Genomic DNA, 53,918 nt, shown 5'->3' on the forward strand with positions numbered 1-53,918 from the left:
AGGCGGAGACGGAGGCGAACACCGCCTCGCCATACTCCGGCTTCCCCGCAGCCTCCGCGACGATATGCGCGAGCAACTCCGCGCTCCAGTCGGGTCGCAGCGTGTAGTGCCGCGTCAGCGGCTCCACCAGCGCGATGAAGCCGGCCTGGTCGATCTCGCTGACCTTGGCGCCGCCCTTGCCGCTCCAGTTCTCGGCGACGCTGGACCAGCGCAGCTCGTTCCCGTCCATGCGCCCGCGCAGATAGCGATCGATGCCGCGCGCGAGCGGATCGAGCCAGCGAATGGCGCCGGCCCGCCGCGAGGCCAGGTCGAGCAGGAAGGAAGAGGGCCGGATGACCCGATGCCAGTCCAGGCTGTATTGCGGCAGGGCGACCCCGCGCAGCTTCGTCCACATCTGGGTCGAGAGGGCGCTCGCGGTTTCGCTGAAGGAGATGTCCTGCCGCCCGGCCAGGAAGGTCCTGAGCAGCCTTGCGCCCGCCATCGGATCGTTCGCCCGCGGCTCGACCATGAGCGAGCCGCAAATGGCTGCCCGCAGCTTGCGGATGCCATAGCTCATCAGCAGCACGTTCACGCCGACGAAGCCGGAAATATCGCCATCTCCTGCGATATGGACGAGCGAGGTGATCTCGGGGTCGCAGACCGGAGCTTCGAGATAGCGCTGGCTCAGATAGGCCGCGAGCGTCTGGGGCGCCGGCTTGTCGCCGTCCCGAAAGGTTTTCTGGAAGAGCTCGGAGACCGCCGGGATATCCGCGGCCTGCAGCGGACGGATCTCGCTCATGCCCGGCTCGGCGAATCAGAGGGCAGCGAGGGCACCGGGGGCACCGCGGCGCCGTTTCCCGATTTGCGCAGCAGCGCGACGCGCGGCATCCCGTCGTCGTCCTTGGCGAAGGTCACCGGCTCGTAAGCCCTGGCCCGGGCGCTCAGGGCCGCGACCTGCCGGTCCTGCCCCTGCCCGAACTCGAAGAGCAGCCAGCCGCCGGGCTTGAGGAGATCGACCGCGTCCCGGACGAGGCGCTGGTGGATCGAGATGCCGTAGGGTCCGCCGTCGAAGGCCTCGCGCGGCTCGGCCGCGAGCAGATGCGCGCTCTCGCCGTCGAGGCGCGCGGTGGAGATATAGGGCGGATTGCAGACGATCATGTCCGCAGCGCCGGAGAGCCCATCGCCCTCAAGCGCAGCGAACAGGTCGCCCTGCCGGATGGTGACCCGGTCCTGAAGCGCCAGGCGTTCGGCATTGCTGCGGGCAAGAGCGACCGTGCTGTCGGTCAGGTCCGCCGCCCAGACACGGACTGAGGGGATCTCCGCGGCGATCGCCAGGGCAAGATTGCCGGAGCCGCAGCACATGTCGATCACCACGGAGCCCGGCGGGTTATCGCGAAGGATCGCGACCGCGCTGCGTCCGAGCAGTTCGGTTTCCCGGCGCGGCACGAGAACCTCGGGCCCAAGCTCCAGCGTCACGCTCATGAAGCGATTCAGGCGGGGCGCAGGGCCGCCCTCCTGGGCTGCTGCTCTGGGCGGCATGGCGGCTCCTTCCGTCACTCGACGGTCATGCATCCACCACGGACTATCGCGCCCAGGTAAACGGCCGCTGAAAAAGCGTTGCTGGTTGAGCGTGGAGTGCGGGGGCCTGGAGCGCTGACCAGGGTTATGCGTCTCTGCGCCTTACCGAGTGGTCGGTGTCGTTCGGCGTGCGGATCCGATTGTGGCGCCTGGCCGGATCAAACAGCTCACCGCCACGTTTCCAGTCAAACGGATCAGCGGGGCAAACATGCGCATCGAGACCTACGACGAGTATTTGCTAGCGGGAGATCGCCTGAAAGCTCTCGGCCAGATATCCGCCGACGGCACAGGCCAGGACGAATTTCTCGACCTGACTGCCGCCATGCTCGATTTTGAGACGCGCGAGCACCCCGCTCTGTCCAAGCAACCCCAGGCAATGGAGGGCGGCGATGGGTGAACCAAAGAAGATCGTCGTTGGCTGTGAAGATGATTACGAACGGGCTCGCGCCCGGGCAAAAGAACTTGTCCTGGCGGAACCGGGCTCCGAGGCCGAAGCAGAGCTGATCGATCTCGAGGAAGCGGCCGACACATGGGAGGCTCAGCACCAGGACGATGAAGACGGTCCGTCCAACGCGCCTGGTTTTCTGACGGCGACAGTTGGAACCGGCTTGGTCCTGGCCGTCGTCGGGCTCGCCAGCGCACTGATCATCGAGCTGGCCAGTTAGCTTCCGGATAAGAATGCTCTCACAGCGCAGTTGGTGGAAGCGCTATCGACTGCTGGGCATCAGGTCCGCATATTCGGGGTGCCGATGCGCCCAGTCCGCAACGAACGGGCAGACCGGAAGAATTTTTTCGCCCCGGCGTCGCGCGAGCTCGAAGATTCCGTGGACCAGCTGCGATCCGATACCGCGGCCGCGCAACGCCCTCGGCACCTCCGTATGAGAGATGATCAGGAGGCCATCCTGCCGCCGGAACGTCGCGTAGGCTATTCCTCCCTCCAGCGCCATGTTGAAGCGGTTGGCGCCGGTGTCTTCTGTCACGACGGCGCTGGCGATTTGTTGTGACGCATTGTCTTCACGCGGGCTGTCCACTCCACTCGACAATGCTCTGGCGAGATCGGTTTTCACGGAGCCACGGTCCGCGCCCTGCTCAGTTGAGAGCTTGTTTCCGGGTCCGTCTCTCATAATCAGCCTCCTGCAATGTCGCGTTGATTGAAACAAGCTCGAGGCTCGGATGTTTCCTGATCATTCGAAAGAGTAGAAGTCGCTTGCGCACTGAGATTGACCAAGTGCACAATCATGACAGTTGGGGACTGTCGGCGGCGCCGGACAGTAAAGCGCCGGAACCAGCACTGCGTATCAGTGCCGTCGGGGGTCCATTATGCTCGTGAGTGGTAGCGTCAAGGGAATCTGGCTGCGGGCCAGTATTGTGGTCACCGTTCTGGCACTTCTCGCCCTGCCCATGGCTTTTCAGTAGGCCCGGCGAGACCTGGGCGGAGATTCCCGTGCCCTGTGGTCCCGACAATCCGGTTGCCTCCTGCTGCGGCCGGCTCATGCAAGTCCGGACGCCTTGGCATTCGCAAGGGCACGACGATGCCCGGAACCCTTCTACCCGCTGCCATGCCAAGGCGCCGTGACAGGGCACGGTCCGCCCGCTCCAGGAAGCTCAGCAGGATCAAAAGGGGATGATGGCGGAGACGGAGGGATTCGAACCCTCGATACCCTTGTGGGGTATGCTCATTTAGCAAACGAGTGCCTTCAGCCTCTCGGCCACGTCTCCGTTGCAGGCTCTATGCCCGATTGCCGAGCGCTTTGACAAGCCACCCTGTGCAGATCGCGGTGAATGAGATGTCACTTCGGCGCTCACGCCGAGCGGGCCTCGTCGAACGCATCGACCCAGGCAAGGGCTTCGGGCAAGGTCTCGAAGCTGGGGCCGTGCAGCAATTCGTCCTCCTCCTCGCTCAAACCGAAGCGAATCCCATAGCCATCGGGCTCGCGCCGGATGGTGACGGGGTGGCGGGGAGGAAGCTGCGTCCGGCTGTCGCCGGCGCGCGAAGAGAAAGCATGCATAACGAGATCCGCAAAGTCGTCGTCCAGCGCAATCAACGTCAGCCTGGCTGAACGGTTCCCGAACGGCCAGGGGCCAGAATGTCGCTCCGCAGGGCCGGGCCTGGGCCATCCTTCCGCCACATGATTCGCGGTTTCGCCGCGACATGGTCATGGAATGACCAGCGGCGGCCCGGGCTATCACCGCATTCCTCGGCCAGGTTTCGCGGTGATCCGCAAACCAATGGAAGGACATTCGATGCGCATGATCACGATTGCCGCGGCCGGCGCGGCCCTCCTGCTCGCGACGGCAGCTGGCGCCCAGGCCCCCTCCGGACAGCCCTCGCCTGCCCGCCCGCCGGCAGCGGCGCCGCAAGCGCCCGCGACTCCGCCCGCGATCCAGTCGGTGAATGTCGTCGATATCACCGAACTGCCGGAGTCGACGCAGTCCCAGGTCAACAAGGTCGTGGCGGAGCGCGGCGATGGCGAGTTGCAGAAGCTGCGCAATGCCATCGATTCCGCACCCTCCATCAAATCCGCGCTCGAAGCGAAGGGACTGACGCCGACCCATGTCGTCCTCGCGCAGATCAACGATAGCGGCGAACTGACGCTCATCACCAAGAAGGCGGGCTGAGGCTGAAGCGCTTCGGCACGAGCACGCGGTCCCCCCTGGGGGCTGCGGGCCAATGGCGCATTCCAGCAGGCCGGGCGCAGCCCGGCCTGGCCTGACCTGGCTCAACGATATCAACAGGCTCGCGCGCCGGGAGCCGCCGGGTTCCGCGCAAAGATGCGAAGCGACTGGACAGGCCGGATTTCAGCCTCTATATCGCCCCGACCAACACGGAGCGTCACCGCTTCGCCGGAGCGCCCAGGTAGCTCAGTTGGTAGAGCATGCGACTGAAAATCGCAGTGTCGGTGGTTCGATTCCGCCCCTGGGCACCATTTTTTTCAACGGCTTAGGCCGTTTTGTTCAAGCGAGTGTTAGGGTTGGTGTTAGGGCAGATTGTTCGCGGCCAGTTCTATACGGTCGGCATTGGATCTGAGCATCTGAACGAGCGCGGCCCGTAAAGCAGCTTCTTCATCTTGATCATGCGCCCATTCGATACCCGAAATTTGGCCCAGCAAGTCCGCTAGGCTGATGCGTCCGATTTGCGATCCACAATTTTCGCCGATCACGTCGACAATCCATCCGCCGGCCAAGGTATCGAGGCTGATCCGAGCTTCATCCATTGCTCTTGCTCCTTTTCGCTAGCCTTAATTCCGCCACCCGGTTCGACTGCACAACGCCCCCGCGATTGTAGCCCATGGTGGTCGAAATCTGCGTGTGGGTCGCGGCCTTCATCACGTCGGCCGGCTCGGCCCCGGCTTCGAATGCCTCGGACACTGCGCCCGCCCGGCTATCCATGTTCCATACGTCGTTTGGCCACGAAGCGTCCTTCGCAATCTTCCGAAACGTTCTCGCGAAATGCGCCTTGCGATAGGGCTTGCCTGACCCTTCATCGAGGATGACCGGCCCGACGCGCTGATCCTGTGGGATCATCTGCAGCAGCACGAGCGATTCCGGGTACGCCTTCAAGTCGTGCTCGGCGATCTCATTGCCGTTCGACTTGCTGGTAGGCTTGCGCAATATCCAATCGCTGTCGATGTGCGCCCAAGTAAGGCCGATCTGCCAACGCCACTCACCATCCATGATCCCGTCGCGCGACCCATCGCCGGCACGAACCCATTCGCCGATGACGTCCTTTTGCCGAAGCCCAAGGTCAAACTGCAAGGTGACTGCCAAGGCAATCGACGCCCGTCCCTTCTCGTGAGCCTTCGGCCTAAACGCCATGACGAGGTCATGCGTAACCCGCTTCTTGCGGCCCTTCGGCGCCTTGAATTCCATCTTCGAAAGCACTGTGGCCAGGCGCAGGCACGGGTCGCCATCCTTCTGCGCGAGTTCACAGCCGTAGTTGACGATGCGCCGGAGCGTCTGGATGCAGGCATATGCCCCGCGTTCTCCAAGGACACTCCACTCCTTGTGCCATGCTCTAATCTTGATGCCGGTTACAGTGCCGAGATCCACCTTGCCGAAGGTCTGCGTGATGATCTTGATGTAGCGCTCATAGAAAATCTGGGTGTCGCGCCGCCTCTCGCGGAGCGGAGAGGCTTCGTCGAGCAGGAAGCTCTCGCAAAGCCATGCAACCGTTCCGTAGGCCGATCGAGCAGACGTGGAACGCAGGCCGTCGCGCCACATGCGCAATTGCATCTGCAGGCGCTGGCACTGCTCGGCGATGTATAGATAGCCCTCTTCGGTGTCGAAATCGGCGCGAAGCCGGACTGTCTTAGGCCGGAACCCCTTCGTGATGTCCTCTTTCTCCGCAACCCAATAGCAATCAATCCGGCCGCTTTTTCGCTTTAGCCGCCGCAATCCTGGCGCGCTCAGCCTTCCATTCGGCGAGTCCATCGTTAGGTTCCTCCTCCTGCTCAAGCGAGGTGACAGCCTCGAGCTTGTATCGTCTGTCGAAAAACGCGCGGATGGCAGGCCAATAGCGCCCACCATAGACGGCGCTGATCGGGGGCAGCCCGTTGCGCTCTTCCATCTTCGCAATTCGAGGCCACTCTGACGCGCGGTCGCCAAGGATCACGCGGGCGAGCTCCTTCTCGTCGGGGTATAGGCTCGTCGGCTCGGGGCGGCGACGCTCGGGCATGCTCACACTCCCTTGCCCCGAATATCTGCCGCGATGTTGGCAGCAACAAACTGCACCGCTCCCTCAGGCGCCCACGTGCCGACAACCTTCGACGTCGTGTGGAAATCGGCGATCTTCGCGCACCGCTCTGTCTCGGCAGCAACCGCTTCCCTCAAGCGCTCCTCGGCTGCGGTGGCGCGGGCTTCGGCGGCTTCGGCGCGAGCGAGATTGTCCATCGCGGCCTTCTGGTAGGCGTCAGCGTGGGCGATGTGGTCGTGCATCTCCCGCAACTGCCCTTCATCCGATAGCGCCTGCATGCGGACCTCGCGGATCTCAGCCTCCTTCGCCGCGAAGGCTTTGGCAAGGAACGGGGCTAGGGCCTCGGCAAGAGCACCGGCACCAAGCTTATGCTGGCCGTCAACCCGGCGGATTTCCTGCGCGAGATCATCGACGGTGAAGCTGCCAGGCATCCCGTCCGCCTCCTGGCTCTGGGCGGCGAGCGCATCGGCCGCGTTCGTCATGGCGTTGATCCGCGCAACATGTCGCGCGCGTTCAGGCGTTCCTGCTTTCGAGTAGTCGTCATTCGAAGCCGTCGTAATTGCGTGCCGTAACGCCTTCTCCAGCGCCCCCTTATCGATCTCAGACATCAGGTGCATCCTTCTGGAGAGCGGCGCGGCCGGCGAGTTCGTCGAGCCGATCTAAGCGAGCGCGCATTTCGTCCGTGAAACGGTACACGGCATCCGGCCGCATCTCCGGGTATGCCTCGACCAGATCGAGACTTTCAGCCGACCACGTGGCTGCATTCTTTGCGATGTAGCCGGCCAATTGTGAAAAGCGGATTTTCGTCAGCTTCATCACTTCGCCTCCCGGCGGTGCATAGGAATTCGCCCCTGGCCGCGACGATACCCAACGGCATAGTCCCGCCCGTGGCCGGGCATCCGGAACCACGAGTGGTCCCTGACCTTGGGAAGGTCTGCGATGTCGATAACGGCAACCAACTCTTGCGAGATCCGGATATGAGCCACGTCGCCATTGATACGGATGTGGTTCATTCCCCTTCTCCTTCCCTATTCCCTCTGTCCTGAGACGTGGCGGAGAGGGCGGCGCGGCATGCAAAGTCGGCAACGCTCTGGAACGAGCGGACAACAGCCTCGTCATGCTCGCGCTGTCTAATGTTGTAGACGGCCGTCTCGCACTGCTGCTTCACGCACTCCAACGCCCGCCGCAGTTCCGCCTTATCGGCTTCGGCGGCTGTGGCGCGGGCTTCGGCCTTGGCCCGCAGATCGTGTGGTGAGTTACTTCCGACACGCTTCTGGATCGTCCAGACATACGTTTCGAAGGGCTCGGTCTTCGCGTGGTAGGTCATTTCGATGTAGTTTTCCGCGCCGGATGCGCGGAAGTGCTCGCTGATGACCAATCCCATGTGCTGTACGATCGGGCCGGTGAGGGCTACGTCGATGGCGCCGCCCTCAATCCGAAGGTGCTTGAGTTCCGGGTCCATCAACCGGTCCAAGTCGGCCCGCGCCTCGACTCGCTCGCGTTCCTTCTGGTCGAGCAGGGCGAGGAGGGAGGCGACTTCCCTGACCGAGAAGTTTATCAGACCGAGTTCTCGCGCCTCCTGATGCCAGGCCGTCCGCTTCCTGATCTCAGCCAGTCGGCTCTCGCTTATCGGTTCTACTGATACGGGGGTCATGCGGTCACCTCAAAGAGATCGCGCTGAATCGGGGTAAGGCCGTCGAGGTCGCCCCATTGGGTGGCCATGGCCTCGGCGATGCCGGAGAAGAAGCGGGAGCGCTCGCGCCAGCGATCTGGCCCCGGCGACATCCGATGGACGCGGGCGGTGCGACCTTCGACGACATCGGTCGCGCGAAGCGGCGGCAGGTTGCGAAGCCAGAAGCACGTCCGCTTCACCTCGCCATGGCCGAACTGCCACGGCTGCACGCTCTGCGCCGGCTCGGCATAGTTCTCGATCAGCTTTTTCGCGTGCCGGTGCATCACCGGGTTTTCGACGCAGACGCGCTTGATCGGCGCGTTCCAGAACGCCGAGAAGAGCGCGGCACCTTCCTCAAGCTCGGCCCACATCTCTTCGCGAGTGCGGCCCGGCGGCGGCGTCGAGAGCCACCGGACGCCACTGTTGCAAAGCCGGGTGCATGGCGGGTGACCTACCATCAGCAGATCCCAGCCATCATCGAGAATGTCGCGGGCATCGCCGACGATGTGCCGGTTGCTGCCGTCCTCTGCCGGCAGGAGATCGCACGACCACGCATCGTGGCCGCGGGCTGAGAAGGCACGACGAACCGTCCCGCTGAATTCGCAGGCGACGAGCACCTTCACCGCTCCCCCTCCTCATAGGAATTTGAGTGCGCATCCGCGAGATCGGCAGAACCGTTCTCCATAGCCGAGGGAGGAGCAGGGAGCGGCATCCAGCGGCTGGGCGCAGCATCGCGAGCGTCTCTTGTGCCGAACGTCCGCTCTTGATCGTGAGACCAATACGGGCGCGGATTTCGTGCGTACCGGTCGTCATTCCAACGACCGCAGACCACGTGCCCCTTGCGGAACAGGATGATCCGCTTGCCATCCTTCGGTGCCGTCTCGATGTCCTGCCAAGGTAGGGCCGCGCTGGCGAGGGCGGCGCGGCACTCAATCAGCAAATCTCGGACGGCGACGTGATCCGCTAGTTCCGGGTTAAACAGGCCGCCATTGGCGAGGTAATCGGTGATCCTCTCCGCGATGTCCTGACAAGGCTCGTTGGGACACTCGCGGATGCGCACTAAATCCTTCATCCTACACCCCCTTCGGAGAGAGGGCGGCAATGTCGCTGGCAAATCGTCGGGCTTCGACTTGAGCCGTGGAGTTGCCACGATCAACCCATTCTGGCGGGCGTCCATTCTCCGCACGTTCTGCGCCCCATTTCATCGCCGCATAGACGATCTTGGCGATTGCCTCCACCATCTCCGCAGGTGCAGCGGGGGCGGGTGGGGTGGCGCGATACACCGGAAATGCGCCGAACTGGCCTGCCTCACACACCGCGTAATCACCACGCTCCGGGAACCAACGAAGATGGGTGACCGCCTCCCCGCTCGGGCTGGCGTCGCTGGCGAGAGCGGAGCGGATGGCGCGCGCGAGTTCGTTGAACCCATCGCGCAGGATGATGTTCTCCTTGCGATCAATATTGTCGTTCGCGAGCATGTTGCAGATGTTGGCACGCTCCTCGGCCATCTGCGCGCAAGCCTCCCGCACGCTCGTTGCCGGTTCGGTGGCGGGTTTGGGGGAAGGGGTCATGCTGAAAGCTCCATCTGTTCAGGGCGCACGGACCAGACGCCGGGGCACTGCATTGCATCCCAGCGGTCAGCCATGCCGCGCGGCGTGTTCTGCGGACGGTTGTGGTTCTGAGCGATGTCGGTGCTATCGAGGGATGCAAACGGCCACTGCCGGCCAGCGCATTGCATCCCTCGCAGCATGTGGATGTTCGGCAGGAAGCGTCGGCCGCTGGTCATTTCGTTCCAGCATTCATCCATGCGGCGTTGCCAAGCCGGCGACAGCACCGCGGCATATTCTGCGGTTGAGCCGATGCAGACGCGCGGCCATTCCTCGACGAGGCGCAGCAGGCGGTCGATCGGTTCGTCCATGTGCCAGACAGGCGCACCACGGTGTCCGAATGGCCATTCCTTGAGCAGCGCGTCCTGAAGCTGCGAGCCGCCGTCAATCACATCTGGGATGACGGCCCAGCTCGTCGGATAGGACAGCCAGCGCTCGCACCAGTCATAGAAGGCCGGCCAGTCGGTTTCGGCACCGCGCTTCCATTTCGAGAAGGCCCCGTTGTCGAGCATGACGGACTGACCGATCTGATGCGCGCGCTGAACGTCTTCGGGCCGGGCATGACTGACGCAGAAGTGGCGGCCGGCAAGTTCGTATAGCGCCGAGACCGGCGTGATGGGCGTGCCGTGATAGTGGACTGTCATCATCACCACCGCCCCGTGATGATGCGCTTGACCGTCCATGCTGCGTAGACCGCGGCAACCAAGGCAGGCAGCGTCCAAGCGTACCAGGGGGCGTCACCTATCAAATCCCGAAGCGCGCTCATCGGGCGGGCTCTTGGGTGGGGCGGAGGGACTGCAAGCGCGCCCATTTCTCGGCCATCTCGTCGGTGATGTCTGGATCGGCGACATGGCTGTCGATGAAGGCCAAGGCTGCATCGGACAGAGCCTGGAGCTTCTGAAGGCGGAGGTTCGCTAGGCTGCGCATGAACAGCAGCGCATTCCTGACAGCCTTATCGACTGCCTGCGCTTCGTCGTTCGGCCCGACGAGGCCGGCGATCCGAGCAGCGGTGTCGTCGATCACTCCGTCGGCGGCAAAACGCTCGTCGCTCGCGATTTGCTCAAGCGCCGCCACTGCTTCGTTCCGAACGGCGTCGACCCAAGAGCCCTCGATCGTCGGGAGACGGCGCAGCCGGGCGATCAAAGCTCCGGTGTCGATGACAGACGCGTCCCCCATCACGCCCTCCCTAGAGAAAGGGTTTCGTCGCCTTCATGGTCGACGGGCTTGTCGACCTGGTTGGCGGTGGCCTTGTTGGTCTCGTGGTGGCCGCTGTCGACGAGCGCGCGCTGATCGGCCTTGTCGAGCGCGCCGAAGTGCTTGCGATAGGCCTCCATGCCGTCCGTCGCGGCGATTCTGGCTTCGTCGATGATCTGCTGCCCGCGGAGATCGGGCGCGTCGCCTGGAAAGTCGTCTGAGCCCTGCCCTGCTGGTGCCGGGCGCGGCTCGGCCTTCTGGCCCTTTGCCCACGCCTCGAGGGCGGCGCCGTGCGACCGGTTGATGCGGTCGCCGTGGTTGAAGATCGTCCGATGCGCGCCCTCCATCTTGAAGGTCTTCGGATCGGACAGGTCGATGTAGCCTTTTCGCTCGGTCTCCAGCCAGAACGCGACCGTCATCTCGAACGGGAATGCCTTGTTCGTGACGGATTTCAGCGTCTTGGTCGGCTTGTCGCCCGGGTTCTCGCCGGGCTTCACGCTCTCCTCGCCGCGAATGCTGAAGATGATCGGCATGCGGCGCTGCAGGAACGAATAGACCATGGCCTTGTGAGCGCTCTTCGGCTTGATCCAGGAGGCCATTTTCATGCGCTCCTGCTTCCGATAGTCGTCGCCGGCCATGCGCGTGATCTCCTGCGCCTGCCAGTCGAGCACGCCGCCGATGCCGACCCACTCCATGCTGAAGCTGTCGATGACGAGCGCGGCGTAACCGGCGTTCTCGGCCTCGATCGCGGCCGCGGCGAAGCGCTCCGGCCGGAATGGCGGATCCATCACGTTGACGTCGAACTGGAACTGATCTTTCAGATGCAGCGTGCGGCCGCCCTCGGTATCGAGCACGGCGATCTTGCCGTTCGGGCCGGCAATGCCGCGCGCGAGCTCCAGCGCGGAAAAGGTCTTGCCGCTGTTCGTCCCCCCGGTGAGCGCGACGAACAGGCCAGCGCGTTCCGAGAAGTTGGCGGCGGGGGCAAAGGTGAAGGTCAAGACGCGATCTCCGAAAGCTGGTGGCGCTGCGGCCGCGGCGGCTGCCATGGCGCGCGCATGAGGAATGGGTCATTGCCGAGGCCACGCAGGCGCTCGTCGTCGAGTTCGCGGGTAAGCCAAGCGCTCTCCGCGAATGGCGGGTATTCGGCGAGGACGATCTGCGCCGGGTAGCCCGGCCAGTTGCCGGCCTGGATGCATCGGTTCCAGAGGCCGATCGCGGCCGAGACCTTCTTGCGGCCGATCTCCAGCCCGGCGTTGTCGAGCTCGGCGACCGTGATCAGGTGTGGGAATTCGTTCTCGACGAAGATCCAGCGGAAGCGCAGGCGGCCGGCGAGGTCGGGCCGCAGGGTGATGACGATGCGCTCGTACATCGCCGCCTGCACCTCATAGCCCATGTTCGCGATGCGCCGGCCGAGGCCGGATGGTTCGGCCGCGAGGTCGCCGGACTTCAGATCCCAGATGATGGCGCCGCCGTTGCGCTCCTCGAGCTTGTCCATCATGCAACGGAGCCACGCGCCGGTCGCATCCTGGCAGATGCCGACGACCTCGGGCGCTGCAGCAGTGAAGCCGTCGCATCCTTCGATGCTGGCGAGTTGCTTGCTGACCGCCTCCGCCATCGCGGTGGCGCGCTCATAGTCGGCCTTGAGGATCGGGCACTCACCAGCATCGTATGCGGCCGAGCGAGCTTCCTTGGCCGCATTCGTCCGGTAGTCCTTGGCGTCGATCTCGACGACGCTGGCGCCGCGACCGAGCAGCAGCTTGTGAACTGCGGTGCCGATCTCCTTCGCGCCGGTTGGCGTCTCGTCCGGCTGCTCGGGGTTGAGCCTCGGGTGAACCTGCCACGCATGGCGCGGCGACTGCGTGAGCAGCACGTTCGCGACGCTCGACGACAGGCTCGGCTCGGCGGCCGGATCGGCGTGATAGTCCTTGGCCGCGACATCGAAGTGAATGCCGGCCGGGAGGCGCAGGGGCTCGGTCAAAGCAGCCTCCCCTTCTGAGCTTCGGCTTCGGCCGCGAGCCGGTATTCCTTGGCGATCTCGCGCATGAGGCGGATTTGCTTGTCGGCGAAGTCCTGCTTCATGCGGCCGCTCTCGATCCACCGCGGATAGACGCGCTCGCGGTATTTGGCCTCGCGATCGGCCGCGTCGGCCTTCTCGCTGAGCGAAAAGCTGAACTCGGTCATTGCTGGCCTTCACGGTTCGCGCGGCCGAAGAGCGCCAGGAGCACCCACGAGACCGGGATTGCGAGGATGAGATAGATCCCGGTTTCCGGGCTGATCAGCGGCTCGTTCCACCAGCTCATGACAGGAGCCACCAGAAGCGGGCGGCGATTGCCGGCGCGGCGACGAACAGCGTGATGGCGGCCGCGATGTCGCCGATCCGGTCGAGCGGCCACGCGACGGGAATGCGCCCGTCCTGCGTGGTGTGCTTCACCATGACGATCGCGAAGACGGGCATGGGATAGCGGTGCAGATCGGCGAGCTCGCCGGCCCATGCGTTGGCGGCTTCCTCGGACAGGTGCCGCTCGCCGGCGGTGATGCGCCCGGCCTCGATCGCATAGGCGACGCGTCGGGCGGCGTTCAGGCTCTCGGCCGCGATCCAGAGGGTGCGAGCGTCAGACATTGCCGCCTCCGGCTTTGATGCGGGCGGCGCGAACGATGTTCAGCAGCCGCATTTCCTTGTTCGGCACGAACTCGGCCGGGTCGCCTTCGCAGTCAGCGTCTGCGCGGTTGTCGAAGTACTCCTCGCACTCCGCCAGCGCCTCGCGCAGCCTCTTCGCCTCAGCCCGCGCCTCATCCCGCTCGCGAGCAATCTCGTGCTGCCCAGCCAAGGCTCTCTCTGCGACGCCACGGTGGTATTCGATGCGCTCGGCATCGGTCAGTTCGGGGAGGTCAGCCGTCTTGCCGGTGGCGCGATAGAGGCGCCGGCCAGAGGTGAAGGTGCTGGCGATTTCGACGGCGCCCGCCTGCTCAAGGCCCAGCAGCGTATTGAAGACCCGGTAGAGCGGCGTGTCGTCTGAAAGCGCAGCGCAGACGTCAGCAGCATCAAGCGGCTGCTCCGAAGAACGCAGCGTGTCGAGCACGCGAGTATTGAGGTCTCCCATCGCCCCTACTCCGCCGCCTGACGCGGCGCGCCGAAGAGCAGCCGGTCCATGGTGCCGTTGGTCTCGGCGCGGCGTGCCCAGCGCGCGAGTAGGCGGGCGCCGAGCAGGTTGTGCAGCGAGACGTTCATCGGGAAGGAGTTACCGGTCGTGCCAGCCGCGATCAGCCGCTCAACGATGCGCAGGCCGGCCGTCGCGCTCTTCTGCGACAGGTTCCAAGTGATCTGATCAAGGGTGCTCGGGTGGCGCAGGTAGCGGCGGGCGGCCGACTTGATAGCCAACACGCGCTGCTGCGCGGCGACGGTGCGGCAGCGAGCGATCGCGCGCTCCATCGCGGTCATGCCGTCGGGGGAGGCGGCACGGATGGCGGCCTCGTGGTCGCGGCGCTCGTCGATCAGGACGGAGATCCGCTGCGCTCGGGACATATCAGGCTCGGCCGGGATGCCGACGTAGACGGTCTGGAAATTCGGTGCGGACAAGGACGCCTCCCATCGGTTGATGAGAGAACTTCGCACATAGCGAATATAAAGGTCAAGGGGAAAGTTCGCTATACGCGAAGTTTCGCGAGAGCCAGCTAATTATAGGCCGCTCAAAAGGTCGCGTTAACCCTACGCCGCAATCAATTTGCCGGCGCAACCAAAGGCGAAGGGAACTGGAATTGTCGTAAGGTAAACGGTGTCGTAGGCTGATCCTCCAGCCCGCCAGAAGTGCGGGTATTGGGGGAAACCAGGCCGAGCCCGCCACAATTGTGAAAGCCCTTCTCCCTTCATACCGGCCTATTGGAAGAAGTCTCAGGGGTACGGGATATGCGTCGGCTTAACGCCTTCTTGCTGGCATGGGAGAAGCTTGATCCTGACGGGCAGGTTCGCGCTCTAAAGCTTCTTCGTCAGGAGCTATATCAAGCAAAACGCCAAGGATCCGGGCCTGGCGATCGTCTGGAAGGCCTTGGAATATCCGCATCGCGTCTGCAAGCCGCCTCACACGCGCGGACGCCTCGGGATCGTCTTGAGGCGGATGGCGCAGTAGATCGATAGGCTCGACCTCAAGCGTCGCCGACCAGCCGGCGACCCAGTCGTCGTTCATCCGCTTCTTGCCTGACTCCTGTTCGGAGATGAGGCCGATCGACGTATCCAGCGCGTCCGCGATCTGTTGCTGAGTGAGGCCGCGGTGCTTGCGCCATTCGCGCAGGTACCACTTCACGGCCCTGTTTCCTGTCGGTTTTGCCATGCCGACATCATAGTTTTCGCACCGCATCATTGCTTTCACCGTATGGCGAAGTTTTCGCTTTACGCGAACTTCGCGATATGCGAAGTTGCGAGGCATGGAACATCTCATTGAATTCCGTCGCGACCGCGAGCTCACCCTGCAGGCCTTGGCCGATCGGATCGGCACAAGCCCGGGATATCTCCACGACTTGGAGAAGGGTCGGCGCCGGCCTTCGCCTGCGCTGGCTAAGACGATCGAGGAGAAAACCGGCATCTCTCGCCGCGTTCTTCTGCCCGAGGTCTTCGGCGATCTGCCGGCTGAAGGGGCCTCCGAATGAAATACGCGCCCCTCATCGAGACCATGCGCGAGCGCCGGTCAGCGCCTCACCTCGGATGCCACGAGCATGTGGCTTGTGAGGGCGATTGCTTCTGCCGCCGGCGTTCCCGTGTCGCCGCGCTTCTTCATGCCTGCCGCGAGGTCGCTCAGCTCGTTCGCGAGCGCTTCCAGAACCTCGTTCGGCGTCTGGTATCGCGGCGACATGATGACCGCGCTGAAGCTGAGCGCGAAGCCGGCAAGCGCCGCCGCTAGATCCTCGGTCGTGATCGGCTGAGCTGACATTTCTGATCTGCCTTCCTGGGGGAACATCGTGAGTAGAGGTTATTCGAGCTCGGCCGCAGCGTCCTTCGGTTTCGACCGAGACGATTCCGGTGATTTTGTCGAGGTCGCGCTATCGCGGGGGATGGTCACTCTTGTCGATCGGCAAGACGTCCATTTGCTCGGTGACCGCAAATGGCAGGCCAAGCCCAGCGGCCCGCACGGTAAGACCCACTATGCGGTTATCGCAGTTGGCCCGAGGCGCGCTCGGAGACAGATGTGGCTGCATCGGCTTATCGCCGGAGCCGCGGATGGCGAGTTCGTCGACCATATCAATGGAAATGGTCTCGACAATCGCCGCGCCAATCTTCGCCTGTGCTCGCACGCGGAAAACTGCGCCAATCGGGGATACCCGGTGGGCAATAGTCGCAAGCGCTGCGTCCGCGCGCAAAGCGGACATTTTCAGGCGCGGATTTCGCCGGGCGTTGGTCTTCAGCCGCGAGTGATCGGCACTTTCGCAACCGCTGACGAGGCGGCGCGGGCTTACGATGTCGCTGCAATGGCGCGGTTTGGCGCCTTCGCGCGCCTCAACTTCCCGGCGGGTGCGCGATGAAAGCCGCGCAGCTCTTCGCTCCCCCCTCTCCCATTGAGGAGGTGATTGCCGCCGTCGCTCGGCGTCTATGGCCGCTGAAGACGGCCGCGAACTTGGCGTCACGCGCCGGACGGACGACGCGTTCCGCTGAAGGCTGGTTGGCCCAGGAGACTGGCATGTCGGCGGATGCGCTGGCGGAGTTGCTGCGCTCGGATGCTGGCTTCGAGATCCTACAAGCAATCGTCGGCGAGGCGCGCCCGTCATGGTGGCCGGCCTTCGCGGGCGAAGTCAAAGCCGCCGGCATCGAGCGCCGGCTTGAAGCAATCCGAGCTGAGATCGAGGACGCAAAGCGTGGACTGGCTCAGAGATAAAATCGCCGATTTCGCGCTCTGGCGTTCCGAGCGCAACGAGAAAGCCGCCGCGTGGTGGCTCAGCGTGTGGCGGCGCTTCCGCCGCAAATTCCAAGGGATGTGAAAATGGACGATCCGGTTGCGGGCGAGCAGCTCAAGAGCATCGTCGAGCGCATCGAGCGGCTCGAGGAGGAGAAGAAGACGATCGCCGACGACATCGGCGAGGTCTACGCCGAAGCCAAGGGCAGCGGCTACGACGTCAAGGTGCTGCGCAAGGTCATCGCCATGCGCAAGCGCGATCTCGACGAGCGGAAGGAAGAGGAAGCCATCCTCGACCTGTACCTGCAGGCGGTCGGGGAGACGGCGTAATGCCGGCGGCCCGGTTCATAGCCGCGATTGATCCCGGCTTGACCGGCGCCGTCGCCTTTCTCGATCCGCAGGCGCTTGAGCGCGTCTCCGTGTTCGATATGCCGGTGGTCGGCAGCGAGGTGGATATCGCCTCGCTTGCCCGCCTCCTGCGCGAGCATGGCCCCGCGTTCGCGCTCGTCGAGCTCGTCGGCCCCATGCCGCGGGATGGCTCCATCCAGGCGTTCAAGTTCGGCGCGGCCTATGCCAGCGCGAAGGCTACGGTGAGTCTGACGGGCATCTGCCTGCATCTGGCGACGCCGGCGGTCTGGAAGAAGCATTTCAAGATCCAAGGCGGCCCCGATGGCAAAGAGCAGGCTCGCGGGCTCGCCCTGCGCCTGTTCCCGGCGTCGGCGGCTTCGTTCGCCCGCAAGAAGGATCACGGCCGGGCTGAGGCTGCGCTGCTCGCGCGCTTCGCCCTTGAGACGGGGCTGATGTGATGGCCAAGGCGCCCGCAGCCCATCCCCTGACCGATCTGCGCGTCACGCTCCCTGACGGGCGCACCGGCCGCGTCTGCAAGGTCTATCCCGCGATCACCACAGCGCCCGAGCGCGCCATGGTCGATGTCGATGGCCACAAGGGCGCGCTGCCCTTGGTTCCGGTCAAGGATCTGAGGGTTGCGTCATGAACTCGAGCCACATCACAGAAGAACAGCGTGACGAGATCGTCGAGCGCTATGTCGCGAAAGAGCCGCTGAAGGCCATCGCGGCCGACTTCGGCGTCTATGAGCAATTCGTTTCGCGCTTGGCTCTGCAGCGTGGCGCAAGGCCGCGCGATGTCCGCGCCGCTCGAGCGCGCGAGCTCACGCTGAAGCTCTGGCCCGCCGTGCATGACCGGCTGATTGCCTTCGCGAAGGAAGGCAACACCAGCCCCGAGGTCGTCGCCCGCGAGGCGATCGCCGCTTACCTCGGGGAGGGTTGAATGCTCGTCGTGACCGATCACGCTCTGCTGCGCCTCATCGAACGCGGACACGGTGTCGACGTCGAACAGATGCGCAATTCGCTCGTCGATCGCCTGCAGCGCGCATCCGGCGCGGCTGAACGCATCGGCCCGACGCAATACGTCATCGCCCTTGACGGCCTGCGCTACCAGGTTCGCGACGGCCATGTCGTGACCGTGCTTACCGACGAAATGGCCAGCCACCAGCGCAAGAACGGAATCGCCCGATGACCGGTGTGATCGCCGCAGCGCTCGGGCTGACCGCGATCTGCGGCGCCATGATGCTTGCCGCTTGGCGGTGGTGCTCATGAGCGGGCTGTCCGACATCGTGATGCGCATGATGGATGCCGGCTGCGATCGGCAGCTCATCGCCGACATGCTCGACTATGTCGACCAGCGCATTGCCGGCGCGCAGGCGGCTGAGGTTGTCCCTTCGAAAGGGGCTGAGCGGACTAGGCGGTGGCGTGAGAAGCAGAAAGCGTCACAGAACGTCACATGTGACGTTACCAGTGACGTCACGGGTGACGTTTCGGCTGAAACACTTCCTTCCCCCGATGTCCCCCCTTTTCCTTCCCCCAAACCCCCTTCGCATAACCCCCCCTTACCCCCCATCCAACACGACACTGCCGCGGGCGAGTTCGCGCTGACCGGCGAAATCCTGCCCCCATCGCCAAGCCCAACCACAGCCAAGGCCAGAGCGTCGCCGTCTCGGGGAACGAGGCTGCCGGCCGATTGGCGGCCTGAGCCTAACGAGATCGAATTTGGCCGAAGCGTGGGATTGACCGATGACCAAATCGAGAGAACAGCAGACGAGTTTCGAGACTATTGGGTCGGCGTCCCGGGCAATCGTGGCGTCAAGCTCGACTGGGCAGCTACCTTCCGCAATCGGATACGGCAAACCGCTGATCGCCTCCGCCGCGCTGGCGGCAATGCGGCCAGCGGACACGGATCGCCGGGTGGCGGTCGCCTTGGAGCGTATCAGCGGGCGGCAGCCCGTTATTCGTAGGCGGAACCTCTTTCCGGATGACGGCCCGTCCTATTCGGTGCCGGAAAGCTGCTCGTGGGTCTGTCCCGACGACAAGCGCCTGGAAGCGCTCACGATCGTCGACGGCTCGCTGCGCAGCGCGCCAGAGGGCGAGATCGTCAAGGCGCTGTACGAGCTGCGCACGCTGACCAGAGGCCGCGTCAACCGCGACCAGAGCGAAGACGAGGCTGAGGCCATCATCTGGACCGAGAAGCTGCGCGCCTATCCGGCCGATATCGTGCTCGAGACGCTTCGCAACTGGCCGAACCGCTCTGACGGCCAGTGGTGGCCGACCTGGCACGATGTGCAGAAGATCGTCGAGGCGGAGACGAGCGCGCGCCGCATGCTGGCCGAGCACATCCGGTCCGGCGCCTGCCTGCCGAAGCCAAAGGTCGACGAAGAGGTCGAGCGCGACGACAGCCCCGAGGGCATTGCCCGGCGCGAGGCATTCGTCGCCAAGGTGCGCGAGCGCTTCGGCATCAAATCGCACAAGGGCGAGTCCGTCGTCGATCGGGAAGCGCTCACCGACACGAAACGCGCCGAGCTCGACGCTGTGGTGACTAGGCAGGCCGAGAGGATTGCCGCCGAGGGCCTGCCGCAGCTTTCGGCCGAAGCTCTCGGAGCTCTCACGCCGATGATGAGCCGGGCAGAATACGAGGACTACATGTCCGAGCGCAGGGCCAAGCCGGACATGGATCGGCCACGCAACGACATGGACGAGCGCTTCGACGCGCCGGCCGATGAGCGGGTGGAGGAGCGGTGATGAACACATGGGCCGCACCGGGCGTGCGCTGCGTCTGCATCCGCGAGGGTTGGGATGACTTCGTGCAGTTCGGAGACTCGGTAATCCCCGTCCGCGTTCCGATGCACAACGAGGTGCTGACGATCCGCGATATGAAGATCGGGGCCGACGCTGATAGCATCTGCGGCGACGACGATGCGCTCTATCTCGGGTTCTGGGAAATCGATCTTGTGCAGGCAGATGGGAGTTTGAAGGCGTGCATTCGATGGGATGCCGCGTTCTTCAGGCCGCTCGACGAGCCGAAGACCGACATTGCCGTCTTCACGCAACTGCTGGAGCCCGCCAAGCGTGAACTGGTGCCAGCCGATGACCGCTGAGCCCGTCACCTTCACGACGTACGAGGCCCTGATCGCTATCATGCGCGAAAGGCGCATAGAGCTCGGTCTCTCCCAGCTCGCAGTAGATGAGATCGCAGGCCTCGCTTCAGGCTATCAAGGCAAGATAGAGGCGAGCTTGACCAACCCGACAGCGAGGAATGCGCGGTCAATCGGGCGCGAAAGCCAGCCGCTCTTGCTGCGTGCCCTAAAGGGGAAACTGGCATTCATCCCGGATGATCTTGCAGCTTGCAAGACGGGGTATTTGCCCAGCGATGACAATAGGTTGATCGCGGAATACCAAAAAAAACGGCGCGATAAGATGGCAAAAGCGGCCCGCTCAAAGTGGGCAAAGATGAGCCCGAAGCAGCGCGCGGCCCACATCAGGAAGATGAACCTCGCGCGTGCCGCCAAGCACCGCAAGGAGAAGGCCGCGACGAAGCGGACGAGGCAGGCAGTGGAGGTGGTGACGTGAGCGAAGACGACGACATCCTGGAGATCAACAGCGCCGACATGGGTGACGATAGCATTCATGGGTCGTTTTACGGCGGCGCTATCTGTCTCACGATTGAATCCCCATGGGCCGGCTGTAGCGCCTCGGGCTTTGGCCGGAGCCTTTCGATCAACCTCTCGGCTGAACAAGCGCTCCAGTTTGCCGGGTGGCTGTCCGCAAAGGCCAACGCCGTTTCCGCCTGTGCGGTGCCGGTCGAGCCCAATCCGGCCAAGCTCTGACCGCTCGCCCCTCCTTGGGCGTTTCCTCCCTTGACTTGCCCGGCCTCGTGCCGGGCTTTTCTTTTGCCGCGCTGCTGTGGCATGGTCTGCTCAATGCGAGAATTGCCGGATGCGCCGGCACGTCGACTCGGTAACCCGCACCCACCAGGGAGAGAGGGCCGAGCGAAGGTCACGGGGGATGCCGCGATTGGGCGGCGCTGACGCAATCAGCGGGGTTCAACTCCCTCATCCCCGGCAAGAGGCGGTCGCTACCCGTCCTCGCAGTTTGACGAGCGCCGCGACCGCGCGCATTATCCGCGGCCATGCGCGCAATCGTCGCCATCGTTGTCTGTCTCGGCGTCGTCGCCCTCATCGCGATGGGCGTGAATCGCTATGCGGACGATTACGCGCGCGAGCAACGGCTCATCCAGGAGCGCGACGACCTCGCCGCCGAGAGCCTGCGCTCATTTCGTGAGTTCGAGCGCATGAAGCGCGTCATTCCAGCGTATCGGCCGGACACGAAGCCTCTGCCTGGGCAGCGGGACGCTTAGCCCACTCGCGGTTCGCATGGTCTGCCTGACGCTGCAGCGTGGCCTTTGACGGGCCGGTGTGTGGCCCAGCCTCGGGCGTGGCCTCGTCTCGAATGCCCAGCCCATCAGCCAGGCGCTGCGCCCGCTCTCGCAATTCGATCCAGCGCCGGTGCTCAGCAGCAGCAGGATCTATGCCCGCCTGAGCGCACCATCGCGACACCGTCATCTTCGACACCTCGGCGACGAACGCAGCGCCCGTCACGCTCAGCTGCCCGGCCTTGATCTGCCTCAGCACATAGCGCCGCATCAGCTCGTTCCGTTCATCGCGACGTCTCGACATTGCGTTACATCTGTAACAGTGCGTTTTCGTGTCAAGCACCGCACATTGGCGTCCCGTCACCACCCCCATACGCCCATCAAGGCGCACCAACGACGATAGCCCAAGCCAGCTAACCACCTGACACGCAACAGCTTTCGGCCGTAGCGTGTCCGCGCCGCGCGCGCGTGCGAGGGGCGCAATCAGCCTTGTGCGGTGCCGCCAATCACCACCTGATCCATCTTCCTCGCGCCCACAGCCTCGCCCGCACGCGTTCTTCTTCTCGATAAGCGCGAAGCGCGCCAGCGAGCATAGCGAGCGCAGAGAATGGAACCCACTCAGGCGAAGGCTGACCAGAGCAGGACGATCCTCAGGCTGCCTCGCGTACAGCAGTTCATCGAGCTCATCGTTGCTGGCGAGAAGTTCGACGATGCCGCCAAGACCGCCGGCCTGCGCCTCAAGCGCGCTCGCATGATCATGTCCGATCCAGCTATCCGAAGGCACTACTTCAGGCAGATGGAGGTGGTTTCGGAGAGCGAACGAGCCCGCAACATTCGGCTGCGCCGGACGCTCCGCGATCGAGGTATGGAGGCTGACGCGCCTGCGGCGCTCGCGAAGGTCGCGCTTGAGGCTGCGAGGCAGCTCGACGGTGACGACAGGCAGGCCAGCATCACCATCAACGGCAGCAACAACGTCATCGCGGGCTATGTGGTGAGGCTTCCACCGCCTGGTGAGGGCCCTCGTGCGATCACAAATCGCAGTGCTGAGAGCGATAAGCCCTTGATAAACCACGAGGATGTTACCGATGTTGAAGGGTAACACGCTCGGATCGGGCTCATACCGCAGTGCACAAGGCCGCGCGAGCGAGAGCGCGTTCCGAGGGCCACCCCCTCATTTCCGCGAGCGCATGCACGAGGCCCGGGGGAGGGAAAATCGGGGCGCCATGGTCCACGTCCTCCTCCACGCACGCAATTTCCCCCTGAAACATGCGGGGTCTGTCCAGATTTTTGGGCTGTCGAATATTCGGGAGGTTTGGCGATGAAGGTTCGTCTCGACGGCTGGAAGGCTTCGGTCTTCATCGCGGCATTCATCTGGACGCTGTTGAGCGGGGCGTTTTTCAACGTCGGGCTCGCGCTTGGCTGGGTCCGGTTCTTCTGATTTTCCGGTGCAGAACGATCGGGGGCTGTGATGGACGAGCGCATTACGGGCGATGATGCCCGGATCTTCCAGTACGTGTTTCGCCCGCCGGGTCGGCGTTGGAAGCCGGTTGCGCAGATGCGCGATTGGCGCGGCCGCCTGTGGGTTCTGCACCCAACCAAGGGATGGCGCCGGGGATGACAGCGCGCCGCTACATCCACGCAGGCCGCGAGGTCGAGGCGATGCGGTTCGTCGGGAACGGGCCGGATATCGCGCGCTGGTACGGGCTCGGGTCGCTGGCGATGGGTTCGGGGCTGGCCGGTCGGCTGATGCTGGGCGTGGATGTGGTGGAGGCCGGCGATTGGGTGGTGCGAGACGTGAACGGTCGGTTCTCGGTGTGGGACCAGGTGACGTTCGCGCATCGGTTCCGGGAGGTGCGGAATGCCAACGTCAACTGAGATGATCCGGCGCAAGCGCGAGGCGGATGCGTGGGAAGAGCGGATGCAGCGGATTCGGGCGGCAGAGGCGGCGAAGAGGGAATGGCCAGCGCCGTTCGTGCCGCCGGTTGAGCCGGAGAGCGAGAAGAAGAACGTGGGGGCGGATCGTGGGTAACGGGTCGAGCTGGCCGTCGAACGTGATCGCGTTCCCGCGGCCGAAGCCGCCCGCGCCGGCGCCTGGTGGGGATGCGGCGTGTTCGTGACGCTCAAATGCTCGGCCGATCTGGCGGCCTGGCTTGGCGCTGAGCCCTATCAACCTGGGCTCGGGGTGCCGTCGGGCTCAATTTTCCTGTTCTGCGAGGACGACGGATCGACATGGTACTGGCCGCTTGATCCGCTGCTCGTCGGCTATATCGAGGTTTCCGGCTGATGCTCGAGGAACAGGCCGCCGAAGACGAAGCCCTGCCGCTTCCGCCGACGATCGAGCGTGACGAGCACGGGCGAGTAGCCTATGAGCCGGACGGCGTGACGCTCGGCGATTTCATGCGCTCCGACGCGCGGGTGCGGATCATCCGCGGCCCGATCCGCTCGGGCACTTCGTCGATGTGCTGCATGGAAATCTGGCGGCGGGCCTGCGAGCAGGCGCCTGGGCCGGACGGGGCGCGGCGCACGCGCTGGGCGGTGGTGCGCAACACCTATCCCGATTTGCAGCAGTCGACGGTCAAGACCTGGCTGGCGTGGTTTCCGGAAAATCAGTTCGGCCGGTTCATCTGGTCGAAGCCTATGGTGCACACGATGCGCAAGGGCGATGTCCATTGCGAGGTCGTGTTCATCGCGCTCGACAAGCCCGAGGACGTTTCGAAGCTGCGTTCGACGGAATGGACGGGCATCTGGTTCAACGAACTGGAGTACATCCCGAAGGAGCTTTTCGACGAGGCCGAGTCGCGCGCAGGCTATTATCCGGCGGTCAAGGACGGCGGCCCGACGTGGTCCGGCATATTCGGCGACATGAACGCGCCCTCGGAGGACAATTGGGTCGTCATGATGACCGGCGAGGTGCCGCTGCCTGACGACATGTCGGAAGATGATCGTCGGCAGTATCAGTGGCCGAAAGGCTGGGATTATTTCGTGCAGCCGACCGGGCTGCTTGAGGTGTTCGGGCCGGACGGCAAGACGGTCGACAGCTACAAGCTGAACCCGAAGGCGGAAAACCTGCGCTGGATCCCGCGCATCAACGGTAAGGCGCTCTATCTCGAAACGATCAAGGGCAAGACGAAGCGCTGGATCGACTCGCGCATCATGAACCGGATCACGGCGCCGATTAACGGCACGCCCGTGTTCCCGATGTTCGTCGAGGAGACCCACGTCGCGAAGGTGCCGCTGCGGTATAACCCGAACTGGCCGCTGCATGTCGGGCTCGACTTCGGCCGGCGCCCGGCGGCGGTCTTCGGTCAGCTCATCAACGATCGGTGGCAGATCATCGGCGAGCTCTACGGCACCGATCAGGGCGCGACGGTGTTCGCGCCGCGCGTCGGCCGGTGGATCATCGAAAACTGCCCTGGCCTGCTGGATGGCGGCGACATGCGCGATTTCGAGTCGGCGATACGGCTTGGCCGGCTGAAGCTGCACGGCGATCCGAAGGGCGCCGACAAGGTCCAGTCCGACGAGTCGACGGCCTATGACGTGTTCCGCGACCACGGGCTGCGCGTCGTGCCGGCGCCGGTTCCGTCGAACAGCATCAAGACGCGCCTCGACGCGGTCGAGTTCGTGCTGAACGGGATGCGAGACGGCATGCCGCGGTTCCTCATGTCGCCCAACGCGCGACGCCTGAAGATGGCGATGGCCGGCGGCTACCACTTCAAGAAGGGCGATTTCCAGAAGGTCGAGCCGAACAAGGACGCGAACGGCTATTCGGACGTCGCCGACGCGCTGCAGTACCTGATGCTCGGCGGCGGCGAAGGCGGGGCGATGACCGGCCGGTCCCGGCCGGGCGCGACGTCGACCGCTCCGGTTCAGGTCTACAAGGGACGCCGCTCGCTGCGGCGCGTGCGAGCATGGCAGAGGGCAACACCGATCGCATCGGCGTCGAGCCGGAAATGTGGTTCCTGGTATTCGAGACGAAGGCGCGGCAGCGCTGGCTCGACTGGATCGCGATGGGCCGGTTCAAGCATGTGTCGGCGATCGGCTGGCTGCCGGATCAGCGGTGCTGGATCCACTACAACGTCAACCTCGGGCGCACGCATGTATCGGTCATGCCGGACTGCCCCGGCGCGCAGCAGTGTATAGCGGAGCTGCGCCGCGACGCGATCATGGTCGTCATGCCGCCGGCGGGCGAGCGCTCGCCCTGGTTCCGGCTGGGCTTCTGGTGCGTGCCGGCCATGTCGCACCTCGTCGGGCTGACGAGCACGGTGCTGCGGCCCGATGCGCTCTATGCGGCCTGCATGAAGGCGGGCGGCTCCATCTGCGAATGGGATGACGAGCCGCTCGGCGTTTGATGTGCGGTGCGGCCGCTCGCCTGCGGTGGCCAGAGTGCGCGGTATCCGAGGAGATATCTGCATGGGCATGTCACAGAGCGGCACTTCGCAGCGCCGGCAGGCGATGGCGACGCAGATCGAACAGCAGGCCGAGCTCGACAAGCAGAAATCCCTCGCGGATGCACAGCAGGCCTCGGCCATGCAGGATGGACTCGCCCGGGACACGAACCGGCTTCTGCGCGTCTTCGGCGCCAAGTCGATGCTGGCCGGCGGCGGTGTCCGCATGCCCGTCGCGGTGCGCTGATCGATGGCCGGCGAGAAAACCAAGCTCGAGAAGGAAGCTGCGCAGCGCCTGGCGGACTGCCGCCGCCAGAAGTCGCTTGTCGATACCGACCTGCGCGAGGGCTACTTCTTCACCGCGCCGCAGCGCTGCCGCGATGTGACGTCGACGACGAGCCCGACCGATCGCGGGCGCGAGACGGATATGTCGGAGCTGCAAATCTCGCTCGGCATGCAGCTCGCGCAGGACTTCGCCACCGAGATGCTGAACACCTTCACGCCGGAGGTGATCGAGTGGGCGCAGCAGAAGGCCGGCATCGACATCGAAGACGAAGAGCAGCGCGGGGCTCTGGAAACTCAGATCGCCGAGCAGACGACCGTCATCATGGAGGCCATGAAGGCGTCGAACCTGTATGCGGCGCTGTCGCTGGCCTACATGCCGGACCTGGCGCTCGGCACGGTCGGGCTCTGGATCGACGATCTCCGGCCGTCCGAGCCGATCGTCAATCAGGCGGTGCCGCTGCGGGAGATCGAGGTCAACATCGGCCCATATGGCGAGATCGACGATCGGTTCATCGTGCGCCACACGCGATATCGGCATCTGCCGGCGCTCCTGCGCGGGGTCGACCTGCCCGCCGATATCGAGAAGAAGATCAAGGACAAGCCCGGCGAGCGGTGCATCCTGTCGTGGGGCTGGTGGCGCCTGTGGGACAAGGACTCGGACGTCTATTGGCAGGCCGTGATCCGCGTCGGCGAGAAGGTCGTCGCGGATGCAGAGCTGCGCGGTGAAGGCTCCTGCCCGCTCATCGTCGGCCGGTTCAACCCGGATACGATCTTCTCGTTCGGCCAGGGCCCGGCCCTGCAGGCTCTTCCCGATCTGCGCCGGCTCGACGAAACCGAGGCGCTTAAGATCGAGAACGCCGATTTCCAGATCCATCCGCCGTTCATCTATGCCGACGACGGCGTGATGAATTTCGAGACCGGCATCGAGCCCGGCATGGGCTACAAGGCCCGGCCCTGGCAGCACGTGCCGGTCGAGAAGCTGTCGTTCGAGGGGAACGTGTCGTTCGCCGAGTTCGAGACGCAGCGGATCGAACAGGGCATCCGCAAGCTGTTCTTCGCCGATTACCCCGAGCAGATCGGCAAGACGCCGCCGACCGCCGAGCAATGGCTCGACGAGATGCAGCGTGCAAAGCGCCGCATCGGCACGCCCGGCAAGATCTTCTTCAAGGAAGTGCCGGCCGAGATTTTCAAGCGCTTCAAGTTCCTGCTCGCCGCCCGCGGCGTGATCGAGGACATCAAGGTCGACGGCAAGACCGTGGCGCTCACGCCCTACGATCCGACCGAGCAGGCGCAGGAGTTTCAGGAGGTGCAGATCGCTCTGCGCGTCCTCGAGGCGGCGCGCAACTACTTCCCGGAGACGATGCAGGTCGAGATCGACGGCTCGGCGACCGTGGGCAACATCAAGAAGAAGCTGCGCGACAAGATCGTGGTCCAGCGTGATCCTGAGCAGCTCAAGCAGGCGATCCAGCAGTTCGGCCCGCTGCTCGCCGGCGGTGGCGGTGATGCTGGTGGCGGTCCGGCCGGGCCTGCGCCGGGAGTTCCGACCGCATGACGATCGACGAGGAAATGGTCAAGGCGTGGGAGCGCGTGCTCTCGGATCGCGCCGTTCCGGGTGACGGCGCGCGCGTCCTTTTATGGCTCCGGCGCAAGCAGTTGGAGCTCACACCGGAGGGCTATCCGGCCTGTGCGGTGCACGACCACGAGGGGCAACGCAGGTTGGCGTCAACGATTTTGGGCTTCGCGCCGGGAACCGAAGATGCTGATCAAGAACGCCGTGACGCAACCGCAGACCTCGCCCTTCGGCGAGCCGGCCGAGACGCCCCTGCACAGCCGCGCGTCCGCGGCGCTGCCCGGCGTGTCCCCGAGCGGTAGCATCGCGCGCATCGCGGCCGGTCTCGGGCCGCGCATCTGCTTCGCCCCCGATCCGCCGCCGGCTGCGCCTCCCGCGCCACCGGCCGGTGACCCGCCTGCTCCCCCGGCCGCGCCGCCTGCGGGCGATCCGCCGGCGGCGGCTCAGCGGCCCGATTGGCTCGGCGAGCAGTTTTGGGACGCCGAGAAGGGCGAGGTCAAGGGCGCCGATCTCAAAGCCGCTTTCGACGACCTGACCGCCTTCAAGGCGGGCGAGGAATCGAAGCGCGCCGCCGTCCCCGAGAAGGCGGACGGTTACGAGCTGAAACTGCCGGCCGATCTCAAGTTCGCCGATGGCGAGAGCTTCGAGCTCGACAAGGACGATCCGATGTTCGGCTTCGGCCGGGAGGTCGCTCACAAGCTCGGCCTGGATCAGGCCGGCTTCGAGGGCCTCGTCGGCATGTATGCGCAGCAGAAGATCGCCGAGGCCAAGGAAATTCAGGCGGCGCAGCAGCGCCACTTTGAAGCGATGGGCCCGAAGGCTGCCGAGCGGCAGAACGCCGTCAAGACGTTCCTCGCCGCCAAGCTCGGCGCCGACGCTCCGGTCATCTTCGACACTGTGCTGATGCTGAAGCCGGGCGTCGAAGCGATGGAAAAGCTGATGCGCGTCGCCAGCGGCGGAAACATGCCGAGCTTCACGCAGGGCGGTCGCGATGGCGGCAAGGCCAGCCCATCCGAAGAAGAATACGCGGCGATGTCGCCCGCGGAACGACTGGTTGCCGCGCGCAAAAGCGCGTCCGGCGGGCGATAGGGGGTTAATCCATGAAGACGCTTGTTGAATACGCCAAGGGCCTGGGCACGGACTCGCCGGAGCGCCCCCTCATCGAGATGTTCGCCACGTCCTCGGACGTGATGTCGGCCATTCCGTTCGACGGGCTCACCGGCGCGGTCTATGAAGGCTTCCGCCAGGCGGCGCTTCCCACGGTCGGCTTCCGCGGCATCAATGAGCCGTCGACCAGCGGAACCGGCGTTCTGTCGCCCTTCCAGGAGTCGAGCTACATCGTCGACCACGATCTCGACGTGGATCGCGCGATCGTCGATCGCTACGGCGAGACGCGCCGCGCCCGCGAAGAGACCATGGCCATGGCGGCTGCCGGCCGGCTCTGGATCGACACGTTCCTGAAGGGCGACAACACGAGCAACCCGCGCGTGTTCGATGGCCTTCAGCGCCGCTCGCGCCTGTTCAGCCGGACCATCGTGAACAACGCGGCCTCCGGCGGCGGCCCGCTCTCGCTGCTGAAGCTGGACCAGGCCATCGCGAACACGAATTCGCCGACGCACATCATCGCCGACTTCGCGACGATGCCGCTCTTCATTCAGGCCGCCCGCACGCAGTCGCTCACCGGCTTCGTGCTGCAGACCTGGGACGAGATCGGCAAGCCGAAGATGTCCTACGCTGGCCTCCCCATCCTGTGGGGCTACCAGAAGGATGACCACTCGGCGATGCTGCCGTTCAACGAGGTCGCTTCCGGTGGCGGCTCGCCCGTCACCACGTCGATCTACGTCGTCTCGTTCCGCGACGGCGGCCTCAAGGGCATCCAGCTTCGCCCGATGGCCTTCAAGGACATGGGCCTCCTCGAGAACGGCATCACCTATCGGACTCACTTGTCCTGGGATGTCGGCCTCGTCGACGAGCACAAGTACAGCCTGACCCGGCTGTCCTCGATCACGAACGCGACGATCGTCGCGTAACGAACACGGCTGGGCGCTTCGGCGCCCGGCCCCTGCAACGGCAACCAGAGGAGAGCGGCAATGGGCGCTCGTGGTTATACTTTCGACGCGCTGCTCCAGCTCAAGGATGCTGGCGCGATCACCTCGTCTGCTGCCGCTCAGGTCGGCGGACAGGCCAAGATCCTGGATATGGGCGCCGGCCGCTTCGACGGCACGGTCGTCGTCAACGTGAGCGCGATCGACATCGTCTCGAATGATGAGGAATACAACATCATCATTCAGGGCTCGAACTCGTCGAGCTTCGCCTCCGGCATCGAGAACCTCGCCATGCTCAACCTGGGCGCGACCGAGGTGCGCGACGGCGGCGCGCAGGACTCGGTGCCCGGCCAGTACGAGATCGGTGTGACGAACGAGCAGGCCGATACGGTCTATCGCTACATCCGCGCCTATACGTTCATCGCCGGCAGCAGCACCACGCCGTCGATCAACTATACCGCCTTCCTGTCCAACGACGCCGGCCGCTAACGCGGTCGGCCACGCATTGAGGAGCCGCGGCGATGGCCAAGGTCAAGATTTACGAGAAGACGGACAAGGGCGGCAAGATCGTCGAGCACGATCTCGAAACCGTCGACGCCAAAGAGGCGATGCTGAACGATCCGAAGCGCTACTCCTATGACGATCCCCGCGCGAAGAAGGCGGATCGCGACCCGAACGCCGGGCCGGGCCAGCCGCGCTACAAGGTCGAGCACATCGGCGGCGGCAAATACAACGTCATCGACACGGCGAACGACACCATCGTGGATGGTGGCTTCGACAAGGAAGCGGCGGAAGCCAAGGCGACCGAGCTCGGCAGCGGGCACGCGACGACTTCCCCGAATACCTGACGGTTCGGCGGGGGCTGACAGAGGGTCGGGCGAAAGCCCGGCCCTTTTGCATGTGCGGTGCGCAAAGGCTCTCGGCAACTGACTGTGCTGCGAAATGGAGCGCACAGCATGGCCAAGCTGATATTGAACTATGACCGGCCTGGCGATGACGACGCCGGCAAAACCGAGTCGTTCGATACGCTGATCCGCAAGGTGGATCAGATGTTCGAGGAGCTCTATACGCTCGTCGGCGGCAAGCAGGCCTCGGATGCGACGCTCACCGCGCTTGCGGCTCTCACGACCGCGGCGAACAAGCTCATCTACGCGACCGGGGTCGACACCTTCACCACGACGGACCTGTCCGCGTTCATTCGGGGCCTGCTCGATGACGCCGATGCGGCGACCGCGCTCGCGACGCTCGGGGCGTTCCCGAATACGGGCGTGGTCGACGGCAGCGTGGCGGCGACGGGCAAGGTCGGCGAGATCCTCACCGCCTCGGCGACAAGCGTCTCCCTCACCTCGCCAACGCCGAAGACGATCACTTCGCTCGCCCTGACCGCTGGTTGCTGGGATGTCGAGTGGCTGACCTATTTCGCACCCAATGCTGCGACGACGGTCTCGGTCATCGAGGCATGTCTGTCGGACACCGACAACACGCTGAACACGACGCTCGGCGAGTTTGTCGCCTCGTCCTATCCGACCAGCTTCGTAATGGGCGCGAACGGAACCGTGCTGCAGGGCCGGCGCCGCCTGAACCTGTCGGCGGGCGCCACGAAGTATCTCGTTGCCATGTCAACTTTCGCCACCAACACCATGTCGGCAAACGGCATCATCACCGCGAAGCGCGTTCGGTGAACTTGGGCTGCGGATAGTCGACCTGCGTCAACTCGGGGTTCGATACGGGCGTGTAGGTGACGCAGGTGGTTTTCATCTCCATCGGGGCGTACCTGTATGACAGGAAGTCATCGTGAGATGGGTGATCAGCCGCCTGGAAAGTGCTCTGGACCTTCCAGCCCCTAACCGGATCCTGATCCGATGTAGTGCTTACCACAGCAGACGCTATGGTTTTGCCCCACTGGGTCGAGCAATAAAGCGTCCCTTCCTTGATCGCTCTCAGATCTTCGGTGAGCCTGCCGCCCAACCACTCGCTATAGGGCATCCGATATTGCGTGACCTGGTTCTTCTCATCGAGGAAGAAGGTGGTCGTGAGTTTGCGGTAGAGTCGCAGATCGTGCTCGTTGAACACGTCGATATGGCCCATCCCGAAGGCGAGTGGCGCCCGTCCGAAGTATGAGGTCGCCGCGGCCGCAGGGCCAGGGAAGGCGGTCTCGACGATCGGCAGTCTCACTGCATAGGCGCCGAACAAGACGAGGAAGCAAACGCCGAACGCCGTGAAGATGATGTGCGAGTTTGAGCCCTGAGGCGGTTCCCACGCGACACGCGCGCGATGGCTGCCCAACTGGCATACCCCGAATAGGCGAGTGCGGCGATCCGCGATGAACCGGTAGAGGGCCGGCCCAATCAGCAGGACGCGACCGAGGGCCAGCAGCGGCCAGAACGGGACGGCCAGGAGCACGATCGCCGATATCCGCTGATAGAGCCGATATCCGTCGTAGCGCTGGCCAGCCGGCGAGATGCCGACGAGGTCCGTCAGAGCCTCTTGTTGGGAGACGCCATAGCTCTTGGCCAAGGCGACATTCTGCGAGAGCGGGCGAAACTCGAGCCGGTGAAACAGGTCGATCCGCGCCAGCGTCCGCACGGTGCGATCGCAGAGATTGCATTTGTCGTCGAAGAAGATCATCAGGCTGTGCCGGCCGGGATCGTCGATCCATGAGCGGGACCAGAATACGATCGCAAATAGAACGTATTCGTAGATGCCGAGCGTTTTGATGGCCAAGACGTGCGCCGAAAATACGAAAAATATCATTCCCCAACAGATAGCGATAATGCGTGTAAAGCGCGATGCAAGCACTAGCGGCACGAGAGCAAACTGCCACACGAGCATTCCGTAAGTCGTAAACTTAGAGAGCATCACATATAGGAATGGAGACTGATAATATAACGCATCAGCCCATTGATAATACTTTGGGTTGATCATCGGAAAAAGAAGGATCGTGCCGGTGGTGAGGCCGTCGAGCCAGGTCTGCGAGGATAGGTGCTTGGCTGCGGAATAGATGTTGATCGACCAGAACGCAGCCAGCGCCATGAACCTTGCAAGCTGAATCCGGTCGACGGTCGGGGCGCCCCATGCGGCGTAGATGGCTCGAATAATCCGGCTGCGCTTAAACAGCATTGCGTCAACCGACACGGTATAACCTGCCGGTGAGAGCGCCATCGGTATGGTGCACATCGCTATTGCGAGTGAGCCGATTGAAATGTTCAGGGTGTAATTGACGACGATTATGTTGATCAACAACAGCAGCGCAACTGAAGACAGTGGCGTCAGAAATCCGATGGCCATGAACAGGCTAAGGGCCGCAGTTATTCCGAACCACATGGAGTTGGAAACGCTGCCAGCGGCCATTGCCGCTGAAAACTCGCTGCCGTAGTGCCAGAGAGCCAGGCACCCGATCACGACGCGGAGCAGATCGAGGCGGTGCACCTCGGCTGAGAGGCCGGTTTGATCAGAGAAAAGGCCGGACCGGCGAAGGCCGCGGGCCAACCCGCCTGCCGCTTTTTCGAGGTATCCACCGAGCCCGAAGCGGCTCAAGAGGGCGGCAATGGCCAGCAGGACGAGTACGGCTGCGATCTCGTGCAGCGGCGATCCATCGGAGTAGGGGTAAACCAAGGGGCGTTCCTCAAAAGAGAGCGCCTCACTTAATCCGATTTTGCCGCCTTTGGAACTGCGCTGTGCGGTGCATGACAGCGCGCCGCGGGCGACGGTCCCGGCATGGACCGGCTGACGATCATCAACGATGCGCTTCGAAACACCGGCAACAACACGGTGAATTTCGAATACGACGGGTCGACCGAATGGGAGAATGCGGACCCGGCCTATCGCCGCGCGATCAGCTTCCTCATCGCAAGCCATCCCTGGAATTTCGCGAACACCTCGGCGCCCCTGGCCGGGCTCCTGCCCTCGTCGCCGCATTTGGTGCTCGATAAGGCCTATCAGCTCCCGAATGACTGCATGCTGGTCGAGGCGGCCTGGCTCAACGGCCACCCGCTCGGCGAGTATGAGATCATGGATCAAAAGCTGTGCTGCCGGTACGATTCCGGGGTGACGGTCAAGTATGTCCGCGCGCCGGAGCCGGGCCAGTGGCCGCCGCTCTTCGTCGAGCTCGCGACCATGCAGGTCGAGGCCTATCTGCTGCGGGGCCTGAACGAAGACACCGACAACGCGCGCAAGCGTGACGCCGACGTGAGGAACCTGCTCGATGAGGTCCGATCGGCGCAGGATCGGCAGGAGCCACCGCGCGCTCTGTTCCGGTCGCGCACCGCCCATCGTAGGCGTGGCCGCGGCTCGCGCACCATTTGGGCGCCCTGATGGACGCGCAGCTCATTGCTCAGCGGGATTTCTCGGCCGGTCAGCTCGACGATACCGCGCTGCGGGCCGACGATACCGACATCATGAAGGCCGGACTGCGCACGGCGCGCAATGTCCGCATCCTGGCCAGCCGCAGCGTTCGCCGTCGGCCCGGGCGGCGCGTCCTCTTTCAGACCTCGGGCATCGGCGAGACGATCCGCCCGGCCGCCGGCGTCGAATGGTTCATGGACATCGAAGCCGGCTCGATGACCTTCCGCAGCAAGAACCTTGCGAGCGTCGTGCAGTTCGGCAGCATGCCCTGGACGCAGGAGATGTTGCCGGAACTGCGCTGGGTCGAGAGCAACGGCACCGTCATCGTCGCGCACAACGGCATGCGGCCGCAGACCTTCACCTATGACCGGCTGACGGGCGGCTGGAGCAATTCGCCGTTCGCGTTCTCGCTGGATCCGAGCGGCGCGGTGCGCCAGCCGTACTATAATTTCTTCCTGGGCTCGGGCGTCACCATGACGCCGAGTGCTCGCAGCGGCACGATGACGATCAACTTCTCGGCGCCTGTGCTGAATGCCTCGCATGTCGGCAGCGTGTTCCGCTATGCCGGCCGGCAGATGGTGATCGACGCCGTTATCGGCCCATCGGTCGGCACGGCCACCGTGATCGAGGAACTGCCGCCCGTCTACTCGATCGGCGTCGACAACGTGAACGGCCTGCAGGTCGGCGACGTGGTCGAAGGCGTCACCAGCGGCGCAAAGGGCCAGGTCTCGGCGATCGTCGGCCTCGATGTGGTGGTGCTCGTCGACAAGAACTGGAGCGGCTTCGAGGTCGACGAGGCCGTGGCGGGCCCGCGCTCGCGGATGAAGGTCGCAACGAACACGCTCGTGGGAACGGTCGCGTCCACGCAGTGGGACGAAGCGTTGATGTCGGATTTCCGCGGCTGGCCGGGCTGCGTTTCGAAGGACGTGCAGCGCATCATCTTCTGCCGGCTGCTTCAGGCAGGCTCGGCCGTGTGCTGGTCGTCGACCGGGACGCTGAACGATTTCCTCGTCGGCGCCGAGAAGGAAGATGCGATCTTCGAATTCGTGTCGGAAAACTGCCTCGTGCTCGACGTGCAGGGCGGCGCCGACGAATTCGTTTTCACGGACAAGGGCGTGTTCTATGTGCCCGTCTCGACGTCGAACCCGCTGATCCCCGGCTCGATCGATTTCAAGCTGATCTCGGACGATCCGGCCTCAGGTATCAAAGCGGTTCCCACGACCGAAGGCCTGGTGTTCATCAACGCGTCGCGCTCGCGCGTCTTCGCGATCATCGGCACCGGCCAGGTTGCCCGGCCCTATGTCGTCGAAGACCTGTCCGAGTACCATTCGAAGCTGATCCGGCAGCCGTTCGCCATCGCCACCAGCGCGGCCGATGCGTCGGCGCCGGAGCGCTACGTCTTCGCGTCGAACGCTGACGGCACGCTGGCGGTCGGCCGCTACCAGAAGGGCACGAATACGCGCGGCTGGATCGGCTGGGTTCCGTGGGACGGGCTGGGCGCGATCAAATGGATCTCGGCCGGCACAGACGCCGTGATCGTGACCGCCGAATATGTGACGGACGTCGGGGTGCTGCGCTTCGTCGAGCGCTTCGAGGATGATCTGCTCCTCGACGGCTCCATGGCGCTGGCCGGCGTGACCGGAACCGACGTGCTTGAGGTCTCGCCGGGCGTGGCGCTCGAGGTCTCGATCGGCAACCCGCTTGAGATCGGCGACGTCTACACGTTCAATTGGGCCGCCGGCACCACGCTCAGCGTCGAGCGCAACGGCTGGTTCCGGGGCAACTACACGGTCCAGGCCGATGGCTCCCTGTCGGGCGTGATTCCGGTCAACAACACGGTCGGCATGAACGGCGGCTTCAATTTCACCGTCGAGGTCGAGCCGTTCGTCCCGCATATCGAGGGCGGGCGCTCGGTGAAACAGCGCATTCGCCGCCGGCGCATCAAGCAGCTTGCGGCGACGGTCCAGCGCTCGCAGGCGGTCGAGGTCGCCGGCTATCTCGTGCCGTTCTGGCGCGCCGGCGAGAACGAGGAAGAAGCCCCGCCCCTGCGCGATGACACCTATCGCACGCGGCAGACGGGCCGCTCGTTTGATCCGCGCTGGTCCGTCAAGCAGGAACTGCCCGGCGCGCTCACCATCCTGGAACTGGACACCGAAGTCACCTTCTAGCCCCGATGTGCGGTGCATGGGCGTTCGCCCACGCGCACGGTCGCGCGAGACGAATTCCGCGCGAGGATCGAAATGGGCGTTGCAATCCCTATCGCCATGCTGGCCATGAGCGCCGCCGGCAAGGGCATGCAGATGGCCGCCAGCAACGCTGAGGGCATCCAGAAGAAAACTGCGTCTCAGATCGAGTCGATGAAGCTCAAGATGGCGGCCGAGGCCGGCCGGGTCCGCGCTCAGCAGGTCGACGCGCAATATCGCGATGAGCTGAACGAGACGATGCAGACGATCGGCGCGATCCGGTCCGCGCAGAATGTCGGCTTCGACTCCCCGACCTCGTTCGCACTCTACGACAAGGCCGAGACCATCAACGACCGTGCGCGCGTCGTGGCGGCGTCGAATGAGCGGCTGAAGGCTCTCGGGCTGGAAGGCGATGCGGCGCAGACCCTGGCCGCCGGCCGGATGGCGCGCACGACCGCGGCGCTCAAGATGATCCCGACCGGGCTTAGCCTGGGCCAGGAACTCGCCACCGGCATTCCCAAGCTGTTCGAATAGGGCTCGCGCATGGTTGACGTTCTCGACGCCTCCGGCGCACGCAAGCCCAAGCCGGGCCTCGCGGCTATCCCAACGTCCACGATCAGCGCGGCGCAGCAGGCGGCTCCGTACACGGAGTTGGCGCGCGCGGTTGGCGCGGTTGGCGAGGCGCTGACCGAAGCCACTGCGCCGTATCAGGCGGCGCAGGGTGCAAAGGCTGTCACGCGCGACGCGGACGGCAATATTCAGGTCCAGTGGCGCGGCGAGTTCACGAGCGGCGATCGGCTATACAATGCCGCCGCTCGGCAGGCCGGGCTTGCAATGGGCAAGACCGAGACTGAGCAGGGCTTGCTCGAGCTCCGCAATCAGTACGATGGGCGCCCCGCCGAGTTCCAGAAGGCGGCCAAGGATTACATCGCCAACGTCGGCAAGAATGGCGACCCGCTGCTGCGGCCGTTCCTGCGGAACGAAGCCGAGCGTTCGGCGGGCCAGTATTTCGAGGGCCTGATCTCGGCCAAGCACGACCTGGACCTGAAGAATGCGTTCTCCTCGCTGGTCGACCGCCGCAAGCTCGTCGCCGACAACCTGGAAGCGCTGGCGGCGCAGGGCGGCGTCGGCACGGAGGAATATCAGCGGGCGCAGGCGGAATGGAAGGACATCGGCCAGCAGCTCGCGGCGAACGGCAAGTTCCCGTACACGGCCGACAAGGACGCCTTCGACACGCAGCGGCTGGAAAGCCGGCTGACCGGCGAGAGCGCTGCGGCGATGACGCGCCGTTTGCTGACCGAGCAAGGCGTCGAGCCTGCGCGCAAGTTCGTGCAGGACTTCTTCAACGACGAGAAGCTCGGCATGGATGCGCGCGAGCGGCGCACCTATCGAAACCTGGCCGAGTCCGTGATCAACGAGCGCTCGAAGGAACTCGCCACCGCCCGCCGCGAGGTGACGGCGGAAGGCAAGGATTTGCTCACCGGCATCAAGAACGGCGTCGCGATCGATGACGCCTCTTTCGACGACTTCCTGCAGCGTGCCTCAGCCGCCGGCGCGGCGCCGACCGTGCGCGCGCTCGTCTCGGCCCGGGCGGCAAAAGAGCAGTGGAAGATGTTCGAGAGCCTGCCGACGACGGAGCGCGCCAACTTCGCCCGGCAGGCGATCACCGGCGGCCCCGGCGGCCCTGGCATGTCGCGGCTCGTCGGCGCGGTGATGCAGCAGGAGTCGACTTTCGATCCGAACGCGGAATCGCACAAGGGCGCATCCGGCCTCATGCAGGTCATGCCCGGCACGGCGCGCGAGGTGGCGACTGGCCTCGGTATCCGCGCGCTCGACGGGAAGTCTGACGACGAGGTCAAAGCGATCCTGAAGAGCGACACCGATCTGAACGTGCAGCTTGGCACGGCCTACCTGTCGCAGAACCTGCGGAAATTCGGGGGCGACGTGCCGGCGGCGCTCGTCGCGTACAACGCTGGCCCGGGCGTGGCGCAGGAGTGGATCGCCTCGGGCAAGAATGACGCCGTCCTGCCGATCGAGACGCGCAACTACAAAGAGAAGATCCTCGCCAACCTGAACATGGGCGCGCCGCCGTCCGGCCCGGTGCTCTTCAACGGTCGGCAGTTGTCCGGCTCGACGAGCGCCGAACAGGTCGGCTCAATGTATATCGGGATGAACGAGCGCGACCCGGCCGGCCGCAAAGCGCTCTCGTCCTTCATCGAGAAATACGCCGGCAGCAAGATCGACCCCGCGACGGTGCCGTGGTGCGCGGCCTTCGTGAACGCCGTCATGGGCGCGTCGGGGCGCAAGGGCACCGGCTCGCTGCGGGCGCTCGACTTCCTGAATTACGGGACGCCGACCGATGCGCCCGGCGCCGGCGACATCGTCGTGTTCAATTGGGGCGACGGCTCGGGCCATGCCGGCATCGTGCAGGGCTTCGAAGAGAAGGATGGCAAGCGCTATATCCGCGTGCTCGGCGGCAACCAAGGCGGCACGGACGACGCGGGCAACCGGGTCAAGGGCTCGGTCTCGTCGTCCCTGTTCAAACTGGACGACGTCGCCGGCTACAGGAAGCCGCCACCGCCCGGCGGCGGGCCCGAATTCGCGCAACCGCGCCGCTTCAACACGGCCGATGGCGGGCGGGCGTTCCTCTATCCCGACGCCTCGATGATCGACGACTATCGCAAGGCCATGGGGCAGGACGCGCGCCGCCTCGCGCCGTCGATCGCCGATGGCTTCAAGAAGGGGCTTCCCCCGAGCGAGCAGGAGTTCACGGCCTTCATCGACATGGTCACGCTGTCCGGCGACCAGAAGCTGCGCACGGAGACGATGAGCCTCGTCAAGTCGCTGGAAGCGTCGAAGCAGTTTGAGGGGCTGCCGAAGCCGGTTCGCGACGCGGCCATGCAGCGCCTGGCGCAGGAGCTTTCGGGCGGCTCGTCCGAGATCCAGCGCGCCATGCTCGACAACCTGACCGAGTCCTTCGACGCGCGCGACAAGGCGCTTGCCGATGATCCGATGTCGGCCGGGCCACGCTATGGCATGGTCGCCAAGCAGGCGCCGCTCGACTGGAACAACCTTGATGCGGCGCTGCCGGCCCGCGCGAAGGCCTCGAACGAATTGCGCTCGGCGACGGGCTCGGTCGACCCGGTTCTGCCGCTGACGAAGGCCGAGGTCGGGCAACTTGCACAGCAGTTCTCGCAGGGCGACGGCGCGACCGCGTCCAAGCTCCTGGGCGGGCTCGTGCAGCTTCCTCCCGATCAGTTCGGCGCGATCATGAGCCAAGCCCCGGTCAAGGACGCGCTGATCGGCATGTCGCGCTCGGGCGATCCGCAGAAGATGACGGCGGCCTTCTCCGCGCTCGACGCTGAGCACAAGCGCGACCCGGCGGCGTTCACGAAGGCGTTCGGCGCCAGCGTCGAGAATAAGCTCGAGCTCTGGAACGCCAAGATGGCCTATATGCCGGCCGAGACCCTGGCGAAGGAAATGCTGCGCTCGGATGATCCATCGACGCAGAAGGCCCGCGAGGCGATGCGCGCGGAGGGCGTGAAGAAGGTCGAGAAGGTCACGGCGAGCGACATCGCCGGCTATTTCGACGAGTCGGTCATGCCCTTCACAGCGCCGTCCGCCCCGGCCCAGCCCCTGCAGGCGGGAGAGCTGAAGGTCGATTTCGAGCGCGAATTCTCCGAGGTCTATGCCGAGATCGGCGACGAAGGAAAGGCGCGGCAGATCGCCGTCGACCGTCTCAAGAAGGTGTGGGCGCCGTCGATCGCCAACGGCGGCCGGCTGATGAAGTTCGCGCCGGAGAAGTCGGCGGCCTATCCGCCGATCGGCGGCTCGCATGACTGGATCGCGAAGCAACTGGACAACGACGTTCGGACGACTCTCTACGGCATGGGGGCTCTCATTCCCGACATTACCGGTCGCGACGCCAGCCAGAACATCGCTTCGCCGGAGGCGACGGCCATGCTCGGAGCGCCGCGCATGATCGTTCCGGATGCACGCACCGAGGCCGAGTTCAACGCTGGCAAGCCGCCCTCCTATCCAATCGTCGTCATGGCGCCTAACGGCATGTACGTCGCGCTACAGAATGCGCAGGGACAGCAGGCGCGGTTCACAGCCAACCCGGATATCGCCTTGACCGCCGGCCGCGACGCGGCGCTCGCGACCTTCGGAGGCATGGAAGAGGCTCGCGCATCGCAAGAGCGATACGAGGCCGATATCCGACGCCGCGCGGAACAACGCCGCACGAGGTCGCGCTGATGCCGATCACCTTCGACGATGAACCTCAGGCTGCTCTTCGCACCCCAACGACAGCGCCGGAACCGAATCCTTTTCCGACCGGGGCGGGTGCCTGGGACGTGCTCGGCTCTGCATTTCGGCAGGAGAATGTCGTCTCGAACGTCGTTTCGCTGCTGAACCGGCCGATCTATGAGCCGGAGCCGGGATACAACCCGATCGCGGCCCTGCGCGGCACGAAATACGAGCGCGACTATCTCGACGAAGCGCTGTCGATCCGCAGCCCTGACGAGATGCGGGACTTTCAGGCCCGCATCGATCGCGAGGAAGCGGACAAGCGCGTGCTGCATGATGCCGGCGGTTGGGGCGTCGCGGCGGGGATCCTCGCCGGCACGCTCGATCCGCTGATGTTCCTTCCTGTCGGCGGCGCTGTGAAGTCGGTGCGCGGCGGCTATAGCGTCGCGCGCTCGGCTGCGCTGGTCGGCGGTCTGTCCGCTCTGCAAACGGGTGTCTCCGAGCTCGCCCTGCAGTCGGCGCAGGAAACCCGCTCGGCCGGCGAGAGCCTGATCTCGATCGCGACGAGCGGCATCCTGGGCGGGCTTATCGGCGGCGGTGCTGCCGCGCTGATGACGCGCGCGGAGCGTTCGGCGCTTGAGTCCGCGCTTTACGGCGATCGGCTGAAGGTTTCCGAGACGGTAGACGAAGCGCTCGGCGCGCCTGCCGTTGGTATGGCGCGCTCGGCCGGCGCCGCCGCGGCGGACACGCGCGAGCTGAAACTCGTCGGCTTCGGCCTCGACAAGGTGCCGGTTATCGGCTGGCTCATGGAGCGGTCCAGCCCGACCATGCGCGTCTTCTCCTCGGACAGCATCGCGGCGAAGCGCGCCATGGCCGACCTGGCCGAAACCTCGCTGCGCTTCGAAGACAACGCGCGCGGCGTGGCGACCTCTTTCGACGGGCCGCCGCTCAGCCGGCTTGTCCAGTCGCAAAAGGTGCGCATGCAGCTTGAGGCCGGCGAGACGCTGAAAGAGGCGTTCGCGGATTACCGGTTCGGCGCCGCTGATACCTCGGCACCGATCGCGCGCGCTGGCTTCGATGACCTCCGCGGCGCGGCTCCGGAAAAGATGGGCTTCCCCGAATTTAAGCGGGAGGTGACCACGGCCCTGTTCTCGGGCGATGTCCATGCGGTGCCGCAGGTTGAGCGCGCGGCGAAGGCGATCCGCGCCAACGTGCTGGAGCCGATCCGCGCGAAAGCCGTCGAGTTGAAGCTGCTCGATCCCGACGCAGCCCCGAAGAATGATCCCTCCTGGTTCGCCCGCGTGTGGGACAAGCAGAAGATCGCCGCCAAGCGGCCGGACGTGGTCAAGCGCTTCACCGACTGGCTGGAGAGCGAGCAGACTCGCAAGGCCGGTGCACAGGAGCGGTTGAGCGCGCTGTCGGATGAGCTCGACGGGCTCGACGACAAGCGCGCAAAGCTTGAGGCGCAGGTCGAGCGACTGGAGCAGCGCGCCACGGAGTTGGAAGGACGCATCTCGGAACGCGCGATGGAGGCCAAGCGCGCCGGCAAGCGGGTCGCGACGCTGGACGATCGCGCGGCGGCGCTGGCCGAAGAGCAGGCCGACATCGAGGAATTCATTGCGGCCATGCGCGAGGAGGTCCGCGACCCGGGCCTGCGCGAGCGCATCGATCAGCTAGAGCGCGAGTTCCGCGCCGCCCGCGCTGAGGAAGCCGGTGCCCGCGTCACTGACCGCGACCTTGACCGGATCGAGCGCGCGGAAGCCGACGCCGTCCTCGGCGACCGCGTCGGCAAGATGGCGGCCGAGATCGTGCTCGGGAAGCGCCGGCCGGTGAAAGAGCCCTCGTTCGTGCACTGGCTCGCGCGCAACGGCGGCATCCGGGAAGGCCAAGGCGATGTCATGGCGACGGTCGGCTCGACGCGCCAGCATCCCGGCCTTGTCAGCCGCAACGGCCGCTCTGTCGACGAATGGGGCGAGAAGCTGCAAGAGGAATTCCGCCTCGCTGAGCGGCCGGATGAACGGCAGGTTCTCGAATGGCTCGACGAAGCGCTGCGCGGGCGCAATCCGTTCTTCTGGACCGATAGCCTATCCGCCGGAGACCACATGGCGCTCGACGCCACGAGGTTCGCCGCATCGGTGAACGAGGCGATGGATCGCGCCGGCTTCAATCCGAAGACGCGCGGCGATGTCGCGGCGTTCCTGCGCGGCGAGGATGCACCGGCCCGGTCGTTGGAGGATCTCGATCGCGCACTCGGCGAGATGGAAGCCGCAGCCATTCCGCCGTCTGTTCGGCTCGAAGGCGTTGAGGGCAACTTGACGCTCGCCCGGGAAGATTTGGCGTCGGCCCGGGCCGCCGTGCAGCAGGGTCTCGCCGGGCGCGAGGCAGCCGCCGGGCGGCGCCGGTTGCTCGCCGGCCGGCAGAGTGAGGCCGGAATACCTGACCGGGTGAGCCGCGGCCGCATCGGCATCCTGAACGATCAGGCATCACGCTCGGCAACCAAGCGGCAGCTGCTCGATGACGCGCTGGAGCTCGGCAAGGCGGCAGAGGCCGATGTCCTGGCGCGGGTCGAGCGCGAGTTGCAGGAATGGGGCGGCAAGTCGGCGAGCGAGGCGCTGACGGCGATCCGCTCGCGCGAGAAGGCGGCGACTGCGCGCGGCCCTGATGCCGCTCGCCTGGCGTCCGCCGACCGTCCGGTGATGGCTGCCATGCGCCGCATTGTCGGATCGGATCGCGATCTGTCCCGGATCGAGTTGGAAAGCCGCGCGAACGAGATCGTCAACCGGCTGCTTGGCACGCCTGACGGCCGGCTGCCCTATGACGTGGCCTCGGCCGGTGGCGCCCGGCAAACGCCGGAATCGGGCGAGATGCGCGGCGCGCTGAAATCGCGCGAGTTCGCCATCCCAACCGCCCTCGTCCGCGATCTGATCGAGGATGACGTCGAGCATCTGCTCGGCACCGTCACGCGCACGCTGCTGCCCGATATGGCGCTCGTCGAGCGCTTCGGCGATGTCGACATGGTCAACGTCATGAAGCAGATCAACGAGGAGTACGCGGCGAAGGCCAAGCCGGGCATGTCGGAGAAGGCGCTCGACGCGCTGGAGAAAGAGAAGCAGCGCATGCTGCGCGATGTGGGCGCCACGCGCGACCGCATCCGTGGGGTCTATGGCATCGCCGCTGATACGACCGGCCGGAACATCGCCCGCGCGGCGAACGTCGCCCGCAACTTCAACGTCATCACCGACCTGGGAACGTCGACCCTCAACAGCATGGGCGACGCGGCCGGCGTCGTGTTTCGGCACGGCTTCGTCAACGTGTTTCGCGACGGCTGGCTGCCGTTCTTCCGCGCGATGACCGGGTCCTCTCCGCAGTCGGCCGCTGAACTGCGGCAGATGAAGGCCATGGGCATCGCGGTCGAGACGCAATTGAACCTGCGGCAGCACGCGCTTTCCGACATCACCGAAAATTACAAGCCCGGCACGAAGTTCGAGCGAGCCATGCAGTGGGCGGCGGACAAGTCGCAGATCGCCAACCTGCAGAGCTATTGGACGGACATGGTCAAGTCCGTGGCCGCGACGACGGCGAGCGCCGAGATGCTGCGGGCCGCGCGCCGGATCTCCGAAGGGCGCGGCACCGCGCGGGATATCGCGAACATGGCCGAGTCGAACATCGACAACGCCATGGCGCAGCGCATCTGGTCGGCCATGCAGGACGGCGGCGGGGCGAATGTCGATGGCGTGCGGCTGCCGAACACGGCCGATTGGAAGGATCGCGGCGCGGCGCAGGCATTCGAGGCCGCCCTCGCCCGCGAGACGGATATCGCCGTGGTCACGCCCGGCCTGGAAAAGCCGCTTTGGATGTCCCGCTCGGGCGTCTCCCTGCTCGGGCAGTTCAAGGCGTTCATCGCCGGCGCCAACGAGCGCATGCTGATCGCGAACCTGCAGCGCTCCGACATCAATACGCTGCAGGGCCTGGTCGCCTCCGTGCTGCTCGGCATGCTGTCCTATCGCCTCTACACCTGGGTCTCCGGCCAGCCGGCCAGCGATCGGCCGCAGGACTGGTTCAAGGAAGGCGTGTCGCGCTCGGGCGTGCTGGGCTGGCTCGACGAGATCAACGCCACCTCGGGCAAGATCACGCGCGGCCAGGCCGACGTGTTCCGCCTGATCGGCGCCGACAAGCCGCTCTCGCGCATGCAGTCGCGCGGCATCCTGGGCACCCTCGCCGGCCCGACTGCTGGCAAGATCGAGCGCATCGCCCAGATCAGCGGCTCGGCGGCGACCGGCGAATGGACCGCCTCGGACACGACGGCAGTGCGGCGGCTGGTGCCCTTTCAGAATCTCTTCTATGTCCGCGGTCTACTCGATCAGGTCGAGAAGGGCGTCAACTCGGTGATGGGCATCCCGGAGCGCGCGCCGCGATAGCGCCTGTGCGGTGCGGGCTGTCGGTCGGGCGGCCATCGTCCGGCCATGGTCGCGCCCGTCATCGCCAATTCCGATCGCATCGTCTCGTACAGCCCGAACGCCAGCGCCGGGCCGTTCCCGGTGCCGTTCCCGCTCTTCGACAATACGGGCGCCGATCTGCGCGTGACGCTGGACGGCGAGGTTGTTGCCGGCTGGACGCTGGCAGCAGCGGCTGAGCCCGGCTTTTACGGCTCGCCGAACACCTACACGAATTGCTCGATCACGTTCTCGGCGCCGATCTCGGGTGCGCTCGTGATCAAGGGCCGCCGCGCTCCTCGGCGCACCAGCAATTACGAGGAAGGCCGCGGCATCCCGGCCAAGGATCTGAATGTCGAACTGAACACCCTCACCGCCATTGCGCGGGAGGTGCGCGCGGACGTGACGGCAAACGAGACGCTCAACCTCGCGCAGCAGATCGCGCTCGTGCAGTTGGTCGAGCGGGCGGACGATGCGGAAACGCGCCTCGATGGCCACGACACCCGGATCGGCGAGATCGAAAACAATCTGGTCGGCGCGCCAGACAACATCCTGGCCGTGCTCGCTCAGGTGCTGGCGGCCGCGGCTTCAGTCCAGAACCCCGACCGCAAATTCGTCGTCACCTCCCCGCCGTTCAACTACATCCCCTATTCCAGCGAGGCGGCGGCAGAGCACCCGTCGAGCCTGACGTGCGACACTGCGGTTCGGCAGGCCGCAGAGGCGGCGAACCTGCTCGGCGGCATCGTGTATTTCCCGCCGGGCTACTACGCCATTCAGGACGGGCTCGATGGGCGCGGCCTCTCGAACGTTCACTTCATCAGCGACAACGCCCACCTGATCCCGAAGCCCGGCCGGCTGAACGGTTCCGACAACATCACGCGCAACAACGTTTTCCAGTTCTTGAACTTCGACAAGTACGGGCCTGACCTCGACAAGGATTATGACCCGGTCAATGGCGGCTATAAGAACAAGAACGTCAGCGTTCAGCGCTTCCATATCCACTGCAAGAACCAGAACGGCAGTGGCATTGTCGTCGATGGGCATTTCGGCCGTTCGCTTTCGGCGATCGAGACTCTCGGCATCGACAATTTCGCCGCGATCGGGAACAAGATCTATGACGCGTACGGCAACGGCATCGTCGCCGGCACCGTCGATCCGCGGGCCTATGATGAGAATGGCGTCCGCGTCGGTGCCCAGAACCCCATCATCGAGGGGAACGAGTTCTACGGCTGCTTGCGTGGCGTCCTGCCGCAATATGCGACGGCGCTGGCGCCGGCCGGCATCACCGGCTCCGTCATTCAGGTGGGCTCGTGCATCGACGGCCGTGTCAGCAACAACTACTGCAAGAACGCTTCCGGCCCGTTCCTTGATCGCTTCAACGATCCCGGCCTGAAGGTGTTCGGCAACCGCGTCGAAGGTTTCGGCCTCTACCCGGTCGGCGCGCATCCTGATAGCCGAGTCGGCTTCCACCAGCACGTCGGCATGGTCCGCTCGGACTTCGGCATGTCCGACCATGATGTGGTCAACAACACGTTCATCGGGACGGGCGGCGTCTTCGATAGCGGCGCCATGACCGAGTTCTTTCAGACGGGCCAAGTGCGCACGCCTGGGCCGCGGCGCGGCCGCTATATCGGCAACCGCTTCATTCGCCCGTCCGCTGGCGTGCAGATCACGGCGCCGGCGATCGGTGCGAGCGGCGAGCATTATGCCCATAGGCAGCCGTCCGACATCTACACCTATCCGGTGCTGATCCAGTGGGTCGGCGGGACGAATGTCACCTTCCTGCGCAAGCGCGGCGTCGGCACCGTCCCGACTATCGAGCTGCCGGAGGACAGCTTCGCCGCCTACCCGGCCGGGCCGAACAAGTCGTTGGTCATCTACCGCGGCGACGAGATCGTCATGAACTACAGCGTGGCACCGAGCTCGTGGTCGTGGTTTGTCGTGCCCAACATCGACGCCGCGGCCATGTATTTCCACGGCGGTTCGGTGACCGACCACCCGGCGCAGTGTCTCGATCTGCTCGTGCGCGGCAACTACATCGAAGCGCCCGGCACGATGGGCATTGCTGGCGTTGACGTGTCGCGCAGCCGGTTCGAGGCCAATACGATCCTGGATCCCGGCGCCGTCTATGGGGCGCGGGCAATTCAGTTCGGTGCCGCGATCGATCAGGCCGGCGGCGGCTCGAGCGACAACGTATTCTCGGGCAATCACGCGCTGGACCGCCGCGATACCAGCGCGCTCATGCAGGGCATCTATTCCGATGCCGGCCCGCGCAACCTGCGCAACCGGATCGTCGACAACCACATCGGCGCAGGCATTGCCGCGTCGCCGACCATCCCGGCCACGACCGTCGAGTTTGCCAATCCGTTCGGGTGCAGCTGCATCGTGACGGTTTCAGGCGGGACGGTTAGCGCGATCGCGGTGGGCCCGGCCGGCTCAACCGTGGTGACTGGCGTGACCTCGGGCCCGGTCGTGGTGCCGAATGGCCAGGTCATCAAATTGACCTATACCGTCGCGCCCACATGGGTGTGGACGGCGTCGGCCGTTGTCGAGACGAGCACCGCAACGACGTACATCTCTCGCAACTTCGGTTCCCGCGCGCCGACGAGCGATCTTGGCGCGGCCCCGTCTGTGCCGGCGACGACGGTCGAATTCGCGAATCCGTACAACTTCGATTGCAACGTCTCGATCAGTGGCGGCACGGTGACGCAAATCGCGGTTGGGGCAGCCGGTGCCACGCGAGCCCTCGGCCTCACGAGCGGCCAAGTGCTGGTGCGGCACGGCGAGGTGATCAAGATCACCCATAGCTCGGCGCCAACCTGGGTTTGGACCATCGCAACATAACCGCGTGTGCGGTGCACCGGGCAACCTGCGCGGCCAAGGTCGGGCATCTCAAGGGGTGCCCGATGTCCAATTTCAACGATTGCCATGAGATCACGGCGAGGTGGGAAGGCGGGTGGTCCGATCATAAGGCGGACCCCGGCGGCAAGACCATGTATGGCGTGACGCAGGCGACGTTGTCCGCGTGGCTGGGCCGCCCGGCATCCGACAGCGAAATCCGCAACCTCTCGAAGGCGACGGCGCTCCAGATCTACCGCAAGAACTATTGGGACCGCATCGGCGCCGACAACCTGCCGCCTGGCGTCGATCTCTGCGTCTACGACTTCGGCGTGAACAGCGGGCCGTCGCGGGCGGTTAAATCGCTGCAGGCTGCCGTTGGCGCGAAGGCTGACGGATGGGTCGGGAAGGAGACGCTGAAGGCGATCGTCATCGAGGATCGGCGCGAGCTCATCAACGCGCTCTGCGATCGCCGGCTGGCCTTCCTCAAGAGCCTGCCGACGTGGAAGACGTTCGGCAAGGGCTGGGGCAACCGGGTCGCCGATATCCGCAAGCGCGCCATGGCGATGGCTGCCGGCGGCGTCCAGCCCGAGATGGGCCCGAAGGTTCCCGAGGGTGGCACGGCCAAGGCGCTGCCGCCGCCGCCGGTCGAGAAGACGATCAGCACGGAACAGAAGGTCGGCGCGGGCAGCCTGGTCGGCGCGGGCGCCGTGCTGGGTTTCTGGCGCGACTACAAGGACGTTCTGACCGATCCGGCTTTCATCGGGGTGCTGCTGGTGCTGGGCGCCGTCGCGGCCTTCCTGCTGTGGCGCAAGGCGAAGCCGGTTGAGGCGGTCGAATGACCAAGATCTACGCCATTGCCGCGGCCGTTGTCCTCGCGCTGCTGGTGGTCTCGTACACGAAGGGCCGCATGGACGGCGAAAAGCTCGCGCTCGCCAAGGTGGCGCAGAAGAACACGGAGGCGGCAAATGCGGCGCGTGAAGTGGAGCGTGATGGTGCTCTGTGCAGCAACGATCCCGCTTGCGTCCTGCCAGACCCCTGGCGGCGGTGACTGTCAGGTCTTCGGGCCGATCGTCGCCTCGTCTCAAGATACGCGGAACACGCAGAACCAAGTCGCCGTCCACAATTCGAAGGGCGCCAAGATATGCGGATGGAAGGCACCTTGACGGCAGATAACGATCACAATGCGCCCCCTGTGCCCATGCTGCCGGGCACGGCGGTTGTCCACATGTCGGACCTCGATCGCCTCGCCACGACGGCGGCGAAGTCGGCTGCGCGCATGGTGCAAGAGCAGTCCGTGAAGCGGGAGGAGATCGAGGAAATCGCCGAGACCGCTGCAAAGGCCGCGATCGACGGATTGCTCGAGCAGGTTTTCGACGTCGCGCCCGGCGATAAGAAGGCGCTGATCGAAGTCCGCCGCGACTTCACTGCCATGCGCTCGGCGCGAGAGACCCGCGAGGCCGTGGTCCGTCATGGCATGTTCGCGATCGTCGGCCTGTTCATGACAGGCATCGGGACTGCGATCTGGTTCACGATCAAAGGGGGCAAGTGATGCTATCCGCGCGCACCGCCGCTGCCGTTGGCGTGTGGGCGACTGCTGGCGTCGTCGGGACGATCATGTTCGTCTTCGGGACCCCGCGGCTCGAAGCGGCCTTTGCGCCGGTGCTGTCCGAGCAGCGCGTTGAGTTCGAGCCGGGAGATCGCACGCCGGGCCGGATGTGCTGGACCTGGTATTGGGTCAAGGTCCGCTATGCGCAGCCGATCGTCGTCGCCTGGACGATCACGGTCGAAGGGACCGCCGTCGAGTTCCCTGTCATCACGGCACGCGAAAGCGATGGCGAGGTTCTGCGGAACCCCGAGACCTCAGCGCTCGGCCCCGGCCGGCGCGACCTTTGCGCAGCCATCCCGACCGAGCTCGACCAAGTGAAGGGCCTCATCATTCGCGGACAGATCAACTACCGCATGCCGCATGGGCTCTGGACGATCTGGCAAGAACTGCCATCCGTGCGCGTGCCGCCGCTTAACGAGGGCAAACCATGACCACGCTTCCCAACCTCGAAACCCTGGCCGAGCCCGCGATCGGCACCGAGCTCGTCTACGTCTGGCACCCCGTCGCTGGCAGCGGCAAGCGCCCGATCTCGCACTTCACGAAGTTCTTCCTCGGGAACAGCACTGCCACCCCGATCGGCTTCTATGGTGTGACGCCCGTCCCTCAAGCCGGCGAGGCGGCGCAGGCTGCGATCTCGCTAACCATCGGCGCCGCAGTCGTCGGCACAGCGGCGACGCAGACGACGCCCTACGGCTACGCGACGCAGGCGCAGGCCGACGCTCTGGTTGCTCGCGTGAACCAATTGCGCACCGACATGACCGCAGCGTTCGGCCTGCTGCTTGCGATCCGCGCCGCGCTCGTGGCTGTCGGGCTGATCAAGGGATCGGCCTAGGGCGCCGGTAACACGCCCTAGGTTTTTCAGACACTTACCCGCAACTGAAAATCGCAGTGTCGGTGGTTCGATTCCGCCCCTGGGCACCATTCGTCTTTCAAGGCTCCTTAAGCGCTTGAATTGACTGATAACCCCTGACTTCGTTGAGGAACTGGCCGCTCTACCGGTGTAGATGAGCGGAGCAGAATGGTTCTTCGAGTGCCTCGCCCAAGTGGTGCAGATAGCGCCATTCATTAGTTTCAAGGCCACATAAATCGGCTCGCGCCGCCACCGTCTCGACCGGCTACGTTAGCGAGCAGCTTTGGGCTGTGCGGAAATTCGGATATCGAGCTAACCGAGCCGCAATTAGTAATGGAAAGACCCCCCCTTTAGATATGATCCTTCGAGTAGGAATCGAAAGATCAACAATACGTTGACAGATTAAGCCAATTCGCCTCAAATTGTATAAGTCGCGGATTTGGATGGGGGCGTCCAAGATGCAGTGGCGTATCAGCTATCTTCTGACGGTCGCGCTTGTTGTTTCGGCTTGTCAAATTGGCCCAACCGCGCAGCTTAGGACGATTGAGAAAGCCAACCCTACCCAAACGGAAGGCGTCAATAAGCTTACCGGAGAGAAGATCATTCAATCTCGCGGCAAGAGAAGCGACTTGCTGGTGTCTATAAGCTCCGACGCGGCATGGGAAGATTATGGCACCGCAGTAATCGTCAAAATTCGCAACAAGGGGGCTCAGCCGCTTCACTTCGGAGAAGCCTCTATTTCAGCACAACAGCAGCAAAAGGCAGTTCCGGTGTTGGGCTATGCCGGGATGCAGGCAGCCATCGACAAGAAGCAGCAAGACGAAGAGGCCTTGGCCGCGTTTGGGATAGCATTGGGAGCCGCCGCCGGGGGGCTCGCCGGTTCGGGGCGCTTCAATCAGGCTACCACCGCCGCTTTGCAGGCGGGGAGCGTCGTGGCGATCACCGCGTCCACGGCAAGTTTGGCAGAGGCCCAGGCAAATGCGTCCGCTGAAACCGATGAAGCTCCGAAATCTTTCGTGAGCACGGCCACGCTCGCCCCAAAGGGTACTTATGGCGGGCTTGTGGTGCTGGCTGAAGCAGATGGCGGCGGAGCACCGCTGCGGCTCGATGTAGATGTAGGCGGAGAAATCCACTCGGTCATCATGCGCCCCTAGGGAGACGCGAAGATGCGGCTGCTGATTTGCTTTGCGCTCGTGATAGCCCAGCAAATGCCCGAGGCCGCACTTGCCCAGACGAGAAATGCTGAGTGCTTCTCTAGGTGCCCAATCGTTCCTCAATCTTCAAGCAGCTATGCCACGCCTGCCCTCCGTGAGCGGCCCTTCACGGCGCCAGCAGCTCCAAGCCGGCAACCGACAACACCGCCCATCGTTCGGCCTCAGCCCCAGGTAAGGGGCCAACCCAGCGCCCCCGCTGCGCGGGCTCCTTCGCGGTCTTCGGCGCCGCCCCGTGGAGTCGTGCCCTCGCTTTACATTCCGACGGCCCCCACCCAGGTGGCCCCCACAACGCGTGCCTCTGGCTCGTCCGCACGCCTTAGCAGCGCCTTGGATGGCATGAGTTTCGATGAATTGCCGGAGAAGCCTAGGGCAGTCATCAATGCGGGCCGGGCGATCTCGCGGAGTGTAGACAATGCGTTGGCCAAGCTTGAAGACACCCGCGATATTGCATCGACCATGCTGAGCGCCATCGATGATCCCAAAGAGGAGCTGTTCAACCAGCTCCGGGGAATTCGTGACGATATTCGGGCTCGGCTCGTTAATTCCATGCTGGCTGGAGCCATCTCGCGGACGTTCGGAGGTGAGAGCGCCGATGACCCTGACATTCGGCGACTGTCAGAACGCGCCGCCGAGATGCTCCAAACTGCTCCCGCCAACGTAAGGGATCGCATTCGATCGGTGAGGGAGGCCTTGACCGAAACCGTTGAGAGCAAACTAAAGGAAGTGACCTCAGCGATTGAGGAGTTCAAATGAGCCCGCGAGGTGGGGCACTCCTCGTGCTGTTGATCTCGGTGGCTCCGGCGGCGGCCCGATCCGACGGCGTCGGCAAAAGCCTTTCACTTCGAGCGAAGGCCTATCAACTCTGCGTGCTCAAAGGCATGGTTTCTGCGGTGGTCGAAAATGCGCCCACCTCTGGCGAATCTTGCGGGCAGGAAATGGCCGCCTACAAGGCGAGCCTGAAGAGTGGTGGCCTCAGCTCCAAGGAGGTTGAGCGCCGGGCGGGTGTCATGCGGGCTCAAACCGATAAGACTGCCCGCGCCACCCTACTCGCCATCGGCCTCTTCGGGGACGAGTTCCGCCGATACCCTGAGCATTGAGGAGAGAAACTTCACGCCGAATCTCACCGTGCCAGCGCTCACAGCGAAGCACTGCCGAGCGTAGATTGATTCCATAATACCCATATTTCTACAATTCGGAGCCATTGTAATGATAACTTACGATTACTCCCAATCTTATCGCGGCATCACTCATACCCGACAGTTTTTCAGCGGAATATCGTCTGAAATTGTGTCTCAAGCCGATATATTTTCAGATAAAACTTATCGAACGGTCACTGTTTTGGTGCCGGATGCTGACGGCGTTCTGGTCCCGGCGCAAACTTACGCGATCTACAGGGGTCAGTTCTATGGCGACGACGTCGATGATTTTCTTCCGACCAGTTCCGCAATCTACAAAGTCGATGTCGCAAACCAAGTCGGTTTTCGATTGCAGGTGAGTGCCCCTGCCTTCCCCGATATTAAAGACCATGTGGCCGGCTTTTACAGCTCACATGCAGCATTCCTCGCTGCTGCGAATGCCTACGTTGGTATCGTGCAGAATTGGTATGACGCCGTCGATGCTCTAACATTAACGCAAGCGCAGTTCGGCGATGCCGGTGGAACGCTCGGCACGTTCACCTCCGATACTCCGATCCGAGTTGACGGGCTCGACGCAGCGCTACTCGATGTATCTTCCCAGATAATTGGAAGTAAATTCAACGACATCCTGGAGGGTGGTTCCGCCGATGACACGATCACGGGCGGGGACGGAGCCGACCGGATCGACGGGGGCGGAGGTGTGGATTTCATCGACGCGGGCGGGGGAGACGACACCATCCTGGGCTCGTCTGGAGCCGACACTTACAAGGGCAGCGAAGGGACCGATACGTTCGACTACCAGACGAACGGACTTTCCGCCATCGCAACCGGCACGCACCACGCAATCCATGGAGGGCTCAATCCTCGGTCCCCCGGCGCCGTTCAAACTCTCGGAGACCTCATTACTCTACCGGGCTCTGCCAACGAGTACGTCATCACGCTGAATGGCCTGGGCACAACGCTCGTCCCCACCACGCAAAGTGGGAGCCCCCAAGTCTTCTTCGATACATTCGACGTTGAGCGCGTCCGCTTCGCCGCTCCGGTCAGCAATGCCGTTACGCTGACGGGCGGCAATGTCACGCGAGAGATGGCCCAGCTTACGTTGGAGAGCTACGGGAACGCGACTACTGCGGCTACTCGCGGCTGGCATGCGGTAGCCGCTATCGAACTGGCGATTGCTCCAGCGGTCGATAGCCAATCCACCCACTACAGCTTCGTCAATGGCCTGTATCGAGCCACTGGCGCAACCCCGGGGGAAGCCGATGCGCTGGTGTTGACGGGATTAGTGGACAGCAAACGAACGCTGGCGGTGTCGTTTCGGGGTACCGATAGCCTTGGCGACTTTGCGGACTATGACAATTTTAAGAACCACTATGTGAAATTTCAGCCCCTTATCGCTGGGATGAAGGCGTATATTGCCGACGCGAACAACGGGATAGAACAAGTCCTTGTAT

General features: G+C 64.5%; 71 protein-coding genes and 2 tRNA genes (2 of these 73 cut by a window edge). 45 read left to right on the plus strand and 28 right to left on the minus strand.

From position 1 onward, the window contains the following. Together EV560_RS19095 and EV560_RS19100 are read right to left on the minus strand one after the other, a co-directional pair. A protein-coding gene (locus tag EV560_RS19095) for a hypothetical protein (RefSeq protein ID WP_131857392.1) crosses the window boundary here: on the minus strand, positions 1–778 show its 5' portion. The gene continues 338 nt to the left of window position 1, outside the view; only the first 778 of its 1,116 coding nucleotides appear in the window; it begins with the start codon at positions 776–778; the stop codon falls past the left edge of the window. Further along, positions 775–1,518 (minus strand): N5-glutamine methyltransferase family protein, encoded by a 744-nt coding sequence (locus tag EV560_RS19100; protein ID WP_131857393.1) that lies wholly within the window; start codon positions 1,516–1,518, stop codon positions 775–777. Before EV560_RS19100 ends, EV560_RS19095 begins: the two co-directional genes overlap by 4 nt. A 247-nt stretch (positions 1,519–1,765) precedes the next feature. Between EV560_RS19100 and EV560_RS19105 the strand changes: the two genes are divergently transcribed. Together EV560_RS19105 and EV560_RS19110 are read left to right on the plus strand one after the other, a co-directional pair. Further along, entirely contained in the window at positions 1,766–1,954 is a 189-nt protein-coding gene (locus EV560_RS19105; protein ID WP_131857394.1) for a hypothetical protein, read from the plus strand. Further along, complete coding sequence (locus tag EV560_RS19110) at positions 1,947–2,222, plus strand: hypothetical protein (protein WP_131857395.1); 276 nt, start codon at positions 1,947–1,949, stop codon at positions 2,220–2,222. The genes EV560_RS19105 and EV560_RS19110 overlap by 8 nt, the downstream gene beginning before the upstream one ends. Positions 2,223–2,264: 42 nt before the next feature. Here EV560_RS19110 and EV560_RS19115 read toward each other — a convergent pair whose 3' ends face one another. From EV560_RS19115 to EV560_RS19125, 3 genes are all read right to left on the minus strand, one after another. Beyond that, on the minus strand, positions 2,265–2,624 hold the full coding sequence (locus EV560_RS19115; RefSeq protein ID WP_248312133.1) for a GNAT family N-acetyltransferase: 360 nt from the start codon (positions 2,622–2,624) through the stop codon (positions 2,265–2,267). 561 nt (positions 2,625–3,185) lie between these two features. Continuing rightward, positions 3,186–3,276 (minus strand) — tRNA-Ser (locus EV560_RS19120). 83 nt (positions 3,277–3,359) lie between these two features. After that, entirely contained in the window at positions 3,360–3,602 is a 243-nt protein-coding gene (locus EV560_RS19125; protein WP_131857396.1) for a hypothetical protein, read from the minus strand. 205 nt (positions 3,603–3,807) lie between these two features. On the opposite strand from EV560_RS19125, the gene EV560_RS19130 reads away from it, so the two are divergent. Beyond that, positions 3,808–4,176 carry a hypothetical protein gene (locus EV560_RS19130; protein WP_465247022.1) on the plus strand — a complete coding sequence of 123 codons (369 nt, stop codon included), beginning with the start codon at positions 3,808–3,810 and terminating at the stop codon, positions 4,174–4,176. A gap of 232 nt (positions 4,177–4,408) precedes the next feature. After that, positions 4,409–4,484: transfer RNA gene (locus EV560_RS19135), tRNA-Phe, on the plus strand. 51 nt (positions 4,485–4,535) lie between these two features. Here the strand turns inward: EV560_RS19135 and EV560_RS19140 are convergent. The 20 genes from EV560_RS19140 to EV560_RS19230 all read right to left on the minus strand — a co-directional run bounded on the left by EV560_RS19140 (position 4,536) and on the right by EV560_RS19230 (position 15,144). Further along, the gene (locus tag EV560_RS19140) at positions 4,536–4,772 is read right to left on the minus strand and encodes a hypothetical protein (RefSeq protein WP_131857398.1); all 237 of its coding nucleotides are present in this window, start codon (positions 4,770–4,772) and stop codon (positions 4,536–4,538) included. Next, positions 4,765–5,988, minus strand: a complete 1,224-nt coding sequence (locus EV560_RS19145; protein ID WP_131857399.1) for a site-specific integrase — start codon at positions 5,986–5,988, stop codon at positions 4,765–4,767. Before EV560_RS19145 ends, EV560_RS19140 begins: the two co-directional genes overlap by 8 nt. Beyond that, positions 5,918–6,232 (minus strand): hypothetical protein, encoded by a 315-nt coding sequence (locus EV560_RS36075; RefSeq protein WP_207908068.1) that lies wholly within the window; start codon positions 6,230–6,232, stop codon positions 5,918–5,920. Before EV560_RS36075 ends, EV560_RS19145 begins: the two co-directional genes overlap by 71 nt. Positions 6,233–6,234: 2 nt before the next feature. After that, positions 6,235–6,858 carry a hypothetical protein gene (locus EV560_RS19155; protein ID WP_131857400.1) on the minus strand — a complete coding sequence of 208 codons (624 nt, stop codon included), beginning with the start codon at positions 6,856–6,858 and terminating at the stop codon, positions 6,235–6,237. After that, positions 6,851–7,066 carry a hypothetical protein gene (locus tag EV560_RS19160; protein ID WP_248312134.1) on the minus strand — a complete coding sequence of 72 codons (216 nt, stop codon included), beginning with the start codon at positions 7,064–7,066 and terminating at the stop codon, positions 6,851–6,853. Before EV560_RS19160 ends, EV560_RS19155 begins: the two co-directional genes overlap by 8 nt. Continuing rightward, positions 7,066–7,263 (minus strand): hypothetical protein, encoded by a 198-nt coding sequence (locus EV560_RS19165; protein WP_131857402.1) that lies wholly within the window; start codon positions 7,261–7,263, stop codon positions 7,066–7,068. Before EV560_RS19165 ends, EV560_RS19160 begins: the two co-directional genes overlap by 1 nt. Beyond that, complete coding sequence (locus EV560_RS19170) at positions 7,260–7,904, minus strand: hypothetical protein (RefSeq protein ID WP_131857403.1); 645 nt, start codon at positions 7,902–7,904, stop codon at positions 7,260–7,262. The genes EV560_RS19165 and EV560_RS19170 overlap by 4 nt, the downstream gene beginning before the upstream one ends. After that, positions 7,901–8,545: a hypothetical protein gene (locus EV560_RS19175; protein WP_131857404.1), complete on the minus strand. Its 645-nt coding sequence runs from the start codon at positions 8,543–8,545 to the stop codon at positions 7,901–7,903. Before EV560_RS19175 ends, EV560_RS19170 begins: the two co-directional genes overlap by 4 nt. Continuing rightward, a complete protein-coding gene (locus EV560_RS19180; RefSeq protein WP_131857405.1) occupies positions 8,542–8,994 on the minus strand; it encodes a hypothetical protein in 453 nt (150 codons plus the stop codon). The genes EV560_RS19175 and EV560_RS19180 overlap by 4 nt, the downstream gene beginning before the upstream one ends. 1 nt (position 8,995) lies before the next feature. After that, positions 8,996–9,493, minus strand: coding sequence for a hypothetical protein (locus tag EV560_RS19185; RefSeq protein WP_131857406.1), 498 nt, complete (start codon positions 9,491–9,493; stop codon positions 8,996–8,998). Further along, positions 9,490–10,176: a hypothetical protein gene (locus EV560_RS19190; protein ID WP_131857407.1), complete on the minus strand. Its 687-nt coding sequence runs from the start codon at positions 10,174–10,176 to the stop codon at positions 9,490–9,492. Before EV560_RS19190 ends, EV560_RS19185 begins: the two co-directional genes overlap by 4 nt. Positions 10,177–10,291: 115 nt before the next feature. Beyond that, on the minus strand, positions 10,292–10,705 hold the full coding sequence (locus EV560_RS19195) for a hypothetical protein (protein WP_131857408.1): 414 nt from the start codon (positions 10,703–10,705) through the stop codon (positions 10,292–10,294). Beyond that, entirely contained in the window at positions 10,705–11,721 is a 1,017-nt protein-coding gene (locus EV560_RS19200) for a hypothetical protein (RefSeq protein WP_131857409.1), read from the minus strand. The genes EV560_RS19195 and EV560_RS19200 overlap by 1 nt, the downstream gene beginning before the upstream one ends. Continuing rightward, positions 11,718–12,701, minus strand: a complete 984-nt coding sequence (locus EV560_RS19205) for a PD-(D/E)XK nuclease-like domain-containing protein (RefSeq protein ID WP_131857410.1) — start codon at positions 12,699–12,701, stop codon at positions 11,718–11,720. Before EV560_RS19205 ends, EV560_RS19200 begins: the two co-directional genes overlap by 4 nt. Continuing rightward, positions 12,698–12,904, minus strand: coding sequence for a hypothetical protein (locus EV560_RS19210; RefSeq protein ID WP_131857411.1), 207 nt, complete (start codon positions 12,902–12,904; stop codon positions 12,698–12,700). Before EV560_RS19210 ends, EV560_RS19205 begins: the two co-directional genes overlap by 4 nt. Beyond that, complete coding sequence (locus EV560_RS36715) at positions 12,901–13,023, minus strand: hypothetical protein (protein WP_282568865.1); 123 nt, start codon at positions 13,021–13,023, stop codon at positions 12,901–12,903. The genes EV560_RS19210 and EV560_RS36715 overlap by 4 nt, the downstream gene beginning before the upstream one ends. Continuing rightward, positions 13,020–13,343 (minus strand): hypothetical protein, encoded by a 324-nt coding sequence (locus EV560_RS19215; protein ID WP_131857412.1) that lies wholly within the window; start codon positions 13,341–13,343, stop codon positions 13,020–13,022. The genes EV560_RS36715 and EV560_RS19215 overlap by 4 nt, the downstream gene beginning before the upstream one ends. Further along, a complete protein-coding gene (locus EV560_RS19220; protein ID WP_131857413.1) occupies positions 13,336–13,824 on the minus strand; it encodes a hypothetical protein in 489 nt (162 codons plus the stop codon). Before EV560_RS19220 ends, EV560_RS19215 begins: the two co-directional genes overlap by 8 nt. Positions 13,825–13,829: 5 nt before the next feature. Then, complete coding sequence (locus tag EV560_RS19225) at positions 13,830–14,300, minus strand: hypothetical protein (protein ID WP_131857414.1); 471 nt, start codon at positions 14,298–14,300, stop codon at positions 13,830–13,832. Positions 14,301–14,637: 337 nt separating this feature from the next. Next, complete coding sequence (locus EV560_RS19230; RefSeq protein ID WP_165923539.1) at positions 14,638–15,144, minus strand: helix-turn-helix domain-containing protein; 507 nt, start codon at positions 15,142–15,144, stop codon at positions 14,638–14,640. Here EV560_RS19230 and EV560_RS36890 point away from each other — a divergent pair. After that, positions 15,143–15,364: a helix-turn-helix domain-containing protein gene (locus tag EV560_RS36890; RefSeq protein WP_465247027.1), complete on the plus strand. Its 222-nt coding sequence runs from the start codon at positions 15,143–15,145 to the stop codon at positions 15,362–15,364. The genes EV560_RS19230 and EV560_RS36890 overlap by 2 nt on opposite strands. A 38-nt stretch (positions 15,365–15,402) precedes the next feature. On the opposite strand, the gene EV560_RS19240 is transcribed toward EV560_RS36890, so the two are convergent. Then, a complete protein-coding gene (locus EV560_RS19240) occupies positions 15,403–15,672 on the minus strand; it encodes a hypothetical protein (RefSeq protein WP_131857417.1) in 270 nt (89 codons plus the stop codon). Between the two features lies 1 nt (position 15,673). On the opposite strand from EV560_RS19240, the gene EV560_RS19245 reads away from it, so the two are divergent. The 13 genes from EV560_RS19245 (at position 15,674) to EV560_RS19300 (ending at position 21,309) form a co-directional block, all read left to right on the plus strand. Beyond that, complete coding sequence (locus EV560_RS19245) at positions 15,674–16,234, plus strand: HNH endonuclease (protein WP_131857418.1); 561 nt, start codon at positions 15,674–15,676, stop codon at positions 16,232–16,234. 155 nt (positions 16,235–16,389) lie between these two features. Further along, positions 16,390–16,584 (plus strand): hypothetical protein, encoded by a 195-nt coding sequence (locus EV560_RS36455; RefSeq protein WP_248312135.1) that lies wholly within the window; start codon positions 16,390–16,392, stop codon positions 16,582–16,584. Then, complete coding sequence (locus EV560_RS36720; RefSeq protein WP_282568866.1) at positions 16,565–16,687, plus strand: hypothetical protein; 123 nt, start codon at positions 16,565–16,567, stop codon at positions 16,685–16,687. Before EV560_RS36455 ends, EV560_RS36720 begins: the two co-directional genes overlap by 20 nt. Before the next feature lie 2 nt (positions 16,688–16,689). Continuing rightward, the gene (locus tag EV560_RS19255; protein ID WP_131857420.1) at positions 16,690–16,932 is read left to right on the plus strand and encodes a DUF2312 domain-containing protein; all 243 of its coding nucleotides are present in this window, start codon (positions 16,690–16,692) and stop codon (positions 16,930–16,932) included. Next, positions 16,932–17,408: a RuvC family protein gene (locus EV560_RS19260; protein WP_131857421.1), complete on the plus strand. Its 477-nt coding sequence runs from the start codon at positions 16,932–16,934 to the stop codon at positions 17,406–17,408. Before EV560_RS19255 ends, EV560_RS19260 begins: the two co-directional genes overlap by 1 nt. After that, positions 17,408–17,596 (plus strand): hypothetical protein, encoded by a 189-nt coding sequence (locus tag EV560_RS19265; protein ID WP_131857422.1) that lies wholly within the window; start codon positions 17,408–17,410, stop codon positions 17,594–17,596. The genes EV560_RS19260 and EV560_RS19265 overlap by 1 nt, the downstream gene beginning before the upstream one ends. Next, a complete protein-coding gene (locus tag EV560_RS19270) occupies positions 17,593–17,889 on the plus strand; it encodes a hypothetical protein (RefSeq protein ID WP_131857423.1) in 297 nt (98 codons plus the stop codon). Before EV560_RS19265 ends, EV560_RS19270 begins: the two co-directional genes overlap by 4 nt. Beyond that, on the plus strand, positions 17,890–18,138 hold the full coding sequence (locus tag EV560_RS19275) for a hypothetical protein (protein WP_131857424.1): 249 nt from the start codon (positions 17,890–17,892) through the stop codon (positions 18,136–18,138). Positions 18,139–18,863: 725 nt separating this feature from the next. Beyond that, positions 18,864–19,694, plus strand: coding sequence for a hypothetical protein (locus EV560_RS19280; RefSeq protein ID WP_131857425.1), 831 nt, complete (start codon positions 18,864–18,866; stop codon positions 19,692–19,694). Continuing rightward, complete coding sequence (locus EV560_RS19285; protein WP_131857426.1) at positions 19,694–20,050, plus strand: hypothetical protein; 357 nt, start codon at positions 19,694–19,696, stop codon at positions 20,048–20,050. Before EV560_RS19280 ends, EV560_RS19285 begins: the two co-directional genes overlap by 1 nt. After that, positions 20,040–20,522: a helix-turn-helix domain-containing protein gene (locus EV560_RS19290; protein ID WP_131857427.1), complete on the plus strand. Its 483-nt coding sequence runs from the start codon at positions 20,040–20,042 to the stop codon at positions 20,520–20,522. The genes EV560_RS19285 and EV560_RS19290 overlap by 11 nt, the downstream gene beginning before the upstream one ends. Beyond that, complete coding sequence (locus EV560_RS19295) at positions 20,519–20,779, plus strand: hypothetical protein (protein WP_131857428.1); 261 nt, start codon at positions 20,519–20,521, stop codon at positions 20,777–20,779. Before EV560_RS19290 ends, EV560_RS19295 begins: the two co-directional genes overlap by 4 nt. Positions 20,780–21,081: 302 nt before the next feature. After that, positions 21,082–21,309, plus strand: coding sequence for a hypothetical protein (locus EV560_RS19300; RefSeq protein WP_131857429.1), 228 nt, complete (start codon positions 21,082–21,084; stop codon positions 21,307–21,309). Here the strand turns inward: EV560_RS19300 and EV560_RS19305 are convergent. Next, positions 21,254–21,595: a hypothetical protein gene (locus tag EV560_RS19305; protein ID WP_131857430.1), complete on the minus strand. Its 342-nt coding sequence runs from the start codon at positions 21,593–21,595 to the stop codon at positions 21,254–21,256. The two genes, EV560_RS19300 and EV560_RS19305, sit on opposite strands and share 56 nt — an antisense overlap. A 336-nt stretch (positions 21,596–21,931) precedes the next feature. Between EV560_RS19305 and EV560_RS19310 the strand changes: the two genes are divergently transcribed. From EV560_RS19310 to EV560_RS36080, 12 genes are all read left to right on the plus strand, one after another. After that, the gene (locus EV560_RS19310; RefSeq protein ID WP_131857431.1) at positions 21,932–22,423 is read left to right on the plus strand and encodes a hypothetical protein; all 492 of its coding nucleotides are present in this window, start codon (positions 21,932–21,934) and stop codon (positions 22,421–22,423) included. A 515-nt stretch (positions 22,424–22,938) separates the two neighbouring features. Continuing rightward, positions 22,939–23,199 carry a hypothetical protein gene (locus tag EV560_RS19315; RefSeq protein WP_131857432.1) on the plus strand — a complete coding sequence of 87 codons (261 nt, stop codon included), beginning with the start codon at positions 22,939–22,941 and terminating at the stop codon, positions 23,197–23,199. 232 nt (positions 23,200–23,431) lie between these two features. Further along, the gene (locus EV560_RS35825) at positions 23,432–23,608 is read left to right on the plus strand and encodes a hypothetical protein (RefSeq protein ID WP_165923540.1); all 177 of its coding nucleotides are present in this window, start codon (positions 23,432–23,434) and stop codon (positions 23,606–23,608) included. After that, on the plus strand, positions 23,608–25,464 hold the full coding sequence (locus tag EV560_RS19320) for a hypothetical protein (protein WP_207908069.1): 1,857 nt from the start codon (positions 23,608–23,610) through the stop codon (positions 25,462–25,464). The genes EV560_RS35825 and EV560_RS19320 overlap by 1 nt, the downstream gene beginning before the upstream one ends. Before the next feature lie 23 nt (positions 25,465–25,487). Continuing rightward, complete coding sequence (locus tag EV560_RS19325) at positions 25,488–25,673, plus strand: hypothetical protein (RefSeq protein WP_165923541.1); 186 nt, start codon at positions 25,488–25,490, stop codon at positions 25,671–25,673. A gap of 61 nt (positions 25,674–25,734) precedes the next feature. After that, positions 25,735–25,956, plus strand: coding sequence for a hypothetical protein (locus EV560_RS19330; RefSeq protein ID WP_131857434.1), 222 nt, complete (start codon positions 25,735–25,737; stop codon positions 25,954–25,956). Positions 25,957–25,959: 3 nt separating this feature from the next. Beyond that, positions 25,960–27,546 carry a portal protein gene (locus tag EV560_RS19335; RefSeq protein WP_131857435.1) on the plus strand — a complete coding sequence of 529 codons (1,587 nt, stop codon included), beginning with the start codon at positions 25,960–25,962 and terminating at the stop codon, positions 27,544–27,546. A 60-nt stretch (positions 27,547–27,606) separates the two neighbouring features. Continuing rightward, a complete protein-coding gene (locus EV560_RS19340) occupies positions 27,607–28,653 on the plus strand; it encodes a hypothetical protein (protein ID WP_131857436.1) in 1,047 nt (348 codons plus the stop codon). A gap of 11 nt (positions 28,654–28,664) precedes the next feature. Further along, positions 28,665–29,594: a major capsid protein gene (locus tag EV560_RS19345; RefSeq protein ID WP_131857437.1), complete on the plus strand. Its 930-nt coding sequence runs from the start codon at positions 28,665–28,667 to the stop codon at positions 29,592–29,594. 60 nt (positions 29,595–29,654) lie between these two features. Continuing rightward, positions 29,655–30,098, plus strand: coding sequence for a hypothetical protein (locus EV560_RS19350; protein ID WP_131857438.1), 444 nt, complete (start codon positions 29,655–29,657; stop codon positions 30,096–30,098). Positions 30,099–30,130: 32 nt separating this feature from the next. Next, positions 30,131–30,457 (plus strand): hypothetical protein, encoded by a 327-nt coding sequence (locus EV560_RS19355; RefSeq protein WP_131857439.1) that lies wholly within the window; start codon positions 30,131–30,133, stop codon positions 30,455–30,457. Between the two features lie 57 nt (positions 30,458–30,514). Next, entirely contained in the window at positions 30,515–31,291 is a 777-nt protein-coding gene (locus EV560_RS36080; RefSeq protein WP_207908070.1) for a hypothetical protein, read from the plus strand. Here EV560_RS36080 and EV560_RS19365 read toward each other — a convergent pair. After that, on the minus strand, positions 31,269–33,224 hold the full coding sequence (locus EV560_RS19365; RefSeq protein ID WP_165923542.1) for a DCC1-like thiol-disulfide oxidoreductase family protein: 1,956 nt from the start codon (positions 33,222–33,224) through the stop codon (positions 31,269–31,271). The two genes, EV560_RS36080 and EV560_RS19365, sit on opposite strands and share 23 nt — an antisense overlap. 102 nt (positions 33,225–33,326) lie before the next feature. Between EV560_RS19365 and EV560_RS35830 the strand changes: the two genes are divergently transcribed. The 15 genes from EV560_RS35830 to EV560_RS19435 all read left to right on the plus strand — a co-directional run. Then, positions 33,327–33,923 (plus strand): phage connector family protein, encoded by a 597-nt coding sequence (locus tag EV560_RS35830; RefSeq protein ID WP_165923543.1) that lies wholly within the window; start codon positions 33,327–33,329, stop codon positions 33,921–33,923. Beyond that, a complete protein-coding gene (locus EV560_RS19370; RefSeq protein ID WP_131857441.1) occupies positions 33,923–36,121 on the plus strand; it encodes a phage tail protein in 2,199 nt (732 codons plus the stop codon). The genes EV560_RS35830 and EV560_RS19370 overlap by 1 nt, the downstream gene beginning before the upstream one ends. 72 nt (positions 36,122–36,193) lie before the next feature. Continuing rightward, complete coding sequence (locus EV560_RS19375) at positions 36,194–36,670, plus strand: hypothetical protein (RefSeq protein WP_131857442.1); 477 nt, start codon at positions 36,194–36,196, stop codon at positions 36,668–36,670. Positions 36,671–36,679: 9 nt separating this feature from the next. Continuing rightward, complete coding sequence (locus tag EV560_RS19380) at positions 36,680–40,393, plus strand: transglycosylase SLT domain-containing protein (protein WP_131857443.1); 3,714 nt, start codon at positions 36,680–36,682, stop codon at positions 40,391–40,393. 98 nt (positions 40,394–40,491) lie between these two features. Further along, a complete protein-coding gene (locus EV560_RS19385; RefSeq protein WP_131857444.1) occupies positions 40,492–44,802 on the plus strand; it encodes a coiled-coil domain-containing protein in 4,311 nt (1,436 codons plus the stop codon). A gap of 45 nt (positions 44,803–44,847) precedes the next feature. Continuing rightward, positions 44,848–47,661 (plus strand): right-handed parallel beta-helix repeat-containing protein, encoded by a 2,814-nt coding sequence (locus EV560_RS19390; protein WP_131857445.1) that lies wholly within the window; start codon positions 44,848–44,850, stop codon positions 47,659–47,661. A 62-nt stretch (positions 47,662–47,723) separates the two neighbouring features. After that, a complete protein-coding gene (locus EV560_RS19395) occupies positions 47,724–48,497 on the plus strand; it encodes a glycoside hydrolase family 108 protein (RefSeq protein WP_131857446.1) in 774 nt (257 codons plus the stop codon). Next, entirely contained in the window at positions 48,494–48,706 is a 213-nt protein-coding gene (locus EV560_RS19400; protein ID WP_131857447.1) for a hypothetical protein, read from the plus strand. Before EV560_RS19395 ends, EV560_RS19400 begins: the two co-directional genes overlap by 4 nt. A 99-nt stretch (positions 48,707–48,805) precedes the next feature. Next, positions 48,806–49,207 (plus strand): hypothetical protein, encoded by a 402-nt coding sequence (locus EV560_RS19405; RefSeq protein WP_131857448.1) that lies wholly within the window; start codon positions 48,806–48,808, stop codon positions 49,205–49,207. After that, on the plus strand, positions 49,207–49,695 hold the full coding sequence (locus tag EV560_RS19410) for a hypothetical protein (protein ID WP_131857449.1): 489 nt from the start codon (positions 49,207–49,209) through the stop codon (positions 49,693–49,695). Before EV560_RS19405 ends, EV560_RS19410 begins: the two co-directional genes overlap by 1 nt. Further along, positions 49,692–50,096: a hypothetical protein gene (locus EV560_RS19415; RefSeq protein WP_131857450.1), complete on the plus strand. Its 405-nt coding sequence runs from the start codon at positions 49,692–49,694 to the stop codon at positions 50,094–50,096. Before EV560_RS19410 ends, EV560_RS19415 begins: the two co-directional genes overlap by 4 nt. A gap of 476 nt (positions 50,097–50,572) precedes the next feature. After that, complete coding sequence (locus EV560_RS19420) at positions 50,573–51,268, plus strand: hypothetical protein (RefSeq protein WP_131857451.1); 696 nt, start codon at positions 50,573–50,575, stop codon at positions 51,266–51,268. 396 nt (positions 51,269–51,664) lie between these two features. Beyond that, positions 51,665–52,081 (plus strand): hypothetical protein, encoded by a 417-nt coding sequence (locus EV560_RS19425; protein WP_131857452.1) that lies wholly within the window; start codon positions 51,665–51,667, stop codon positions 52,079–52,081. A gap of 23 nt (positions 52,082–52,104) precedes the next feature. Beyond that, a complete protein-coding gene (locus EV560_RS19430; protein ID WP_131857453.1) occupies positions 52,105–52,425 on the plus strand; it encodes a hypothetical protein in 321 nt (106 codons plus the stop codon). Positions 52,426–52,534: 109 nt separating this feature from the next. After that, a protein-coding gene (locus tag EV560_RS19435; protein ID WP_131857454.1) for a hypothetical protein crosses the window boundary here: on the plus strand, positions 52,535–53,918 show its start. Its footprint extends 1,784 nt past the window's final position; the window shows 1,384 of its 3,168 coding nt (coding positions 1–1,384); its start codon is at positions 52,535–52,537; its stop codon lies beyond the right edge, outside the window.

Origin of the sequence: Allobosea sp. BK604 (assembly GCF_004341515.1) — a bacterium.
Taxonomy (GTDB): Bacteria; Pseudomonadota; Alphaproteobacteria; order Rhizobiales; family Beijerinckiaceae; genus Allobosea.

Coding starts and splice junctions, on each gene's coding strand:
- EV560_RS19100 (WP_131857393.1), bottom strand. CDS start 1,518: ATGCCGCCCAGAGCAGCAGCCCAGGAGGGCGGCCCTGCGCCCCGCCTG.
- EV560_RS19105 (WP_131857394.1), top strand. CDS start 1,766: ATGCGCATCGAGACCTACGACGAGTATTTGCTAGCGGGAGATCGCCTG.
- EV560_RS19110 (WP_131857395.1), top strand. CDS start 1,947: ATGGGTGAACCAAAGAAGATCGTCGTTGGCTGTGAAGATGATTACGAA.
- EV560_RS19130 (WP_465247022.1), top strand. CDS start 3,808: ATGATCACGATTGCCGCGGCCGGCGCGGCCCTCCTGCTCGCGACGGCA.
- EV560_RS19140 (WP_131857398.1), bottom strand. CDS start 4,772: ATGGATGAAGCTCGGATCAGCCTCGATACCTTGGCCGGCGGATGGATT.
- EV560_RS19145 (WP_131857399.1), bottom strand. CDS start 5,988: ATGGACTCGCCGAATGGAAGGCTGAGCGCGCCAGGATTGCGGCGGCTA.
- EV560_RS36075 (WP_207908068.1), bottom strand. CDS start 6,232: ATGCCCGAGCGTCGCCGCCCCGAGCCGACGAGCCTATACCCCGACGAG.
- EV560_RS19155 (WP_131857400.1), bottom strand. CDS start 6,858: ATGTCTGAGATCGATAAGGGGGCGCTGGAGAAGGCGTTACGGCACGCA.
- EV560_RS19160 (WP_248312134.1), bottom strand. CDS start 7,066: ATGAAGCTGACGAAAATCCGCTTTTCACAATTGGCCGGCTACATCGCA.
- EV560_RS19165 (WP_131857402.1), bottom strand. CDS start 7,263: ATGAACCACATCCGTATCAATGGCGACGTGGCTCATATCCGGATCTCG.
- EV560_RS19170 (WP_131857403.1), bottom strand. CDS start 7,904: ATGACCCCCGTATCAGTAGAACCGATAAGCGAGAGCCGACTGGCTGAG.
- EV560_RS19180 (WP_131857405.1), bottom strand. CDS start 8,994: ATGAAGGATTTAGTGCGCATCCGCGAGTGTCCCAACGAGCCTTGTCAG.
- EV560_RS19185 (WP_131857406.1), bottom strand. CDS start 9,493: ATGACCCCTTCCCCCAAACCCGCCACCGAACCGGCAACGAGCGTGCGG.
- EV560_RS19190 (WP_131857407.1), bottom strand. CDS start 10,176: ATGATGACAGTCCACTATCACGGCACGCCCATCACGCCGGTCTCGGCG.
- EV560_RS19195 (WP_131857408.1), bottom strand. CDS start 10,705: ATGGGGGACGCGTCTGTCATCGACACCGGAGCTTTGATCGCCCGGCTG.
- EV560_RS19210 (WP_131857411.1), bottom strand. CDS start 12,904: ATGACCGAGTTCAGCTTTTCGCTCAGCGAGAAGGCCGACGCGGCCGAT.
- EV560_RS36715 (WP_282568865.1), bottom strand. CDS start 13,023: ATGAGCTGGTGGAACGAGCCGCTGATCAGCCCGGAAACCGGGATCTAT.
- EV560_RS19215 (WP_131857412.1), bottom strand. CDS start 13,343: ATGTCTGACGCTCGCACCCTCTGGATCGCGGCCGAGAGCCTGAACGCC.
- EV560_RS19220 (WP_131857413.1), bottom strand. CDS start 13,824: ATGGGAGACCTCAATACTCGCGTGCTCGACACGCTGCGTTCTTCGGAG.
- EV560_RS36890 (WP_465247027.1), top strand. CDS start 15,143: ATGGAACATCTCATTGAATTCCGTCGCGACCGCGAGCTCACCCTGCAG.
- EV560_RS19230 (WP_165923539.1), bottom strand. CDS start 15,144: ATGCCTCGCAACTTCGCATATCGCGAAGTTCGCGTAAAGCGAAAACTT.
- EV560_RS19240 (WP_131857417.1), bottom strand. CDS start 15,672: ATGTTCCCCCAGGAAGGCAGATCAGAAATGTCAGCTCAGCCGATCACG.
- EV560_RS36455 (WP_248312135.1), top strand. CDS start 16,390: ATGTCGGCGGATGCGCTGGCGGAGTTGCTGCGCTCGGATGCTGGCTTC.
- EV560_RS19255 (WP_131857420.1), top strand. CDS start 16,690: ATGGACGATCCGGTTGCGGGCGAGCAGCTCAAGAGCATCGTCGAGCGC.
- EV560_RS19260 (WP_131857421.1), top strand. CDS start 16,932: ATGCCGGCGGCCCGGTTCATAGCCGCGATTGATCCCGGCTTGACCGGC.
- EV560_RS19265 (WP_131857422.1), top strand. CDS start 17,408: ATGGCCAAGGCGCCCGCAGCCCATCCCCTGACCGATCTGCGCGTCACG.
- EV560_RS19270 (WP_131857423.1), top strand. CDS start 17,593: ATGAACTCGAGCCACATCACAGAAGAACAGCGTGACGAGATCGTCGAG.
- EV560_RS19275 (WP_131857424.1), top strand. CDS start 17,890: ATGCTCGTCGTGACCGATCACGCTCTGCTGCGCCTCATCGAACGCGGA.
- EV560_RS19285 (WP_131857426.1), top strand. CDS start 19,694: ATGAACACATGGGCCGCACCGGGCGTGCGCTGCGTCTGCATCCGCGAG.
- EV560_RS19290 (WP_131857427.1), top strand. CDS start 20,040: ATGACCGCTGAGCCCGTCACCTTCACGACGTACGAGGCCCTGATCGCT.
- EV560_RS19300 (WP_131857429.1), top strand. CDS start 21,082: ATGCGCGCAATCGTCGCCATCGTTGTCTGTCTCGGCGTCGTCGCCCTC.
- EV560_RS19305 (WP_131857430.1), bottom strand. CDS start 21,595: ATGCGGCGCTATGTGCTGAGGCAGATCAAGGCCGGGCAGCTGAGCGTG.
- EV560_RS19310 (WP_131857431.1), top strand. CDS start 21,932: ATGGAACCCACTCAGGCGAAGGCTGACCAGAGCAGGACGATCCTCAGG.
- EV560_RS19315 (WP_131857432.1), top strand. CDS start 22,939: ATGACAGCGCGCCGCTACATCCACGCAGGCCGCGAGGTCGAGGCGATG.
- EV560_RS19320 (WP_207908069.1), top strand. CDS start 23,608: ATGCTCGAGGAACAGGCCGCCGAAGACGAAGCCCTGCCGCTTCCGCCG.
- EV560_RS19325 (WP_165923541.1), top strand. CDS start 25,488: ATGGTCGTCATGCCGCCGGCGGGCGAGCGCTCGCCCTGGTTCCGGCTG.
- EV560_RS19330 (WP_131857434.1), top strand. CDS start 25,735: ATGGGCATGTCACAGAGCGGCACTTCGCAGCGCCGGCAGGCGATGGCG.
- EV560_RS19335 (WP_131857435.1), top strand. CDS start 25,960: ATGGCCGGCGAGAAAACCAAGCTCGAGAAGGAAGCTGCGCAGCGCCTG.
- EV560_RS19345 (WP_131857437.1), top strand. CDS start 28,665: ATGAAGACGCTTGTTGAATACGCCAAGGGCCTGGGCACGGACTCGCCG.
- EV560_RS19350 (WP_131857438.1), top strand. CDS start 29,655: ATGGGCGCTCGTGGTTATACTTTCGACGCGCTGCTCCAGCTCAAGGAT.
- EV560_RS19355 (WP_131857439.1), top strand. CDS start 30,131: ATGGCCAAGGTCAAGATTTACGAGAAGACGGACAAGGGCGGCAAGATC.
- EV560_RS35830 (WP_165923543.1), top strand. CDS start 33,327: ATGGACCGGCTGACGATCATCAACGATGCGCTTCGAAACACCGGCAAC.
- EV560_RS19370 (WP_131857441.1), top strand. CDS start 33,923: ATGGACGCGCAGCTCATTGCTCAGCGGGATTTCTCGGCCGGTCAGCTC.
- EV560_RS19375 (WP_131857442.1), top strand. CDS start 36,194: ATGGGCGTTGCAATCCCTATCGCCATGCTGGCCATGAGCGCCGCCGGC.
- EV560_RS19380 (WP_131857443.1), top strand. CDS start 36,680: ATGGTTGACGTTCTCGACGCCTCCGGCGCACGCAAGCCCAAGCCGGGC.
- EV560_RS19390 (WP_131857445.1), top strand. CDS start 44,848: ATGGTCGCGCCCGTCATCGCCAATTCCGATCGCATCGTCTCGTACAGC.
- EV560_RS19395 (WP_131857446.1), top strand. CDS start 47,724: ATGTCCAATTTCAACGATTGCCATGAGATCACGGCGAGGTGGGAAGGC.
- EV560_RS19400 (WP_131857447.1), top strand. CDS start 48,494: ATGACCAAGATCTACGCCATTGCCGCGGCCGTTGTCCTCGCGCTGCTG.
- EV560_RS19405 (WP_131857448.1), top strand. CDS start 48,806: ATGGAAGGCACCTTGACGGCAGATAACGATCACAATGCGCCCCCTGTG.
- EV560_RS19410 (WP_131857449.1), top strand. CDS start 49,207: ATGCTATCCGCGCGCACCGCCGCTGCCGTTGGCGTGTGGGCGACTGCT.
- EV560_RS19415 (WP_131857450.1), top strand. CDS start 49,692: ATGACCACGCTTCCCAACCTCGAAACCCTGGCCGAGCCCGCGATCGGC.
- EV560_RS19420 (WP_131857451.1), top strand. CDS start 50,573: ATGCAGTGGCGTATCAGCTATCTTCTGACGGTCGCGCTTGTTGTTTCG.
- EV560_RS19425 (WP_131857452.1), top strand. CDS start 51,665: ATGAGTTTCGATGAATTGCCGGAGAAGCCTAGGGCAGTCATCAATGCG.